General features: G+C 42.8%; 55 protein-coding genes and 1 pseudogene (1 of these 56 cut by a window edge). 20 read left to right on the forward strand and 36 right to left on the reverse strand.

Features of this window, described 5'->3' with window-relative positions:
* Window positions 1–265: 265 nt before the first annotated feature.
* Both bioA and bioD read right to left on the reverse strand, forming a co-directional pair.
* Window positions 266–1,675, reverse strand: coding sequence for an adenosylmethionine--8-amino-7-oxononanoate transaminase (gene bioA / locus ACIFOD_RS15620; protein WP_430315386.1), 1,410 nt, complete (start codon window positions 1,673–1,675; stop codon window positions 266–268).
* Complete coding sequence (bioD, locus tag ACIFOD_RS15625; RefSeq protein ID WP_430315387.1) at window positions 1,602–2,327, reverse strand: dethiobiotin synthase; 726 nt, start codon at window positions 2,325–2,327, stop codon at window positions 1,602–1,604. Before bioD ends, bioA begins: the two co-directional genes overlap by 74 nt.
* 89 nt (window positions 2,328–2,416) lie before the next feature.
* Between bioD and ACIFOD_RS15630 the strand changes: the two genes are divergently transcribed.
* Window positions 2,417–2,995: a biotin transporter BioY gene (locus tag ACIFOD_RS15630; protein ID WP_430315388.1), complete on the forward strand. Its 579-nt coding sequence runs from the start codon at window positions 2,417–2,419 to the stop codon at window positions 2,993–2,995.
* Between the two features lie 133 nt (window positions 2,996–3,128).
* On the opposite strand, the gene ACIFOD_RS15635 is transcribed toward ACIFOD_RS15630, so the two are convergent.
* The 3 genes from ACIFOD_RS15635 to ACIFOD_RS15645 all read right to left on the reverse strand — a co-directional run bounded on the left by ACIFOD_RS15635 (window position 3,129) and on the right by ACIFOD_RS15645 (window position 5,395).
* Window positions 3,129–4,046: a ketopantoate reductase family protein gene (locus ACIFOD_RS15635; protein ID WP_430315389.1), complete on the reverse strand. Its 918-nt coding sequence runs from the start codon at window positions 4,044–4,046 to the stop codon at window positions 3,129–3,131.
* Window positions 4,047–4,171: 125 nt separating this feature from the next.
* Window positions 4,172–4,777: a methyltransferase gene (locus tag ACIFOD_RS15640; RefSeq protein ID WP_430315390.1), complete on the reverse strand. Its 606-nt coding sequence runs from the start codon at window positions 4,775–4,777 to the stop codon at window positions 4,172–4,174.
* A gap of 60 nt (window positions 4,778–4,837) precedes the next feature.
* Complete coding sequence (locus tag ACIFOD_RS15645; protein WP_430315391.1) at window positions 4,838–5,395, reverse strand: GNAT family N-acetyltransferase; 558 nt, start codon at window positions 5,393–5,395, stop codon at window positions 4,838–4,840.
* Window positions 5,396–5,626: 231 nt separating this feature from the next.
* On the opposite strand from ACIFOD_RS15645, the gene ACIFOD_RS15650 reads away from it, so the two are divergent.
* The gene (locus ACIFOD_RS15650; RefSeq protein WP_430315392.1) at window positions 5,627–6,586 is read left to right on the forward strand and encodes a sodium:calcium antiporter; all 960 of its coding nucleotides are present in this window, start codon (window positions 5,627–5,629) and stop codon (window positions 6,584–6,586) included.
* Between the two features lie 186 nt (window positions 6,587–6,772).
* Window positions 6,773–7,447, forward strand: coding sequence for an NAD(P)H-dependent oxidoreductase (locus ACIFOD_RS15655; RefSeq protein ID WP_430315393.1), 675 nt, complete (start codon window positions 6,773–6,775; stop codon window positions 7,445–7,447).
* A gap of 50 nt (window positions 7,448–7,497) precedes the next feature.
* Here ACIFOD_RS15655 and ACIFOD_RS15660 read toward each other — a convergent pair whose 3' ends face one another.
* From ACIFOD_RS15660 to ACIFOD_RS15680, 5 genes are all read right to left on the reverse strand, one after another.
* Complete coding sequence (locus ACIFOD_RS15660) at window positions 7,498–8,745, reverse strand: ATP-binding protein (protein WP_430315394.1); 1,248 nt, start codon at window positions 8,743–8,745, stop codon at window positions 7,498–7,500.
* Between the two features lie 38 nt (window positions 8,746–8,783).
* A complete protein-coding gene (locus ACIFOD_RS15665) occupies window positions 8,784–9,353 on the reverse strand; it encodes a helix-turn-helix domain-containing protein (protein WP_430315395.1) in 570 nt (189 codons plus the stop codon).
* Between the two features lie 218 nt (window positions 9,354–9,571).
* A complete protein-coding gene (locus ACIFOD_RS15670) occupies window positions 9,572–10,633 on the reverse strand; it encodes a C45 family autoproteolytic acyltransferase/hydolase (RefSeq protein ID WP_430315396.1) in 1,062 nt (353 codons plus the stop codon).
* Window positions 10,634–10,928: 295 nt separating this feature from the next.
* A complete protein-coding gene (gene clpP, locus ACIFOD_RS15675; RefSeq protein ID WP_397552505.1) occupies window positions 10,929–11,528 on the reverse strand; it encodes an ATP-dependent Clp endopeptidase proteolytic subunit ClpP in 600 nt (199 codons plus the stop codon).
* A 3-nt stretch (window positions 11,529–11,531) separates the two neighbouring features.
* Window positions 11,532–12,218: a sigma factor-like helix-turn-helix DNA-binding protein gene (locus ACIFOD_RS15680; RefSeq protein ID WP_430315397.1), complete on the reverse strand. Its 687-nt coding sequence runs from the start codon at window positions 12,216–12,218 to the stop codon at window positions 11,532–11,534.
* A gap of 184 nt (window positions 12,219–12,402) precedes the next feature.
* On the opposite strand from ACIFOD_RS15680, the gene ACIFOD_RS15685 reads away from it, so the two are divergent.
* The 4 genes from ACIFOD_RS15685 (at window position 12,403) to ACIFOD_RS15700 (ending at window position 16,201) form a co-directional block, all read left to right on the forward strand.
* On the forward strand, window positions 12,403–13,071 hold the full coding sequence (locus ACIFOD_RS15685) for a response regulator transcription factor (protein ID WP_430315398.1): 669 nt from the start codon (window positions 12,403–12,405) through the stop codon (window positions 13,069–13,071).
* Window positions 13,072–14,442, forward strand: a complete 1,371-nt coding sequence (locus ACIFOD_RS15690) for a sensor histidine kinase (protein WP_430315399.1) — start codon at window positions 13,072–13,074, stop codon at window positions 14,440–14,442.
* A gap of 93 nt (window positions 14,443–14,535) precedes the next feature.
* A complete protein-coding gene (locus ACIFOD_RS15695) occupies window positions 14,536–15,546 on the forward strand; it encodes an ABC transporter permease (protein ID WP_430315400.1) in 1,011 nt (336 codons plus the stop codon).
* A 1-nt stretch (window position 15,547) separates the two neighbouring features.
* Window positions 15,548–16,201 carry an ABC transporter ATP-binding protein gene (locus ACIFOD_RS15700; protein WP_430315401.1) on the forward strand — a complete coding sequence of 218 codons (654 nt, stop codon included), beginning with the start codon at window positions 15,548–15,550 and terminating at the stop codon, window positions 16,199–16,201.
* Window positions 16,202–16,244: 43 nt separating this feature from the next.
* On the opposite strand, the gene ACIFOD_RS15705 is transcribed toward ACIFOD_RS15700, so the two are convergent.
* The 3 genes from ACIFOD_RS15705 to ACIFOD_RS15715 all read right to left on the reverse strand — a co-directional run bounded on the left by ACIFOD_RS15705 (window position 16,245) and on the right by ACIFOD_RS15715 (window position 19,379).
* Entirely contained in the window at window positions 16,245–17,267 is a 1,023-nt protein-coding gene (locus ACIFOD_RS15705; protein WP_430315402.1) for a hypothetical protein, read from the reverse strand.
* Window positions 17,268–17,306: 39 nt separating this feature from the next.
* Complete coding sequence (locus ACIFOD_RS15710; protein WP_430315403.1) at window positions 17,307–18,398, reverse strand: serine hydrolase; 1,092 nt, start codon at window positions 18,396–18,398, stop codon at window positions 17,307–17,309.
* Between the two features lie 114 nt (window positions 18,399–18,512).
* Window positions 18,513–19,379, reverse strand: coding sequence for a DMT family transporter (locus ACIFOD_RS15715; RefSeq protein ID WP_430315404.1), 867 nt, complete (start codon window positions 19,377–19,379; stop codon window positions 18,513–18,515).
* Between the two features lie 213 nt (window positions 19,380–19,592).
* Between ACIFOD_RS15715 and ACIFOD_RS15720 the strand changes: the two genes are divergently transcribed.
* The gene (locus tag ACIFOD_RS15720; protein ID WP_430315405.1) at window positions 19,593–21,128 is read left to right on the forward strand and encodes a multicopper oxidase family protein; all 1,536 of its coding nucleotides are present in this window, start codon (window positions 19,593–19,595) and stop codon (window positions 21,126–21,128) included.
* A gap of 151 nt (window positions 21,129–21,279) precedes the next feature.
* Here ACIFOD_RS15720 and ACIFOD_RS15725 read toward each other — a convergent pair whose 3' ends face one another.
* The 3 genes from ACIFOD_RS15725 to ACIFOD_RS15735 form a co-directional block, all read right to left on the reverse strand.
* The gene (locus ACIFOD_RS15725) at window positions 21,280–21,714 is read right to left on the reverse strand and encodes an SRPBCC family protein (protein WP_430315406.1); all 435 of its coding nucleotides are present in this window, start codon (window positions 21,712–21,714) and stop codon (window positions 21,280–21,282) included.
* Between the two features lie 33 nt (window positions 21,715–21,747).
* Complete coding sequence (locus ACIFOD_RS15730; RefSeq protein WP_430315407.1) at window positions 21,748–22,524, reverse strand: SRPBCC domain-containing protein; 777 nt, start codon at window positions 22,522–22,524, stop codon at window positions 21,748–21,750.
* Window positions 22,525–22,691: 167 nt separating this feature from the next.
* Window positions 22,692–23,531 (reverse strand): AraC family transcriptional regulator, encoded by an 840-nt coding sequence (locus ACIFOD_RS15735; protein ID WP_430315408.1) that lies wholly within the window; start codon window positions 23,529–23,531, stop codon window positions 22,692–22,694.
* A gap of 431 nt (window positions 23,532–23,962) precedes the next feature.
* On the opposite strand from ACIFOD_RS15735, the gene ACIFOD_RS15740 reads away from it, so the two are divergent.
* Window positions 23,963–25,441 (forward strand): flavin monoamine oxidase family protein, encoded by a 1,479-nt coding sequence (locus tag ACIFOD_RS15740; RefSeq protein ID WP_430315409.1) that lies wholly within the window; start codon window positions 23,963–23,965, stop codon window positions 25,439–25,441.
* A gap of 215 nt (window positions 25,442–25,656) precedes the next feature.
* Window positions 25,657–26,103, forward strand: coding sequence for a hypothetical protein (locus ACIFOD_RS15745; protein WP_430315410.1), 447 nt, complete (start codon window positions 25,657–25,659; stop codon window positions 26,101–26,103).
* 43 nt (window positions 26,104–26,146) lie between these two features.
* Here the strand turns inward: ACIFOD_RS15745 and ACIFOD_RS15750 are convergent, their stop codons facing one another.
* Window positions 26,147–27,082 carry an NADP-dependent oxidoreductase gene (locus ACIFOD_RS15750; protein WP_430315411.1) on the reverse strand — a complete coding sequence of 312 codons (936 nt, stop codon included), beginning with the start codon at window positions 27,080–27,082 and terminating at the stop codon, window positions 26,147–26,149.
* 188 nt (window positions 27,083–27,270) lie between these two features.
* Here ACIFOD_RS15750 and ACIFOD_RS15755 point away from each other — a divergent pair, with 188 nt between their 5' ends.
* Complete coding sequence (locus ACIFOD_RS15755; RefSeq protein WP_430315412.1) at window positions 27,271–28,689, forward strand: NAD-dependent succinate-semialdehyde dehydrogenase; 1,419 nt, start codon at window positions 27,271–27,273, stop codon at window positions 28,687–28,689.
* A gap of 89 nt (window positions 28,690–28,778) precedes the next feature.
* Here ACIFOD_RS15755 and ACIFOD_RS15760 read toward each other — a convergent pair whose 3' ends face one another.
* Entirely contained in the window at window positions 28,779–29,063 is a 285-nt protein-coding gene (locus ACIFOD_RS15760; RefSeq protein ID WP_430315413.1) for a DNA-binding protein, read from the reverse strand.
* Window positions 29,064–29,364: 301 nt separating this feature from the next.
* Here ACIFOD_RS15760 and brnQ point away from each other — a divergent pair, with 301 nt between their 5' ends.
* A complete protein-coding gene (brnQ, locus tag ACIFOD_RS15765) occupies window positions 29,365–30,690 on the forward strand; it encodes a branched-chain amino acid transport system II carrier protein (protein ID WP_430315414.1) in 1,326 nt (441 codons plus the stop codon).
* 57 nt (window positions 30,691–30,747) lie between these two features.
* Here the strand turns inward: brnQ and ACIFOD_RS15770 are convergent, their stop codons facing one another.
* Together ACIFOD_RS15770 and ACIFOD_RS15775 are read right to left on the reverse strand one after the other, a co-directional pair.
* Window positions 30,748–31,212, reverse strand: a complete 465-nt coding sequence (locus ACIFOD_RS15770; RefSeq protein ID WP_430315415.1) for a GNAT family N-acetyltransferase — start codon at window positions 31,210–31,212, stop codon at window positions 30,748–30,750.
* A gap of 120 nt (window positions 31,213–31,332) precedes the next feature.
* On the reverse strand, window positions 31,333–31,827 hold the full coding sequence (locus tag ACIFOD_RS15775) for a lactoylglutathione lyase family protein (protein ID WP_148968000.1): 495 nt from the start codon (window positions 31,825–31,827) through the stop codon (window positions 31,333–31,335).
* A gap of 131 nt (window positions 31,828–31,958) precedes the next feature.
* On the opposite strand from ACIFOD_RS15775, the gene ACIFOD_RS15780 reads away from it, so the two are divergent.
* Window positions 31,959–32,291, forward strand: coding sequence for a winged helix-turn-helix transcriptional regulator (locus ACIFOD_RS15780; RefSeq protein WP_430315416.1), 333 nt, complete (start codon window positions 31,959–31,961; stop codon window positions 32,289–32,291).
* An 82-nt stretch (window positions 32,292–32,373) separates the two neighbouring features.
* Here ACIFOD_RS15780 and ACIFOD_RS15785 read toward each other — a convergent pair whose 3' ends face one another.
* Complete coding sequence (locus ACIFOD_RS15785) at window positions 32,374–32,994, reverse strand: LysE family translocator (RefSeq protein ID WP_430315417.1); 621 nt, start codon at window positions 32,992–32,994, stop codon at window positions 32,374–32,376.
* 10 nt (window positions 32,995–33,004) lie between these two features.
* Window positions 33,005–33,175: pseudogene (locus tag ACIFOD_RS15790) on the reverse strand (Lrp/AsnC ligand binding domain-containing protein); the annotation flags it as partial.
* A 232-nt stretch (window positions 33,176–33,407) separates the two neighbouring features.
* On the opposite strand from ACIFOD_RS15790, the gene ACIFOD_RS15795 reads away from it, so the two are divergent.
* Window positions 33,408–33,764 (forward strand): DUF488 domain-containing protein, encoded by a 357-nt coding sequence (locus ACIFOD_RS15795; protein WP_430315418.1) that lies wholly within the window; start codon window positions 33,408–33,410, stop codon window positions 33,762–33,764.
* 91 nt (window positions 33,765–33,855) lie between these two features.
* Here ACIFOD_RS15795 and ACIFOD_RS15800 read toward each other — a convergent pair whose 3' ends face one another.
* The 4 genes from ACIFOD_RS15800 to ACIFOD_RS15815 all read right to left on the reverse strand — a co-directional run bounded on the left by ACIFOD_RS15800 (window position 33,856) and on the right by ACIFOD_RS15815 (window position 39,032).
* On the reverse strand, window positions 33,856–34,197 hold the full coding sequence (locus ACIFOD_RS15800; protein ID WP_397552478.1) for a zinc ribbon domain-containing protein YjdM: 342 nt from the start codon (window positions 34,195–34,197) through the stop codon (window positions 33,856–33,858).
* Between the two features lie 137 nt (window positions 34,198–34,334).
* Complete coding sequence (locus tag ACIFOD_RS15805; RefSeq protein WP_430315419.1) at window positions 34,335–36,566, reverse strand: sensor domain-containing protein; 2,232 nt, start codon at window positions 36,564–36,566, stop codon at window positions 34,335–34,337.
* 141 nt (window positions 36,567–36,707) lie between these two features.
* Window positions 36,708–38,408 carry a transglutaminase domain-containing protein gene (locus tag ACIFOD_RS15810; protein WP_430315420.1) on the reverse strand — a complete coding sequence of 567 codons (1,701 nt, stop codon included), beginning with the start codon at window positions 38,406–38,408 and terminating at the stop codon, window positions 36,708–36,710.
* A gap of 114 nt (window positions 38,409–38,522) precedes the next feature.
* A complete protein-coding gene (locus ACIFOD_RS15815; protein WP_430315421.1) occupies window positions 38,523–39,032 on the reverse strand; it encodes an N-acetyltransferase family protein in 510 nt (169 codons plus the stop codon).
* Window positions 39,033–39,356: 324 nt separating this feature from the next.
* Here ACIFOD_RS15815 and ACIFOD_RS15820 point away from each other — a divergent pair, with 324 nt between their 5' ends.
* The 3 genes from ACIFOD_RS15820 (at window position 39,357) to ACIFOD_RS15830 (ending at window position 42,554) form a co-directional block, all read left to right on the forward strand.
* Complete coding sequence (locus tag ACIFOD_RS15820; protein ID WP_430315422.1) at window positions 39,357–39,740, forward strand: GntR family transcriptional regulator; 384 nt, start codon at window positions 39,357–39,359, stop codon at window positions 39,738–39,740.
* A gap of 3 nt (window positions 39,741–39,743) precedes the next feature.
* Window positions 39,744–40,847 (forward strand): DUF1648 domain-containing protein, encoded by a 1,104-nt coding sequence (locus ACIFOD_RS15825; RefSeq protein ID WP_430315423.1) that lies wholly within the window; start codon window positions 39,744–39,746, stop codon window positions 40,845–40,847.
* 288 nt (window positions 40,848–41,135) lie between these two features.
* The gene (locus ACIFOD_RS15830; protein ID WP_113971074.1) at window positions 41,136–42,554 is read left to right on the forward strand and encodes an alanine/glycine:cation symporter family protein; all 1,419 of its coding nucleotides are present in this window, start codon (window positions 41,136–41,138) and stop codon (window positions 42,552–42,554) included.
* A gap of 41 nt (window positions 42,555–42,595) precedes the next feature.
* Here ACIFOD_RS15830 and ACIFOD_RS15835 read toward each other — a convergent pair whose 3' ends face one another.
* Window positions 42,596–43,126 (reverse strand): GNAT family N-acetyltransferase, encoded by a 531-nt coding sequence (locus ACIFOD_RS15835; RefSeq protein WP_430315424.1) that lies wholly within the window; start codon window positions 43,124–43,126, stop codon window positions 42,596–42,598.
* Window positions 43,127–43,394: 268 nt separating this feature from the next.
* Between ACIFOD_RS15835 and ACIFOD_RS15840 the strand changes: the two genes are divergently transcribed.
* The gene (locus ACIFOD_RS15840; protein WP_430315425.1) at window positions 43,395–44,264 is read left to right on the forward strand and encodes a DMT family transporter; all 870 of its coding nucleotides are present in this window, start codon (window positions 43,395–43,397) and stop codon (window positions 44,262–44,264) included.
* A gap of 259 nt (window positions 44,265–44,523) precedes the next feature.
* Here ACIFOD_RS15840 and ACIFOD_RS15845 read toward each other — a convergent pair whose 3' ends face one another.
* From ACIFOD_RS15845 to ACIFOD_RS15855, 3 genes are all read right to left on the reverse strand, one after another.
* Window positions 44,524–45,621, reverse strand: coding sequence for a carbohydrate-binding protein (locus tag ACIFOD_RS15845; protein WP_430315426.1), 1,098 nt, complete (start codon window positions 45,619–45,621; stop codon window positions 44,524–44,526).
* A 108-nt stretch (window positions 45,622–45,729) separates the two neighbouring features.
* On the reverse strand, window positions 45,730–46,989 hold the full coding sequence (hflX, locus tag ACIFOD_RS15850; protein ID WP_430315427.1) for a GTPase HflX: 1,260 nt from the start codon (window positions 46,987–46,989) through the stop codon (window positions 45,730–45,732).
* Between the two features lie 481 nt (window positions 46,990–47,470).
* The gene (locus ACIFOD_RS15855; RefSeq protein WP_430315428.1) at window positions 47,471–48,298 is read right to left on the reverse strand and encodes a CBO0543 family protein; all 828 of its coding nucleotides are present in this window, start codon (window positions 48,296–48,298) and stop codon (window positions 47,471–47,473) included.
* 165 nt (window positions 48,299–48,463) lie between these two features.
* On the opposite strand from ACIFOD_RS15855, the gene ACIFOD_RS15860 reads away from it, so the two are divergent.
* Window positions 48,464–49,483 (forward strand): DUF3231 family protein, encoded by a 1,020-nt coding sequence (locus ACIFOD_RS15860; RefSeq protein ID WP_430315429.1) that lies wholly within the window; start codon window positions 48,464–48,466, stop codon window positions 49,481–49,483.
* A gap of 111 nt (window positions 49,484–49,594) precedes the next feature.
* Here ACIFOD_RS15860 and ACIFOD_RS15865 read toward each other — a convergent pair whose 3' ends face one another.
* The 4 genes from ACIFOD_RS15865 to ACIFOD_RS15880 are packed head-to-tail and all read right to left on the reverse strand — an operon-like array spanning window position 49,595 to window position 52,599.
* Window positions 49,595–50,530 carry a LiaF transmembrane domain-containing protein gene (locus ACIFOD_RS15865; RefSeq protein WP_430315430.1) on the reverse strand — a complete coding sequence of 312 codons (936 nt, stop codon included), beginning with the start codon at window positions 50,528–50,530 and terminating at the stop codon, window positions 49,595–49,597.
* Entirely contained in the window at window positions 50,527–51,621 is a 1,095-nt protein-coding gene (locus ACIFOD_RS15870) for a hypothetical protein (RefSeq protein WP_430315431.1), read from the reverse strand. Before ACIFOD_RS15870 ends, ACIFOD_RS15865 begins: the two co-directional genes overlap by 4 nt.
* 1 nt (window position 51,622) lies before the next feature.
* On the reverse strand, window positions 51,623–52,072 hold the full coding sequence (locus ACIFOD_RS15875) for an anti-sigma factor family protein (protein WP_430315432.1): 450 nt from the start codon (window positions 52,070–52,072) through the stop codon (window positions 51,623–51,625).
* Window positions 52,069–52,599: a sigma-70 family RNA polymerase sigma factor gene (locus ACIFOD_RS15880; RefSeq protein ID WP_430315480.1), complete on the reverse strand. Its 531-nt coding sequence runs from the start codon at window positions 52,597–52,599 to the stop codon at window positions 52,069–52,071. Before ACIFOD_RS15880 ends, ACIFOD_RS15875 begins: the two co-directional genes overlap by 4 nt.
* Before the next feature lie 656 nt (window positions 52,600–53,255).
* Between ACIFOD_RS15880 and ACIFOD_RS15885 the strand changes: the two genes are divergently transcribed.
* Complete coding sequence (locus tag ACIFOD_RS15885; protein ID WP_430315433.1) at window positions 53,256–53,636, forward strand: hypothetical protein; 381 nt, start codon at window positions 53,256–53,258, stop codon at window positions 53,634–53,636.
* 115 nt (window positions 53,637–53,751) lie between these two features.
* On the opposite strand, the gene ACIFOD_RS15890 is transcribed toward ACIFOD_RS15885, so the two are convergent.
* Window positions 53,752–57,081 carry a GH36-type glycosyl hydrolase domain-containing protein gene (locus ACIFOD_RS15890; RefSeq protein ID WP_430315434.1) on the reverse strand — a complete coding sequence of 1,110 codons (3,330 nt, stop codon included), beginning with the start codon at window positions 57,079–57,081 and terminating at the stop codon, window positions 53,752–53,754.
* 19 nt (window positions 57,082–57,100) lie between these two features.
* A protein-coding gene (gene bglX / locus ACIFOD_RS15895; RefSeq protein ID WP_430315435.1) for a beta-glucosidase BglX crosses the window boundary here: on the reverse strand, window positions 57,101–57,671 show its final stretch. It continues 1,595 nt past the right edge of the window; 571 of the gene's 2,166 nt are visible here — the last part of the coding sequence; the start codon falls outside the window, past its right edge; it ends in the stop codon at window positions 57,101–57,103.

Raw genomic sequence — 57,671 nt, forward strand, 5'->3', positions numbered from 1 at the left:
GCAAAGTGATGGATATTGATATATACGTTTGGGCGGGGGAATGGTTTCCTTTTTTGTAGTTGAGAGGTGGTTATTTTGGTGTGTACCTGGTACAATTCAGGGGTTTTGTACCAGGTACATTCGCGCTTTTTTGCACCCCTTACAAATCACATCATTTTGACTGTTGAATTCCATCAATAGTTCTCCTGTTAATTTCCAGCGTTTTTTCACCTTGTAATTACCACCATTTACACAAAAAAAGACGAACCCCATCCAAGGTCCGTCCCTAAACCCCAATTGCTTCCTTCGTTGTGATTTCTATAGCTTCTTCCATAATCCGTACCATTTTCTCAAGCTCTTCTTCGGTTGTGGCGAGTGGCGGCATGAAGACGATGGTGTCTCCGATCGGCCGGGTCAGCATACCAAGTTCACGCATCTTGATGGTGGTACGGTAGCCGACTCTGTCTTCCCATAGGAACGGCTTTTTACTGGCTTTATCCTGTACCAACTCAATGCCGCATATCATCCCAAGCTGTCTAACGCTGCTTACATGGGGATGATCCTTTAATGGAGCTAACAAGGATTCTATGATTCTCACTTTCTCTTGAACTTTCTCAATCAGATTTTCTCTTTCATAGATTTCCAGATTCGCCAATGCCGCAGCACAACCAAGCTGATTTCCTGTATAGGAATGACCGTGGAAGAAGGTTTTCAGAGATGTGTAATCATCATAGAAAGCTTCATAGATTTCTTCAGTGGTAAGGGTTGCGGCAATCGGGAGGTATCCACCTGTGATTCCTTTTGCCACTGTCATGATGTCAGGCTGGACTTGTTCGTGCTCGATAGCGAACATTTTTCCTGTGCGGCCGAAGCCTGTTGCCACTTCATCGACAATCAGAAGCACCTCATATTTTCTACAAAGCTTTTCCACCCCTTTAAAGTAGCCCTTTGGCATAATATTCATACCTCCAGCACCCTGTATCAACGACTCCACTGTCATCCCGGCAATCTCATGATGATGCTCTTTCAAAATCCCTTCCAGTTCCTCTAGTGCACGATCTCGAATCTCTTCTTCATCCTCTAAATCCGGATGATGTACTACATCAGGGAACGGAGCAACGAGTGATTCAAACATAAGAGATTTGTAGACTCTATGAAAAATGTCCACCTTCCCTACGCTGATCGCACCGACCGTATCACCGTGATACGCATTTTGAAGAGTGATAAACTTCTGCTTTTCCGGCTTCCCTTTATTTTGCCAATATTGATAGGCCATTTTAATGGCAATTTCAACTGAGGTTGCACCGCTGTCTGAGTAGAAGACTCTCGCTAAGCTCTCAGGGGAAAGTTCAACCAGCTTCTCGGCTAACATAATTGATGGAACATTGGTGGCACCGAGCAAAGTAGAATGTGCGATTTTATCAAGCTGATCCTTAATCGCTTGATTAATTTCCTCATTGCGATGGCCATGAACATTTAGCCAAAGAGAAGAATATCCATCTAGATATTGGTTGCCGTAGATGTCCCGCAGATAAACCCCTTCCCCGCTTTCAATCACTAACGGGTGCTCATCATAATCCTTCATCTGTGTAAACGGAAGCCACATATACTGACTGCTTTTTTCAATAAGCTGCTGTTGATTCACTCTGTACATCCTCCTCTGACTCTTCAAGTTTCCAATTCTTAAATAACTCATGTACATCGACTTTTTCAAAAGAATCCTGCGTTCTGTATGGCAGTACACCGATTACCTTGACACCGGTTAATTTTTCGATCATTCGTTTGTTGTCCCGCTCGATCTCCGGCATTTCATCTATGGATGTCTGATTCAGGATGATACCTGCGATTTCAATACTTCGTTGTTTCAAAGCCATCACAGACAAGACCGTATGATTAATGGTGCCAAGTCCAGCTCGCGTGACCAGAATGACAGGCAGTGTCACTCGTTCGATTAAATCAAGAATGGTTTCTTCTTCGTTTAACGGGACAATCAGTCCTCCCGCTCCTTCAATCAGTAAAAGTTCGTGAATGCCTTGTAATTTCTCCACTTTTTCTAAAATTGGCTTCAATTCAATCGAAACACCGTCTAATGCAGCTGCCAGATGAGGAGAGCTTGACGTTTTTAATACATATGTATTCGCATCTTTTCCAAAAGAACGATTAGTGACCTCTTCATAAAATTCAGTATCGGGAGCTACCAGTCTATCTTTTTTCAAAACAGCCCCACTTTGCACGGGCTTATAGGGGAATGCATCAACGCCCTTTTCCAAGAAGTACTTTGTTAACAATCCAGTGGTTATCGTTTTGCCGATATCCGTATCTGTGCCGGTAATGAAAAACCCTTTCATATTTCCCCTCCTTTTTATGTTAACCTTATTTACAAATAGGTTAACATTTAAGATAATATCAATCATACCACAGTTTTGAGGAGGAGAAAATGATAATGGGAAAAACTAGAGAAATGGTCTTATGTGGTCTTTTTGCTGCCTTAATGGCGGTAGGAGCCAATGTGTCTCCGTTTTTAATGATTGGAGGAGTTCCGGTCACCCTTCAGTTGATGTTTGCCATCATTGCCGGAGGAATGCTTGGAAGCCGGGTGGGAGCGAAGGCGATGACGGTTTATTTAGCTCTGGGATTGGTAGGGGCACCTGTGTTTGCACAATTTAAAGGAGGACCGTCAAGTTTACTCAGTCCTACCTTTGGATTTATTCTATCCTTTATCGCGGTTGCTTTCGCCGTGGGAATGGTTCTGGAAAAAAAGCGAACACTTGGAGGATATTTCACTGCAGGAATTCTGGCCTTATTGTTAAATTACATAATCGGAACGAATTTCATGTATCTTGCCCTAACACTTTGGGCGGAAGCACCTGGCGAATTCAGTTACACGGTTGCCTGGGGATGGATGGTTGCGTATCTGCCACTGGACGTAGTAGTCACGGCTGTTTCCATGGTGGTTCTTCAGCGATTATATAAGGTGGTACCGTCGAGGAATATGAGTCCTTCTTTTCATAAATAAAGGGATGGTGCAGCGAATTTGTATAGAACGGCAGCTGAGTGATTGGATTCAGCTGCCAATTCCCCATAAAACCAACTCCACTCCACAAAAAAACACCCGACACCCTAAAACAGGCATCAGATGTCTATCATCTTTATTTACTCGCTGTCTCATAAATCTTCAAATTCCCATAAATCAAACGCAACTCTCTTGCTTCAATCCCCTGTGCTTCAGCAGCCTTCAATAAATATCCGTATAAATGATCCGCTTCCACGGAGAGATTTTTTTCCATATCCCGCTGTAAGGATGACTTCATGCTATAACCCATTTGATTGATCTTATCGTATTGAGCTTCTTCTATCTTTTCAGCAAGTGGTGCTTTCAAGCTTCTCATAATCGCTGCGGCTTCATAAAGGACTCCTTTGATCATATCCGCACCCTCTGCTATTTCCCGAATCGGGCCAATCGGTGCACGGTACAGGGATGTGACACCTGAAAGAGTGGTGATAAATAAATATTTATGCCACATTTCCTGCTCGATGGTGTCGGATAATCGGAAGTTTGCCTTCGTTCCTGAGAATGCCTCTTCAAGCTTTACGATTCTTTCGGTTTTTTCACCGCTTCTCTCCCCAAAAACAAGGTCATGTATGGGACTTGATTGAATGACCTTCCCTGTTTCGTTAAGCGTTGACTCGACAAAGCATAAACCGCCTATCACTCTTTCTTCCCCAAATGCTTCTATAAGATCGTCGACGTGAGACATTCCGTTTAAAAGTGGCAGTATCATCGTATTTTTACCTACAAAGGAGTGAATGCTCTCGATTGCTCCCTTGAGATGATAGGCCTTGGTTGAAAGGATAATGGCGTCAAAAGGCTCTGCTTTCTCAACTGATTTCAGCGTTTTCGGCTCGCAGTGAAAATCACCATGTACACTGTCAATTTGCAATCCATGCTCTTTCAGCTGCTTCTCTCTTCGCTCACGGACGAGAAACGTAACATCCTCACCCTTTTCTACCAATCTACCACCGAAATAGCCCCCAACGGCACCCGCACCAACAACTAGTATTCTCATTCCATCCGCCTCCTTTTCCTTTTCACATGCCATGTCACTATTCTCCGATATGAAAGCGGATAAATCAAAAATATTGGCTTTGCAGAAAAAAAGGTGCCCCCAAAGATAGTCAGGGGACACCACATTCAATACATCAACCCGTACACCAAAAATCGCTCATACTCATTCTTTTCATAATCCCCTGACAAGTTCACTTCTTTCCGCAAGACAAAAAGGGGGTGATTTTCTAAATAATGCACATAATCATCCGAGCTATAGTACAATACGATCTCGATATCACGTGGTGATTGTTCCACTGAAAAGAGGATGTTATTGATGATCCTCATGAAAATCTTAACGGAAAACGGATTAAAAAAGTAAAATCGGTTATCCTTTGGATGGATCGTATACTCTTCTGCCAGGCAGTGATAAAAGTAGAGACTATCACTGGCTTTCGCCTTTTTTAAATAGCTTTCCCGGTTCGCCACGGCTTCTTTATAAAACTCTTCATTCATTTCAATGCCAACTACGGTGGCTTGAAATAGATGGTGTATAAAGAAATTCAATCGCCCTTTTCCACATCCGAAATCAACTACGCGATCGCTGCCATTCAATCTATAATGTCGGAATAATTCATCCAGTGCTTGATACGGAGTCGGCTCGTACCGATGATAATGAAAAGACCGATGAAACCCCATCTGCAACTCACTCGTACGAACACCTAATAATTCATCATAATACTCTTCCTTCATACATACTCCTTTTTGAAGGTCCGTCCCTCATGCCGATTCATGAGGGACGGACCTCCAAGTTTAGTAGAGGTAACCAAGCATGTCCAGCTGGCCGCTTGACCATTTTTTGGTACCTATTTGTTTGATCATGAGTTCGTTTATGGTTTCGGTGCCGATGCCCCGGGTGGTCTGGTTTTGGTCGTTGATTTTCATCCAGGTGCATTGGTTGGACACCGATTGGAAGCCATTTTTCTCATATAAGGATGGATCATCGGCAAATAAGAGAAGGAAATCGATGTTACGGCCATCACAGAACCTTTCCACTTCGAAGAGAAGCTGTGATCCGATTCCCAGGGAGCGACTACTTTTTGAAACGCACAAATCGATAATCCCCAATACATTTATAGGCTCACCTTTCAAATTCATAACTCGGTAATCCACCCCAACATGCCCCACTAAACGTTGATCTTCGTTATAAACGAGATACCTGAAATGAGGAATCTGCTTAAAGTAGATTCTATCATCAGGATAGTCATCTCCAAAACATTCACATAATAACTTTTGTATTTCAACTCTCATTTTTCCGTTGATATCATAATCAACGATTTGTTTCACTTGATATTCCCTTTCCACTTTCACACGTTCGCCCCCTCATAAATAAATATAAGCACTTTCATTGACAAACCTTCACAATCCTAATACATTAATAATAACAAGGGGAGTAGCGACCGGTATACGGCTGGTGAATCATCATCCCGGTATGAAAATACCTGGTTCATCAGGCTTTAGCTCATTCTTCAGCACGCAAGACCTTGGTACAAAATTTTGTGCCGGGGTCTTTTTGGTGTGCGCTGGCTTGGAGGAGATTATATGGTTTACATTGTTTTTTTAGTCGCGGCAGCCGTCGTGGTTGTGGCCGCTATTTACCTGAATCAGTTCGGAGATGTCATCAGTAAGAAGTCTTCATTAAGTGGGGCTGTCGTAGGTACATTCCTCATTGCAGGAGCGACGTCACTCCCTGAATTAACAACGAGCTTAACGGCGGTTTATATCGATAACCCTGATATCGCCGTAGGAAACATGCTCGGTAGTAATGTGTTCAATCTTTTTATCCTGGCAGTGGTCGACCTTATTTATCGTAAAAAGAGATTGTTCCAAAAGGTGAACAGAAAGGCGAATATTCCTTCTGCCCTATTTGGATTCCTGTTTCTGATGATCATCATTTTCGCCCTTTTCATGCCGGGTTCCATTGAATTTTTTGGCGTTGGGCTTGAGATGTTCATCATCATTATCCTATACTTCGTTGCGATGAAATTCGTTTCCAGCGATGATACTGAAGGAGAATCCGTACCTACAAAGGATTATTCCCTCAAAACAGCCGTCATCGGTTTTATCATTGCTGCACTGGTCGTATTTGCATCAGGAAGTGTGTTATCGATTGCCGGTGACCAATTGGCAAAGGCAACGGGCATGAACGCAAGCTTTGTCGGAAGCTTTCTCATTGCTGCTTCGACTTCCCTTCCCGAGCTCGTGACGGTTCTTGCCGCTTTTAAACTGGCGAACTACAATATGGCGATCGGCTCTATTCTCGGAAGCAACCTGTTTAACATACAACTGCTCGTCCTGACCGATGTCCTTTACCGAAAAGGCGCCATCCTTGAAGCAGTCGACACTTCCCATATCTTTATCGCGGGATTGGGATTATTGATGACACTCGTCATCGTCTACTTGCTTCTTCGCCCGACAAACGTGATGAACAAGTGGAGATATATGGCACCATCCTTTATTATAACCGTTTTATATATTGTCGTATCGTATGTATTATTCTAGACATTCAAAAGGCGTGCCTCGGCACGCCTTTACTCTTTTACAGGCTTAAAAATGGGACTCGCCTTATGTTTCATTTTCCCCCAAATTCCAATCAAAATAGAGTTGTTCAGGCACATCACATGATTCACCACTTCACTTATGATAAATTAAACATGATTGAATCAATGGATAAGGAGTGAATGTTCAATGGCTAATAAAGAACAACTAAAGCAAGACATTTTAGATGCTTACCATTTCAGACATGCAACAAAGGAATTCGATCCAAACAAGAAAGTGTCCGATGACGATTTCCGATTCATCATGGAAACAGGGCGCATGTCACCAAGCTCATTTGGATTCGAACCTTGGAGATTCGTCGTGATTCAAAACCCTGAACTGAAAGAAAAGATCAAGAACACGGCTTGGGGAGCATACGGAAAACTGCCTGAAGCCAGTCATTTCGTCGTGATCCTGGCTAGAACGAAAAAAGATACGAAGTACGATTCACAATACTTACAGGACCATTTTAAAAACGTGAAAAACCTGCCTGAAGATCATATGTCAAAATACTTGGAAAAAATCGAGCAGTTCCAAAAGGTTGATTTCGATTTATTGGAAGGCGATCGTCCCCTATACGACTGGGCCGGGAAACAAACCTATTTAGCACTTGGAAATATGATGACATCAGCCGCTCAAATCGGAGTCGACTCGTGTCCGATCGAAGGCTTTGACATCGAAAAGATGAATACGCTTTTAGATGAGGAAGGTTTATTGGAGGAAGGCCGTTTCAGCATTTCCGTCATGGTGGCATTCGGATACCGGGTAAAGGATCCAGCACCGAAAACGCGTCGACCTTATGAGGATATCGTGAAGTTTGTTTAATGAAAAGAAAAGGAATCCGGCTTACCTGCCCGGATTCCTTTTCTTCACATTTATCCTGCCTCTATCTTTAAAGATTTTTGCAATTCTATATAAACCGTCGTGCCTCTATTCAATTCACTTTTCACTTGAATATTCCCCTTCATCGAATGAACAATAATGTTTGCCGCCATGACCCCTAATCCAGTTCCTTCGTTCTTCGTCGTAAAAAACGGTTCTCCAAATCGTTGGATTTGCTCCTTTGTCATCCCGAACCCTGTATCAGTTATGGCAATAACCAGGTTTTCGTCCTCCAACATTTCTACGGAAAGTACACCGCCTTGTGGCATGGATTCTATGGCATTTTTCATAATATTTCCGATACATTTCCGAAAACTATGGGATTGACCGTCTACATAAATATCATCAATGAGATGAAAACTAAATGACACGTGTTGAGCCGATGGCTTTACCATCTCTATCAAGTCTACAATGGAATGTTTTACATTGATACGTTCTATTTTGTCCGGTGTTGAGTTGGTAAAGGTCAGATAGTCTTCAATGACGTGAGTAGCTTGATCAATCCCTTTCAAAGATAAATCAATGAACTGCTTTTGCATTTTTTCATCTTTTTCTTCTCGCATCAGCTGTAGGAATCCTTTGGAGGAAGTTAAAGGGTTTCGCACCTCATGGGAAATACTCGCCGCTAATTGACTTACAACTTGAAGTTTTTCATGTTGAGACAATGTTCTTCTCATCATCATTAGCTTCCGTATCATTTCAGCAATCATGACGGAGATAATGGTTGCAGCTAAAGGAATGAGAACAAGGTATATGTATTCATTCCTCGAGATTTCAGCTTCATAAACATATCCAAATACGAGATTGAATACAGTCATGCTAAAACAGATCACTACGGTAAAAAGCATTTTCACTTTTTTCTTAGCACGTAGAAACCCCTTGGAAAACGCTACCAAAATTAATAACGTAATAAAATAATTCAGAATGACAAGATGGATAAGTCCACTACCGATGAACATATATCGCAATAAAATAATGACGATCATTGATACAAAAGAAACAAGTGGCCCAAAGTATAAACTCGCTAAGAAAAAAGGGATCCTTCTTAAATCTACGTAAACGCCGGCCGTAAGCTCATGACTAAACAACACACATAGTAAAATCGTAATGGTTGAGAGAAAGATGACGATACCTTTAGAAGGGGTCTTCTTTGTGAAATCATAATACAGCGCAAAGGCTAATAGCCCTACTATAATAAATAAAAAGTTTAATAATAAGCTCGTTAAAACAGAATCGATCAAATGAACACCCCCTAACTCATATCTATCAAAACTATCTTTCAGGAGTGAATTTTTTGACTACAGTTCGTTCCATTTTCCTTTAGCAACTGAGTGGAGGCAGAGCTTCCGCCGATCAATTCACCTTTCTCATTAAATAATGGATGGCAGGTAACATCATACTCTTGAATACTGCCTGATTGAGGAAAGGCAATCTTTTTTCTAATCGATTTACATTGTTTGATAACCTCTTGTTTCATTCTCGTTAACTCTCTGGTCCCATCATTATCAACCAACTCTACATCCTTTCTGCCAATTACGAAAATAGGATCAAAATCTGGATGGGGATTAAAAATCCATGTGTATCTAAGCTCTAAGTCAAAATGGGCAACAACCATGGGGGAATCTTGCAGGGCAAAATAAAACGGACTAACTTCTAATTCGAAAATGGAAACATGAAAATTCAGTAAATCGGCCAAATCTTCCGCAAGCTTCCTACTTGGTACTCTCACACCATTTTCAATCTTTGAATAATAGGATCTGTCGATGTGAACTAGATGTGCAATCTCTTCTTGGCTATATCCTTTGATTTTTCTTAATCTTTCAAGCCAATTTCTTTTCTGCTGACTCACTCGCATCCCTCCTGTAAAGCAACCTTTCTAGTTCTATTATACTGATTCTAATTTCAAAAACTATGTGACTATTTTGTCACTATTGCAAAAATACGTAAAACCGACTAAAAGGCCCATAATTAAGGAAAAATCAGAAAATATTTTCTAGTAAAATGGAAGAATACCCTCAGCACTCTTTCTATCAAAAAAAGAACCTTGGGAATACTCCCGAGGTTCTACTAATATTTACTAAACCAATCCGCTCCCTCATCCATGTGAACAAAGGGAATATCCGTATTCACTTCTCCGGTTATTCTTTCAAGGGCTGCATCTTCCCCCTCAAGCCACTGGGCAAAATCAAAGACAACCGGTTCCCGATCTCCCCCCAGGGCAAACCATGCTTTCATTTCTTTCGGAAAATAAGCCGATGTATGGATGGTGCCGGCCCAGCTTCCGTATAAATCGGAGAAAACGCCTTTATCCGTGTCGTTCATTAAGCGGAAAGCTTCATGGGCATCTGTAGTCTGCTTATCTTGAATGATACTCAATCGGCGTTTCGAATCGACCAGATGATTTCGATTTTCATGGGTCATCACTTCAAAATGATTCGTACATGCATTGGACTGCCGAACTTCTACCCCACGTGGTGATGTTTCTACAATAAATGTTTCTCCACTTTTATCGTACACTACATAACTAAACGAATGACGATGTGGAATTTCTTTTAACATCTCAACGGCTTCCGATACATCTCCGCAAGATTCCAGAATCAATCGTCCAATCATACAGCAAATGAAGCCATCACCTGGATTTTTCCGATGCATGAAGTTATATCCGATCGCCAATCCTTTTTCATTCATGCCATCCATTCGTCCCGTCACCCGCTGACTCGGTCCGATGATACTATATCCCCCGTCCGTCGGCTGGTAAAACGTATACCTTCCCTCATACGTCTTCGGATGATAATCATAATTCCGGATCAAATAATTTTCACCTGTCATAATCGAGCAGCCCGACTTCGCATATTCAACACGGTATCCGCCAAACTCCTGCAGCACCTTCTCCATCGGCCACCCGAGCGCTTCCTGTAATCCTATAATCTCATCCCATACACCAGGAGCAAATCTCATGATCGCCTGCTTCGCTTCCTCCATGTTAATCGAGAAACGGGGCTTTCTTACCTTCCACTGATTCTCACGATTTCTCACTGTGATCGAATCCTTTATCTTTTCCCCCTGCATATAGCCAAAATCGTAATGAGATCCACGGAATTGAATCACATCGCTATGTATTGTTTTCATGATTGTCCCTCTTTTTTGTCAGACTGTTTTCTCTAAGGATAATAGATAGGAAGGGAAAAATAAAGAATCGGAATCCTGGTAAGTCTGCCTTTCAACTTGTGAAAATAACATACTCCTAAATAAGTGGGAAATGCCACACACGTTACCTGGATAATGACAAATCGGTTAGGGTTTGGTTTGTACCTGGTACAATCACCCTCGAATGTACCAGGTACGACTATAGCCCCATGTGTCTGGCATCGCCCACCTCCCATAAACACAAAAAGGAACGGTCACAATAACCGCCCCTCTTCCATCACTTCTTCTCAATAATCTCATCGATAATCCCATATTCCTTCGCCTCATAGGCACTCATGAAATAATCACGATCGGTATCAAGGGCAACTTTATCAACAGGCTGGCCGGTTTTTTCAGCAATGATTTCGTTGATGTGCTGTCTTAGCTTCAGGATCCGTTTCGCTGAAATCTCCAGGTCTGTCGCCTGCCCACGGGCGCCGCCTAATGGCTGGTGGATCATGATTTCGCTGTTTGGCAAGGCAAATCGTTTTCCTTTTGTGCCTGCAAGCAGCAGCATTGCGCCGAATGATGCCGCCATTCCGGTGCAGATCGTCCGAACATCGGGACTTATATAGTTCATCGTATCAAAGATGGCAAACCCTGCTGAAGTGGAGCCACCCGGGCTATTGATATATAAGGAAATGTCTTTCTCCGGATCGTCTGCAGCAAGGAATAACAATTGGGCGACAATGCTGTTTGCCATCTGGTCATTCACTTCATCACTCACCATGATGATCCGATCTTTTAACAATCGCGAGTAAATATCGTAGGATCGTTCCCCTTTGCTTGACTGTTCAATGACATAAGGTATGGTATTCATCCTTACTTCCTCCTTCATTCTTTATGCAGCTAGTGAGAGGACGCTTGAAGGAGATCCAGACGTTCGTACAAATCGGCCTTGGGCAGGAGCGTGTGCAAGCAGGATTGGAATGTATGCCAAAAGGAGACCGGGATCCTGTGCCATTAGGCTGCGGTATAAAATCGCGTTCAACTCTTCCTGAAGAGCTTCATTCCAGTAAGTTTGAATGCCGCTCCCTCCTTCATCATCGGAGAATTTTTTCAGCTTTTCCCTCGATCGATTCAGCAAGGCTTTCACAGCGCTTTCCGTCATCCCCAGAATATCTGCCACTTCAGAAATCTTGTATTGAAACGCTTCTTTTAAAACAAAGGTGACTAACTGTTTGGGGGTCATCTTTCTCGAAAGCTTCTCCATGGTTTCAAGACTGATCCCCTCTTTCGGAATGGCTTCAGCCTTCACTTCCGGGACACTGCCAATCGATTCCTTACTCTGCTTGCGGACTTTATCCACCCATAGATGATAAGCGATTTTATTGAGTAACGATGACCTCCACTGTTGAGCAGGGTACTGACTAAGTGCCTTACAGATGGACTCTTGAGCCAAGTCTTCACCGTCCCATTTGCTCTTCGTCAGAAAATAGCAGTATCGATAGAGCTTGGGAACAAGCTCTTCCATGATTTCATCATTTTGTTGTCGTTCATTCTTATTTAAGCCAGACCTCGTTTGCATCGTCCTCACTCCTTTGAATCCTCTCATGCTTATAACGGATGAATAGGTGAAAAAGATATGGGTGAAAGATATTTTTATCTATATTATATCCAACAGTACTGGAATCGGTAATAAAGTGGTTTATGCAGCGTGAGTTGTGCTAAAGTTGATTCATAAAAACAGGTGACGGAAAAGAGGATTAGCTATGATATCAATACTTGCCGTGGATGATGATCCCCATTTACGTAAGCTTATACGTGTTCATTTGGAGCAGAATGGCTACTTGGTTACCGAAGCACAAGACGGGGAAGCAGCATCTGTCATTCTTGAAGCACAGTCGATCGATCTGGCGATTGTCGATTTGATGATGCCGAATAAGGATGGTTTTCAATTGGCGAAGGAAATCAGGGAGGACCACGATATCCCGATTATTATTTTGACCGCCAAGGACAGCCTGGTGGATAAAGCAAAAGGCTATGAAGCCGGGACCGATGATTATATGGTCAAGCCCTTTGAAAAAGAAGAGCTTCTCTTTCGTGTACAAGCGATCCTGAGGAGATTTCATCGTGCCGCGTCACAGAAAATCCGTCTCAATGATATGATCCTTGATAAACGGTCGTACGAAGTGAAGGACGGATCAAAAACAATCATTCTTCCTCTTAAGGAATTTGAATTATTATATTATTTAGCAAGCTTCCCTAACAGAACCTTTTCACGTGAAGAAATCATTCAACAAGTATGGGGAATGGATTTTGAAGGGGATGACCGGACGATTGATGTCCATATTAAAAGGCTGCGTGAACGGTTCCGCCATTCCGATGATTTCTTGATTAGTACTGTTCGTGGAGTCGGCTATAAATTGGAGGTGACCTGAATGCGCTCACTTTATATCAGGATCGTCGTCGTCACCCTTCTTATCATGATGACGAGCAGTGTCATTGCTTTCATCGGTTCGAATCTTTACTATCAGCATATTTTAAAGCCTGCCAATGATGAAAAAAATACTGAAATCGCGAAAGACATCGTTGATTTATATAATGCTTCTTCCATGGATGCATCTGCTTTTCTTCATCAAACGGCGAAGCTCAGCTATCAATTTTATGTGACCGACGGTGAAGCTTCCGGAACATTCTACGGAGAGGACTTCCGTGATCGGAGCCTTTCTCCAGAAATTGTAGAAAGCGTTGTGAACGGCTCCACTTACCATGGTATTGCGAATTATCCCTCTACCACATTTGTGACTGGATTCTTCTCAAACGAATTAACCAACAGCATTGGTGTTCCGATTGAAATTGAAGGAAAACCCCATGCCCTGTTCATGAGACCGAATGTGAAACAACAGTTTAATGAAATTCATATTCTCCTATCTGTCCTGCTTCTTTTTACGATACTACTCAGCATGCTGATCGTGTTCTTCAGTACCCGCTATCTTGTGAAACCGATTCGGGAATTGACGAATGCCACGAAGAAAATTGCCGGTGGTGAGTATTCGGTTCAATTGAATGAAAGCCGCAAGGACGAAATCGGCACCCTTGCCCGGTCCTTTACAACCATGAGCCGGCAGCTGATGCAGGTGGAGAATATGCGACAGGAGTTCGTTTCCAATGTATCACATGAAATCCAAACGCCTCTATCCTCCATGAAAGGCTATGCCAATCTGCTTCTCTCCCCTTCCCTGTCAGAAGAGGATCGGGAACTTTATTTAAAGGTGATAGAATCAGAAAGCACCCGGCTGTCGAAGCTGAGTAAGCAGCTGCTGACCCTCGCTTCTCTCGATAAGGATAATGGATTGATTCAACATGAACCCATTAACATGACTCAATTGCTCCATGGGCTCATGAAACAAACACGATGGCTATGGGAAAGAAAAGACCTCGCTGTGTCCATCGAAGCCGATGATGTGACATATAACGGTCACGAAGAGCTTCTCTATCAGGCATTTGAGAACCTGTTAGCCAATAGCATCAAATACACTCCCCCTGGGGGCGAAATCAACCTGTTCCTTCAAAAACATCACAGGGGTTTCAGATTTATTATTCAAGACAGCGGAATCGGAATTTCTCCTGAACACCAGGTAAAGATATTTGAACGATTTTACAAAGCGGATACTTCACGGAGTAAAGAAAAGGATAGCAGCGGCCTTGGCCTTTCCATTGTCAAAAAAATCATCACCCTGCACCATGGTGAAATCCATGTTGAGAGCTTGATCAATAAAGGAACCACCTTTACGGTGACTCTTCCTTAATCCCTTGTTCATCTTCCGTTCATACTTCCCTTTTATCATGAAGGAGAAGTAATGAAAGGGAAGGTGATTTTTTTGTTTCTGGCATGGAAAGAAATGCGTTATGCGAAGCTGAAGTTTTTATTAATTATTAGCATTATCACCTTAATCACAAGTCTGGTCTTATCAATCTCAGGACTTGCCAATGGATTATCGGTGGATAACGCTTCTGCTATAAAGAATATGCCGGCTGACACCTATGTGGTGGAAGCGGGCGACACGCATCAGCTTGAACGATCACAGTTAACAGAACAAGATATTTCTTCTATAAAAGGGGGATCCCCTCTTGGTCTGAAAATGGTAGAGATCTATCAGGGAGGCAAGACCGTGAATGTAAGCCTATTTGCCGCTGACCCCGATAGTGCTTTTATGCCGATGACAACAGGTAACCCGAAGCTTTCACCCTACGAAGTCCTTGCTGATCCAGGACTGAAGGAAGAAGGATTCCAGATTGGGGATTCATTCACCTACAACGACAAAAACTGGATGATCAAGGGATTTACTGAAAAACGATTCAGCTACGGGCACACGCCGGCTATTTTTACCTCTTTAGAAACATGGGAGGATCTTTTTGGAGTCACCTACCAAGCCCTATTATTTACGAATGTAGAAACGATCGACACGCCTTCAGAACTGGATATCGCGTCTAAAGAAGAGATTCTATCAAATGTGCCCGGCTACTCTGCAGAGCAAGGCTCACTGAATATGATGGTGATCTTTCTGCTCATCATATCAGCGATTGTCCTAGCCACTTTCTTCTATGTCATGACCCTGCAAAAGCTTCACCAATACGGTGTTCTAAAAGCGATCGGGACAAAAGCAGGCATTCTTCTCCGTGCACTATTCGCGCAAATTTCCATCCTTACCATCTCAGGGATCGTTGCAGGGAATGTCGTTACCTATGGACTTACTTTAGTGATTCCAGCAGGTGTACCTTTTGAATTGTCGGTCACCATGATTGTATTTAACAGTGCATTAATTCTTCTGATGGCGTGGATCGGTTCCCTTTTATCCTTTAGAAACATTGTGACTGTGGATCCATTACAAGCAATCGGGAGTGTGAAATAAGATGACAGCCATTTTAGAGTTAAATGATGTGAGCAAAACATATGAACAGGGAAGTGAGACACTGACGGTTTTGGACCATGTGTCCATGAGGGTGAATCCAGGAGAGTTCGGTGCCATATTAGGACCTTCCGGATCGGGAAAAAGTACGCTCCTTTCCATCATAGGAGCCTTAACCCGTCCATCTGGTGGTGAAGTGAAAATGAACGGGCGAAACGTCCACGATCTAAACGAAAAAGAACAAACATCCCTTCGCCTCAAAGAAATCGGCTTTATCTTTCAACACTCAAACCTGGTTCCTTTTTTAACGGTGGAAGAGCAATTAGTGTTTGTAGGAAAGCTGAATAAACAGGGGGACAGACTCCGGAAACGAGCAGGGGAATTATTATCCCATCTCGGATTGGAAGAACGCTGCTCCCATTATCCTGAACAGCTTTCAGGTGGCGAACAGCAACGGGTTGCCATCGCCCGTGCCCTTATGAACGAACCGAGATTGATTCTTGCAGATGAACCCACTGCAAGTCTGGATCAAGCACGCGGAAAGTCCGTGGTGGAACTTCTCGCCAGGGAAACGAAGGAAAGAAATATCGCCACCATCATGGTGACACATGATGAAACGATGATCAGGGATTGTGATTGGGTGTACCGGATGACGTGATCGATGCGGAGTGCCTGGCTTTATTAAAAGTCAGGCACTTTTTTCATGAATTTCTTACCTCAAACAATTCCTTCAACCTCTCCGGCTCATCCACCCTTAGAGCAATCTCAGAGACCCTTTGCTTTCTCCCCATAAACATGGTTGCTTCCACTGGTTCTTTCAAAGATAAAACGACTTGTGGATGAATCTCTTCAAAGTCTTTATGCATGAAAACGAGTGCTTCTTTGCCCGGCTCTTTTCCCCATTCAATTTTTTCAATTTGATTAAGGGGGAAGTCTGTTCGTTGCATCAATCCTTGCGTCACATAAAGATGACCATTTTTCACTTCCAGTGGATGAAGTCTGGTAATCTGAATTTCAGCTATAAACAATAGAACGGTATAAACGTTCAGAATCAAGAGAATGAAAGACAGAATCGGAAGCTTGGAATGAAGCCACCAGTGGATACCGATCGTCTCGATCACGACGGCATGGATGAGCATGATGTTCATGGCAACGGCACTGGTCTTATGATGCATCGTTACAGCCCCGGCATGGACAGGCGGTTTGCGGCGCCAGCACAATAGGGCATAGTAAACCATTAACACTTCTGAGGAAAGGATCCGGATCAGAATGTGACTGGTCACTTTCTTCTCTACAGCCGGCAGGAAAGAAAAGATCGGTCCTACTCCAGATGATTTCATGGCAGATCGAATTTCGGGAAATTTTCGTACAGCGAGGAAGATAAGCCCCAACTCTGCTGCCAGGAATAATACTTCTACTCCTATCCCGGAATATAGAAGGATAGTGAACGGTTCAAATAATTCCTCAGGAATGATGAATCTAGCTAACACAAGGCCGAATACCATCAATCCAACGACTTGTTTCTTCGACAGTTTAAATGCGGCATAGGCCAGGGCCGGGGATACAATCATTAAATCCAGCAGAGATCCTATGACTACTCCCCTCTCCAATTCTATTGATAGAAATCGTTGAACTATCGGTTGGTACAATAAAAGATTACTAAGGAGAACGACACCTAACAGGGCGATCGCCCATTTGGCTAATTTCGTTTTGCGCAGTACCATAAAAACCCCTCTCCCTACAATAAATTCCATATACTTACATTATAGCTCTTCCAGCTTTTTTCGGAAATCCTCATCTCTCAATATTTTCAAATTAAATCCGTTTAAATTGTTTAAGATTTTTTGACGTTCCACTTTCTCGAGAACATTGGCAAAAAAGACGATCTCCGTCGAGTTTCTATCTCTATCTGTTGCATAAGCAGCATTTGTCGCAACGAATAATGTAGACCCGCCTTTTTGCCCAGCATGCATTAACCATTCCTGGTTCTTAGGATTCTCCATCATTCCTTCCATCACCGCATCCAATCTTTCCTGTGTTCCTTTTGAAAAATACGTCTTTGAATTCAGTTTCCCCATGATCTCCGCATATTCGGCCGTCGTACTTTTCGTCAGTCTGTCTGACCATATTTTCTGCAGGCTCTTATCCGAATGACTGTTTTCAATGTATATATGCTTTTCTCCATTTGTTAATGAAGTGAATATTCTATGGGAAAGATTGATGTATTCTTCTTTAGACATCTCTCTCAGTTTGTCTTCTATCTGTTTCTCTGAATAAGCAGGATACTCATTTTTTAAATAGGCGGGGATCAGCATGGCTGAACTGATGGGGTATAGAGGCTCGTGTTGATCCATTTTCAGCTCTTCCAGTAATTTATTGATGTTGTCGTTTCCCAGAAGGTTCATCATATATTCGGTGTTAGCATTGGAGCTGAATAGAATCATCCCTTTCACGACGTTTTCCAGGGTTGATCCGCCGTCTCGAAGCAACCCTTCTCCTTTGGAGTAATCAATCCAGGTTTCATGGGCTCCCCCGTCTGTATTAGGAATATAATATTGATCTAATTCTTCTAATGATACCTTTTTTGATGGATCTATTTTTCCTTCATCACACTGTTTCGCGTACTCGATCGCAATGATGATTTTCACCGTACTTGCTAACGGGAACATTTCATTTTCCCGGATAGCTGTTAAGGTTTGTCCGTTCCGTGATATGGTTAAGCTGCTATTATGGTGGTTCTTTAAGTAGTTTAATAGATATTCTGGATCTTCTTTTGTTAAATAGTGTCTCGCTGCAACGATTACACCGATTCCAATGACAAAACAGACACCCACTATAATGAAAGTAATCTTCATTCCATTCACTCCTGTCATAACCTTGATAATATATCTACGAATAAAAAATGGAAAATGTTTCATTTTATTCCCATAAAAATACCCATCCATATATTCAGGATGGGTATTTTTCGATTATCCTTCCTGCCTTTTGGCTGCTTGATTATTTTTCAAAAACATATAAAACGAAGCAGCAAAGATTATGACGTATCCGATGATGCTTAATACGTCAGGAATCTGCCCGAATAAGAAGATGCTAATCATGGCGGAATACACGACGGTTGAATAGAAGAAAATTGATATTTCCCTTGCAGGTGCGAACTTGTAGGCCATCGTGATTCCGAACTGACCAACCGTTGCGAAAACGCCTGCTGATAACAGATAAATCCACTGTTGTGGGCTCATCGGTTCATAAAATCCGATGACAAATGGAAGCAGCACGACCGTCGTAAAGAATGAGAAGTAAAAGACGACGGTATAAAACTTCTCCCTGCTCCCTAATACGCGCAGGACCGTATAGGCACCTGCTGCGAAAATAGCGGAAAACACTCCTGCCAGATATGGAATGACATCAAAGGAGAAAGCCGGTTTGATGATGAACAGTGTTCCGATAAACGCAATGATGATGGCCACCACCTGGAACACCCGGGTCCTCTCCCTCAAGAAAATAGCCGAGAAGATGATGGTCAGAAACGGACTGAGCTTGTTCAACATATCGGCATCGGATAACACCAGATGGTCAATCGCATAGAAGAACAAGACGATCCCGACAGCACCTAAACTGGAGCGCAGCAACAGCAGCTTCTGATTTTCTTTCTTCCCGAATAACCGCTCCTTATGATATCGGACAAAACCGAATGCGATGAATGCAGAAACGATGTTCCTGAAAAATGTTTTTTGAATCGTCGGCACATCTCCTGACAGCTTCACGAACGCCGCCATAAGGGAGAAACCAAACGCTGATAGAAGTAATAGGAGTATTCCTTTATTTCGATTTGACATAACTTCCTCCAAGATTGAACGATTTAGCAACTTAGATAGTGTAACAAATTTATGATGGTTTATGGTGAATTTAAAATTATGTAATAGAACCTTCAATTAATATGATTTTTATAAATATTAACCTTCACTTGAATCGTATTTTTATAGGGAAAGAGGATATTTAAGCAACGACCGAAATACATATCAATAAGCGATTCCATATAAAGGAGGAATATGATGCTTAAAAAATTCGTTGATCCACTTCCTGTTATGGAAACCATTCAGCCTTCTTCTTATGGTAGGAATACTTTATATTTTGAAGTTTCCATGAAAGAAGTCATGCAGAAACTGCACAGTGATTTACCACCGACTAAAGTGTGGGGCTATAATGGACTATTTCCCGGCCCCACTTTTAGAGTTAAACGCAATCAAACCTTGCAGGTATTATGGAAAAATGAACTTCCAGAGGAACATTTCCTCCCCATCGATTCAACCGTTCACGGGGCAGAAAAGGATAACCCGGAGGTCCGCACCGTGGTTCATCTTCATGGTGGCGCTACCCCTGATACGAGCGACGGTTATCCAGATGCCTGGTTTACAAAGGACTTTAAAGAGGTTGGTCCTTTCTTTGCCGTGAAAGTCTACACGTACCCCAATCAACAGCCAGCCACTACTCTTTGGTACCATGACCATGCAGTAGGGATCACCCGGCTGAATATATATGCCGGACTCGCAGGTGCTTATATCATTCATGACGAAGAGGAGAGGTCTTTGTCCTTACCCCATGTTCCATACGATATTCCCTTGGTAATCATGGATCGTTCATTCAATAAAGATGGATCACTCTATTATCCTTCACAGCCTGATCCTCCCACTACTGGAGTCAATCCCTCCATCCGCTCTAATTTCTTTGGAGACACGATCCTGATTAACGGGATGGTATGGCCATACTTAGAAGTCGAACCACGCCGCTATCGCTTTCGGATGATCAATGCTTCTAATTCCCGGACGTATCAACTCTCACTCTCAAACGATAATCCGTTTATCCAAATCGGTTCCGATCAAGGTCTTCTCCCTGCACCTGTTAACGTCCGGAAGATTTTACTCGCTCCAGCTGAACGGGCGGATGTCATCCTGGACTTTTCTTCCATGAGAGGGCAAGTCATAACCATCCAAAACGATGCGCCGGCACCCTTTCCAACGGGTGACCTCCCTGATCCTGATACGACGGGAGTCCTGATGCAGTTCCGTGTGAGCAATCGACTCTTAAGTACAGATACGAGCAAGATTCCATCAACATTAAATGCTGTACCAAGATTGAAAGAGAGAAATGCTTATCAGACCAGAAACCTTCTGTTGAATATGAGTCATGATCAATACAAGCGGGAAATTCACCTTTTAAATAATCAATTATGGTCGGATCTAATTACAGAAATGCCCCATCTTTGGAGTATTGAGATTTGGAATTTCATCAACGTAACGGAAGAAACACACCCCATCCACTTGCATTTAGTCAGGTTTCAAGTCCTCGACCGGCAGAGATTCGATAAGGAGATCTATCAAACGGAAGGTAGTGTCGTACCCATTGGACCACGCATCAAACCCGTGGCCAATGAGCAGGGCTGGAAAGATACGGTTTGTGCAAACCCATGGGAAATGACACGGATTATTGTGCCGTTCGGTCCTTATACAGGGTTATATGTCTGGCATTGTCATATTTTAGAGCATGAGGATTATGAAATGATGAGGCCTTATGTGGTGATCAAATGACCATAAATACAGAAAGTCTGCCCCTTTACAGGAGCAGACTTCTCTTTTTCAGGCAGACGTGGGATACACATCAGATTTTTCTTACTCACCATTCCACAAGAAAAAGGAAGGCTGAATTCTTTATTTTCAAAAGAATTCAGCCTTCTTCCTTTTAGCTCTCCAACATGTCTTTGATTCTTTTTAAATCCTTTTTGTTAGCTTTTTTCATCATGGTAGACATAAGAGGCGTCACCCATTTTGAAAAACCGGTGGGCTTTCCTTGATTTCGGAGAGTCATCCTTGTCACTTGTTCATCAAGTGCCTCCCATGTATAGGTGGTTTCCATTGGAAACGGTCCGTTTGCGGTTTTCATCACAAGCTTCCGGCCCGGGATAAACTCCGTGATTTCATAAACGTAGGAGAGGTCCTTCCCTAAGAATTTCGCTTCAAATGCGACTTGAGAGCCAATGGATAAAGGCTTTTCCGTCACCCATGCTGACGAATCAATATTTACATACCATTCTGGTGCATTATCTGGATCGGCAGCATACTCTGAAACCTTATGAAGCGGACAGCGAATCGTTATTTCTGTCAGTACATCTACCATTTTTATCTCCTTTTATGAACGTTTTTCGTTTTTTTATTTCTCTTCCACATATTTTTTCAGCAGGGTACCCAGCAGGTAGCTCCACCCTTCTGAATGCTTTTCCTGCCAATCATCTTCAATGACTCCTGATGCTGTATGGGATAACTGAAGAAGCGTGGAATCGCCTTTTTCAATCAAACGGTATGTGTATGCACTGTTTACGGCACCTTGCATACCAAGATGGCCATGGAGACGTATTTCCTCAGGAGCGTTAACGTAATACACCGTTCCCCAAAGTGCCCCCTCGTTTTCACGCCACTTCTCAATGAATTGCCCGCCAGGTACAGGATCGAATGTGAATTGTGAACTTACTCCCTCAGGTGCCAATTTAAACTCCCACCAATCCCCCGCCTGCTCGGTTAACGCTTTAAATACCTGTTCCCTTGGTGCATCTATCATCACTTCTTGTTCAATACGAAATACTTTACTTTGTTCCATTCCTTCTTCTCCTCCTTTGTTTTCTGCTAATGCCCGTAACTTTAACAGAGAATTGGCGGTAGACTCCATATACTTTCCTACCCACCGATTGTGCATTTCCTGAAGTGGAATCGCGTTAAGGTAATTTCTTCGGTACTTCCCTTCCCGCTTCACCACAACCAAATTCCCTTCCTCCAAGATCGTCAGATGCTTCATGATCGCGTATCTTGTCACTTCGGGAAAATGTTCATCCAGTTCACCGGTTGTTCTTGCCGACTGCTTCAACAGGTCCAAGATTTCCCTTCGTATCGGGTGACCCAGTGCCTTAAATAATGTGGAAAGTTCGTCTTTCATATTAACGATCCTTTCATTGTGATTTACATGTGAATGATTGGTCACATGTAATATGTGACTTTATAGTAACATGATGAATATTGTGAGTCAAGAGCGTGTAAAATATACTGTCCAGCTTATTCATACGAAAAGCCCCTTTACGTCATCTGCAAAGGGGCTTTCCAACCTTATTTCTTCATAATCGGAATCCAAATCTCACAACGATAATTCTCGTCATTCGGGTTTCCTGGCGGGTACAATTCAAACTCTGGTCCTCCGCTATGTTCATACCCGGTCGAAGGAAACCACTCAGAGTAGATTCGCTTCCATACACCTTGGATTGCATGTGGCATCGGACCTACAGATTCAAAGACAGCCCAGGTCGCAGCCGGGATCTCTTTTACCTCCAAGGAACGTTTCTCTTCACTCTTTTTCTCCGCCCCGATAAAATAGGTGAACTCTTCATTAGGATGGTCAAACTCCATACAAATCCCGAGCATCTCGTTATTTCCTGCTGCTTCACAAATCAACTTGTCTAAATCAGTGGTGTTCACTTCATCCCAAAATGCAGGAATGTCTTGCAAATTCTCACCATTACACGTAGATACCCTTTTTCCTTTTCCAATCACTTGAAATGCTTTTTTGTCCACAATTTTATAATCCATTTCGACTTCTCCTTTAAGCTGTATTTGGAAGGATATTCGCGGAAATGCCTTCAAGGAGGTTCCGGCTTCCCTTACTTGGGATGGCGAAACTCCATGAGCCTTCCGAAAGGCTTTCGAGAAGGATTCCGGTGTTTCATATCCGTACTTGAAAGCAACGTCAATGACCTTTGCATTCTGGTTGATCAGTTCCTGGGCGGCTAATGTGAGCCTTCTCTTACGGATATAATCAGCCACTGTATATCCGGTTACAAGAGAAAACAGCCTTTGAAAGTGAAACTTTGAACTGAGTGACAACCGGGCAAGTTCTTCCATCTCGACTGCCCCATCCAGATTGTCCTCTATATATTGAATGCAATCATTCATCCTGTGCAGCATTTCCACTCTCGTTTCTCCTTCCCGCTATCTAAATGTATCATTCTAAATTTGAGCCATCCTGTCATTCCGTGCTTTTGTGTGACCGGTGGTTTTATAGAGATATGTCAATCGTGTTTACAGAATATATTTCACCTGCAAAACATCTACTACACTACGTCTACCGAAACTCTACTTCTACAAACGTCCATCTATATCCTTCTTTTTTCATTTCAACATATCCAGGGCGGCTGGAAGCATGATGATGCGGTTGTTTCCAAAGCTCATGACACGAAGAGGGACGGACCTTTCTCTCAAGGTCCGTCCCTCTTCATTTTTTACAAGTTAGAGAATAGGAACTACATCCAAACCGTCTATTCTCCTTCTCTACTATCATATATATAGGTAGTGCAGCTTTGCTTTGGCTTAAGGAGGAGAAAGCAATGAGGAATAGAGCTGATATCCACAATTACGGTGATCTTTCTTATCCAGATGACATGGTATCCATCGTGAAAAATGGTTTGGGACCCAAACTAGAATCAAAGAATGTGATTATTATCGGGGCAGGCATGGCCGGACTGGTGGCAGGCTCCCTTTTGAAAAAAGCAGGTCATACCGTTACGATCCTCGAAGGAAATGATCGCATCGGCGGAAGGGTGTATACGTTGCGACAGCCTTTTTCAGAAGGCCAATACCTCGATGTCGGTGCTATGCGATTCCCGGAAACGCATGATTTAGTATTCGAATATATTCGTAAATTCAACTTACCAACAAATGAGTTTATTAATAAGAGCGATCTCTATCTCGTGAATGGAATTCAGACGACAGATTCCAATTACAACACTAACCCTGATATTTTCAATTACCCTTTACCTCCTGAAGAACAGGGAAAAACGGCCATTGAATTATTATCGTCAGCTGTAAGGCCGTTTTTAGACTTGTACGAAAAAGCAAGTCCTGCAGAACAAGAAAGGCTACGAATCAAGTTTGATCATTATTCATTCGATGTCTTCTTACGATTCAATCCGATCGGAACGTCCCTTTCCCCGGAAGCCATCCGGATCGTAAAGGTCCTCTTGGGCATTGAAGGGTTCCCGGAACTAGCATTCGTTGATATTCTCCTGGACATTGTCCGTACGGTTTTCAATGATAAATTAAAGTTTTATGAAATTGATGGAGGGAATGATAAACTTCCATACTCCTTTTTCCCAGAACTCCAGCAAAACATCCTCTATTCTCAAAAAGTCCATGGGATCATTCAGAAGGATGACGGTGTTGAAGTCATAGTGAGAGACCGCACCACAAACCGTTTTCATCGTTTACAAGGGGATTACACCATCGTTACGGTTCCTTACTCTGTTTTTCAATTTATTGATGTCTACCCCCATGAATCGATCTCCTTTCAAAAATGGAAGGCGATACGGGAACTGAATTATGTGTCGTCTGTAAAGATCGGATTGGAGTTTAAATCAAAGTTCTGGGAAACCTTTAAAATTGGAAATATCATAACAGATCTTCCCATCCGGTATACGTACCGTCCTAGTCATAATATAGGAGTAGCCGGCCCGGGTGTCATGCTCGGCAGTTACAGCTGGGGACAAAATGCAAATCTGTGGAATAGCTTGCCTGAGGATGAACGGATTCGTGAAGCACTCCAGGGACTTTATAAGATATATGGCGATCAGGTTTACAAAGAATTTTCTAAAGGTGCCTCTTACAGCTGGGGAGAAAACCAGTTTTCCGCAGGTTGCTTTACCCTATTCGCTCCCAACCAGGCTTCGGACTTTTCTGACCATCTGTACTTACCAGAACAACGCATCCACTTTGCCGGTGAGCATACCTCCCCTTTCCACGGCTGGGTGGAAGGGGCAATCGAATCCGCCATCCGCGCGGCCTATGAGGTCAATAACAGAACGGACTGAAGAAGGAGGGACGGACCTTTGAATCAAAGGTCCGTCCCTCTCCTTATTTATCTTTGGTATCGCTGCGCCCATCCCATCCCCTATTCAATTCCTTTTCAAGTTTCTTGAGTTCTCCCTGATACTGCCTATCCTGACGTGTGAGATCAGAAATAGATGTTTAGTAATGAACAGACAGGGAAATCAAGTGAAATATCAATAAGGAAGGGGAAAGTATGATGAGCACAAATATATTAGATTCAGGATTAAAGAAGCTTGAAGAAGATTACATACGAGCACTAAACCTAAATGAAAGCAGCACAATAGAAGAGTTCATTCAAACTTTTCTCTACGATTCGTGGGATTATAATGAACAGAATATGGAATTGATTGCATCTGTAATGGGCCGATATAGCCGAAAGGAAATTAATCAAACAACATTCGGTCCCTCTTTTGATCGGATGGTGAATCATTTACAAGGAAAATTATCGAAAGTGGACAGCCAACATGACTATCCCATGATCCATTCAAAAATGGGGGCATCCATCCTAGTTTCTTTTGTGGATGGACTAGTCATTCAATACTTTGCCGGAGTATACAGTATGGGTGAATTAAGAAAGCTTACACCTCAACTCAAAAGATCGGTATTGAACGCTCTCAGTATCTCAGACGAGGAAGGTTATTAGACATTAAAGAGGGACGGACCTCCAAAGGTCCGTCCCTCATCCTCTATCTAACACGTATCACAATCTTCCCTTGAGCATGATGAGTTTCACTCAATGCATGGGCATCCTTCAGTCCTTGCTCACTCAAATCGAACGTCTCACCAATTACAGGTTTTAATTGATCCGATTCATATAATTCAGCCAGCTTCTCCAGTTGCTCCCCCTTAGGATCGAGCCATAGGAATTCAGCTTTCACGCCATACTTCTCTGCTTCTTCTTTAGATGGAGGCTGTGCAATGGATACGAGTTTTCCGTTTTTCTTCAGCACCTTATAGCTGTTTGATTGGACTTCCCCACCCATGGAATCCAGAACTAAGTCAAAATCTTGCAGCACTTCACTGAAATCTTCTTCTTTATAATTGATGAATTGATCTGCACCCAATGATTTGACGAACTCTTCATTTTTGCCACTTGCCGTAGTGGCGACATATGCTCCGAAGCTTTTCGCAATCTGAATCGCGAAATTCCCGACTCCACCGGATCCCGCATGGATGAGTACCTTATCCCCTTCTTTGATTTGTCCAAAATCGACTAAGCATTGCCAAGCCGTCAATCCGGCAAGGGGAATGGCCGCTGCTTCTTCAAAGCTCATGCTATCCGGCATTTTGGCTAGTAGCTCATCGTCCACTGCCACATACTCTGCATATGTACCTTCCCTTGTTGTCGCAGGTCTAGCAAATACTCTGTCACCCACTTCAAACCCCTGAACATTTTTACCCGTTTCGGCAATCACACCTGCTGCATCCCATCCAAGTATGATCGGAAATTCAAAGTCGAGCATATCTTTCAAATACCCTGCGCGCACCTTCCAATCAATCGGGTTGATCGATGTCGCACGATTTTCCAATAAGATTTGATTATCCCCAATCACTGGCTGATCGAATTCTTTTTCCTGTAATACCTCTTTGTCTCCGTATTGGTTGATGATAATGGCTTTCATATATGATGGCCTCCTTATTTTTTTCATACGGTTTATCTTCCCTCTTACTTAGGGTATTTAAACAAAGGGTGGCCCATCGCCATTAAACAGTGTGTATTACTGGATTCTTCCCTCTCATTATTGTAAATTTAAGACAAACTACATAGTAATAAGCATATGGGAATCTATCTTTCAAAAGGAGGAACACTATGCAACACTACAATATGATCATCAACGGAGAACAAATAGGATCGGATCTTTCGAAAAGGGATGTGACCAATCCCGCCACTTCAGAGGTCATTGCCACTATCCCGAACGGAGGCAAAAAAGAAGCTGCCAGCGCTGTGGACGCGGCTTATGGTGCATTCAAGGACTGGTCCCAATACTCTGCATACGAACGAAGTGAACTAATTCGAAAATGGTATGATTTAATTGATGAGAATAAAGAGGACCTTGCCCGGACCATGACCATGGAGCAAGGGAAACCACTAAAGGAAGCACTTGGTGAAATCCAATATGCCAACGGCTTCATCTCCTGGTACGCCGAAGAAGGAAAGCGTGTATACGGTGAACAAATTCCGGCAACTCAGCGAAACAAGCGATTATTCGTCCATAAGCAGCCTGTCGGGGTCGTAGCCGTCATCACACCATGGAACTTCCCTGCTGCGATGATCACACGTAAGGTTGCACCGGCACTCGCCACCGGCTGTACGGTCGTAATTAAACCGGCAAACCAAACCCCTTTGACCGCTTTAAAGATGGCGGAACTTGCAGAAGAAGCCGGCATCCCTAAAGGAGTCATCAACGTGGTGACAGGTGATTCGAAATCCATCGGGGAAGCGTGGATGGAAGACAAACGTGTACGGAAACTGACATTCACGGGATCAACGGAAGTCGGGAAGGTCCTGATGAAAGGTTCAGCTGACACCGTCAAGAAAATATCGTTGGAGCTCGGAGGACATGCACCTGTGATCGTGATGGACGACTCTGATCTAGAGAAAGCCGTCGATGGGGTCATTGCCTCGAAGTTCAGAAATGCCGGTCAAACCTGCGTCTGCTCCAACCGTGTCTATGTTCATGAATCCATCGTGGATTCGTTCACGGAAAAACTTGTGGAAAAAGTGAAGGATTTAAAAGTAGGAAACGGTCTTGAAGAAGGTGTCGATATCGGCCCATTAATCGATGAAAATGCAATCGAGAAAGTCCAGAAACACGTAGAAGATGCTGTAAACAAAGGAGCTTCCATTGCCTACGGCGGCAAAGGAAAAGGAGGGTTATATTTTGAACCAACTGTTCTTACTAACGTAACTGATGACATGCTTTGCATGAAAGATGAAACATTCGGTCCAGTCGCTCCTATCACGACTTTTAAAACGGAAGATGAAGCGATCGGGCGGGCTAATGATTCCATCTATGGTCTCGCTGCCTATGTATTCACAGAGAATATGGCGAAGGGAATCCTGATCAGTGAGCAACTGGAATATGGAATCGTAGGATTGAATGATGGCATGCCATCCACCCCACAAGCCCCATTCGGCGGATTCAAACAAAGCGGACTTGGTCGTGAAGGCGGACATCATGGGATCGAGGAGTATTTAGAGGTCAAGTATATTTCCGTCGGATTGTAAGAGCAAAAGGCACGCTCCATCTGCGTGCCTTTTTTTTGGTGCTCAAGGGTAAAATACAATTCACAAAGTGATAATTTCTCCTCTCCCTATTACTTCTTATAAATCTCACCAGACGACATCCACTCCATAAACCTCTGATAAGGATAATAAGTCGTCCCCTTCAACTCCACTTTTGGAGCCTCGGGAAATTTGTGTAGCAATTCATTGACTTCTTCTTTCGTAAGACCTACATGCAGATGCAAATCTTTTTCTTTTATCAACGTGGGATAATCTGAGAAGCTTGCTTTCGGGTTACCAAAGTTCTTTAACCCATCCCCAATAAAATATCCTAATGCCGTAAGCCCCGCTGCTATCCAGAAAAAGCTAATATCCATTCTAAAACTCCCCTTTTCTACGAATCTGTACCTTACATACGTTTAAACTTGATAAAAGTTCCATTTAATATATTTTTTACTTATTGAAATAATCATACAAATCTAGAAAAATAGAAATTGATATTATATTAGGAAAACTTATTGACTGCGCTTTCTTCCTATGCTAGATTGTGTTTAATAATAAAATTCCACGACGAGAAAATATAACTCGTCCCTGGTCAGGGGCGGGTTTTTTTATGTGAAATAATCAGAATAATCAATAGAAGCTATCATGGTTTGGTAAGGATTTGGAGGGTTTTTTTTGAGAAAGAAAGATGTACTGGTTTCAGGTTTTATGCTATTTTCTCTATTTTTCGGAGCAGGGAATTTAATATTCCCGCCTTATCTTGGAATGGAATCTGGAGGCTACTTTGCCGCCGCAATTGCCGGGTTTATTTTAACAGCAGTGTTCCTGCCTTTTTTAACGATCATTTCGGTATCATTATCTGCTAACGGATTATTGTCAATTGGCCAACGGGTCCATCCTGTCTTTGGGCTTGTGTTCGCCATCGTGATTTATATGTCGATTGGAGCACTATACGGTATTCCAAGGGCGTCGAATGTTGCCTATGAATTGGGATTTATGCAAGTGATCAGTGTGGAGGGACGGTTACCCTTATTCTTATTCTCTCTTGTCTTTTTCGGATTGACTTACTTACTCAGTATCAATCCAAAAAAGGTGATTGATCTTGTCGGACAGTTTTTAACGCCTGCCCTGCTCATTGTATTAGCGATCTTATGTGTACGGGCCTTTATGATCTTTAAATATACGGACGCTCAAGCAACTGAAAATTTCCAGTCAGATCCGTTTCTCAAAGGGTTTCTGGAAGGGTACTTCACCATGGATGCCGTGGCAGCCCTTGCCTTTGGGATTGTCATCATCAATGGATTGAAAGACAAAGGGGCTGCGGATAAAAGGGAGCTGATACGAGGAACGATCAGTTCAGGTATGATTGCAGCCGTCGGCTTAATCATGGTGTATCTTTCACTGGGATGGATCGGACGGGTTGTTCCCCATGAAGAGCCCCTTCAAAATGGGGCAGAAATATTGGTTCTTGCTTCTCACCAATTATTTGGATACAGCGGGAATGTGTTATTCGGAGCCATAGTGATGATAGCTTGTTTAACGACCTGTATCGGCCTCATCAATGCATGCGGACGTTTTTTCAATGAAAATTTCCCGAGGTTTTCATATAAGACTTATGTAATGATTTTCATCCTGATCGGGTTGGCGGTGACCAATCTTGGACTGAATTTGATATTGAAGGTGGCTACACCGTTACTTGTTCTGATTTATCCTGTAGCTATTGTGCTTGTAGTACTCTCTCTCTTTCAGCATTTCTTTGGAGAAAGCAAGAGAATGTATGTGTATGGGGTTGGGGTCGCAACATTATTTGCCTTTTACGAAATGGTGATGACGCTAGAAATTCAAATGGAAGGAATTCACGCTATCCTGGGATACCTTCCCCTCAGCGAAAACGGCCTGGCCTGGACCCTCCCTACCCTCGTGGCCGTCGTGGTTGGGTACGCCATAGACCTCTCCCAAGGGAAGATTACCTTTCCTTTCAAGAGAGGGACGGACCTCTAAAAAAAGCAGTAAGGCATGAGTGAATTTCCCACTCATGCCTTGCTGCTTTTTTGATTTTTAGGAGGTTTGATTTGTTGCTTTTTGGTAAACGTTCATGGAACCACCACTCAGTCCAATGGCTTCTGTCGTGTGAGTCCATCCATATTTTTCATAATAACCTTCCAGATCCGTTGTTAGGTATAGATGTTTGTAGCCTTTTTCATGGGCTTCCTGTATAGCATGCTCTAGGAGATTCGAACCAAGTCCTTTCCCTCTGTGATCCGGGTCGATGTAGAGGCAAGCAAACCATGGAAACAGGTCTTGCCTACTATTCAGGTCGTTTCTGAGCAGCGCGTACGTCCCAATGATTTGTTCTTCCTGTAAAGCGATATAAAATCGCGGTAAGTCCTCTTCGGTACGGCAGGAATGGAATATACAATCGTGATAGAACCTGTAATTCTCCTCACTTCCCCACTGTTCCCAGAAAGCTTTCACTGCTTCCTCAAAAATACTTGAATTCTTTTGTAGCTCCAATATTTTCATTGTTGCTTTCCTCTCTTCACTGAAATAGAAGTATCTTTATAGGATTCATCATTTGGAAAGGAAAACCTCTATTTCAATAAAAAAGACACGCTCTCAATTGAACGTGCCCTTATTAATTGATCAGTAAGCCCCATCTGAATACGTTAATTCGTAGCTGTGGGAGTAAATCTCAAAAATATTCCCGAATGGATCTTCAACATACACCATGCGATAAGGCTTTTCACCGGGATAATATTCACGGATCGGCATGCGCTGTTTACCGCCGTGCTGTTTGATTTTTTCAACCATGCCTTCTACATCGGGGTCCTGGATACAGAAATGGAATAGTCCTGTTTTCCAATACTCAAAGTTATTCTCTGGCTTTTCGTTGTGTGGGAACTCAAACAACTCCACTCCGATTTTATCACCTGTAGCAAGATGAGCAATTCTGAATTTTTCCCAATCATTCCCGAATACATCACGGCACATCTGCCCGATTGCAGTATCATCATTTTCCACATCGGATGGCTCCATGATGGTGTACCATCCGAACACCTCTGTGTAAAATGCAATGGCCTCTTCGAGATTTGGGACGGATAGTCCAATATGAGAAAACGATCTTGGATATGGTAACATCGTCAATATTCCTCCTCTTTTTGATTAGTTTCATCTAACATGTCTCCATTATACGGAGCTGAGCTTCTTAATGTAAGAATGCACTTTTTTGTGAGAAACTAACCTTAAGGTAAGAAAGGACTGATGAGAATATGGATACCCCCATAAATCAAGAGGGAAAATTAAAGTGCTCGATTGAATACACACTGAAGAAAATCGGAGGGAAATGGAAAACAGTCATCCTATGGCATCTTGGGACAGACGGAACACTCAGGTACAACGGATTGCGCAGATTACTACCCGGGGTTGCCCATAAAGTGCTAAGTCAGCAACTAAAAGAACTCGAAGAAGATGGCTTCATCAATCGAACCCAGTACGATACCATCCCTCCAAAAGTAGAATACTCCATGACAGAATTAGGTATGACCCTCATGCCGATTCTCAAGCAAATGCATGCCTGGGGTAAGGAGCATGGTGAGTTTTAGGAGAGGGACGGACCTCGGATTCATTGTATAATTGGAATTAGGGGTTCATTGGTGGATTGGAGGTCCGTCCCTCTATCAGAAATTATATCAAGTCAATAAGAATATACGAACTGAATATCGTAATGATGATTCCCGCCACCCGATTGATCATCGTTAACGAGTCCGATTCAATCCGACTGCTTAACCATCCGCCTACCAACGCAACCGTCCCCCACCACAAAGCGGATCCGCAAAAGACACCCAAAACGACGAGCAATGCGGATACTACGCTGCCATCTGAATCGGTTACCCGAAAGACACCAAAGATAGCGATAAATGCAAGGATGGTCATTGGATTCGTAACCGTCAAAAGAAAAACTGAGAAGAATCCTTTCAAAGAAGAAGTGGCTTGCGATTCACCAGTCTTAAATGTTGCCGGCTGTGAAGTGAATGTCTTCCATCCTAATAAGAATAGAAACACCCCTCCCCATAATTGAATCCAGAACTGGTAATCAAGAAGGAAGTCGGAAACAATCGTAAGCCCCATGACAGCGACCAAGCCGTATAGTGCATCTGCAGTGGCAGCCCCCAACCCCGATACAAAACCTGTCCTTCTCCCATAAGTCAATGTCCGATGAATACAAAGGATACCGACCGGACCAACAGGAGCAGCAATGGTGACTCCTATGATGAGACTCTTTAAAAATAAAATGGTATCAATCATGGTCCTGCCGCTATTGTAAAGGAAAGTTATAAGTTTGTAGTGGCAGTTCCAAACTCTCTTTGAACGAATCCATGACAATCGTCTTTAGGGTCATTGTTATCGCCGGCAGGCTCTTGATTTCATGACTGATGACGTGATCCATATTCTTTATATTTCTACTCCGTACTTTCAAAAGATAATCATCCTCCCCGGCGAACTGTTATGCATGTTATTTTTCGTAAAAGAGGGACGGACCTTCAATTCGGTCTCCCCTGTGAATACCTCGGTCAAGCTATAAAGTAATTCATTTAATATATGCGGAGTTTCTAATCCTTTATGTACCTTTTCCCAAGAAACTAAAGATAAAAGATATTTGATTCATTCTTCGATTCAATTTATCCTTAAGTAAATGAAAAAGGATTGGAGGAAGATCGATGTCTATTGTTCTAATGAGAATTTATGATGAACCTCCCCAATTAGGCGGTCATCGCATTTTGATTGACCGAGTTTGGCCACGTGGAATTTCAAAAGAGGATGCAAACTTGGATGAGTGGATGAAGGAAATTACACCAAGCCCACATTTAAGAAAATGGTTTAATCATGAGCAGGAAAAGTTCGAGGAATTTAAAAAAGCCTACAAAGAAGAACTCAAACAAGATGATAAAAAACAAAAGAAGCTGCAGGAACTAAAGGAAATGTCTGCTAACGAACGCTTAGTCCTTCTCTACGGTGCAAAAGATGAGCAGCAAAACCATGCCGTTGTGTTAAAAGAAGTATTAGACGATTTATAATAATGAGGGACGGACCTCCAATCAGGATAAACCTTATTAAGTACAAGGCTTATACTTTATGGAGGTCCGTCCCTCTAAAATTACTAACTCACTATATCTTTTTGACAAATTCGGATTTTAGTTTCATGGCTCCGAAGCCGTCGATTTTGCAGTCGATGTCGTGGTCCCCTTCGACGAGCCGGATGTTTTTGACTTTGGTTCCCATCTTGAGGACGGATGAGCTTCCTTTTACTTTCAGATCTTTAATGACTGTAACGGAGTCACCATCGGTTAAGAGATTTCCGTTTGAGTCTCTAATCACCTTTTCTTCTTCTGCCGTTTCTGTTGCTGCTTCTGTTGTCCATTCATGAGCACACTCGGGGCAGACGAACAGACTTCCATCTTCATATGTGTATTCTGAGTTACACTTTGGGCAATTTGGCCATTCTGACATCGTGTTCATTTCCTCCAATGATTGTTTATTCATGATAAATGTAAAAGACATCGCATTCCATTATACCTGACCCAATGCGAGTCATATATCTTTTTCGTTCATCCATTTAGTCGGAGAGCCTTCGTCACATCCAATTACTATTTTAGAACACGTTCAGAATGTTTCTTTCCCCATTCCTCCAAGAACATTTCCAATAAAGGTCCTGGCAATGGCCGGCTAAAGTGGTATCCTTGACCTACTTGACAGGCATTCCGTTTCAGGAACAATACCTGATTTTCTGTTTCAATGCCCTCAGCAATAGTGGTAAAGTTCATATTTTGACTCATATCAATAATCGCTTTTACGATTGAAACTTGATTTGAATCTTTCATAATATCATCTACGAACGATTTATCTATTTTAATACTATCAATCGGTAAATGCCTTAAATTATTCAAAGAAGAGTAACCTGTTCCAAAGTCATCCATGGAAATGATGACGCCCAGCTTTTTCAGCTTATTGAGAACGTTCGTTGATTTTTCGAAGTCCTGCATAATACTCTCCGTAATTTCAAGCTCAAGTCGATCCGGCTGAAACTGGAGTTCTGATAGTGTTTCTTTTACCATGTCAACGAATCCATCATCCTTTATCTGTCTGACCGATATATTTACAGCAATGGGAATGATGCCTAACCAGTTCTTTTCCCACTCCTTACTTTGTTGACAAGCCTCTCGAAGAACCCACTCCCCAATCGGAATGATCAATCCCGTCTCCTCCGCCAGAGGAATAAATTCACATGGGGAGACCATTCCAAGTTCCGGATGCTCCCAGCGTAACAAGGCTTCTACTCCTATAATGTCCAGCGTTTCTAAATCCACCTTTGGCTGATAATGGAGAGTTAATTGTTTCAGCTCCAATACCTTTCTTAATCCATTTTCAAGCTCCATATTCCTTGAAGAAGCTTTTTCAAGTTCAGGAAAATAGAATTGATAGTTGTTCTTCCCGCGATCCTTCGCTAAATACATGGCTGTATCGGCATGCTTAATTAAACTTTCCTGGTCCTCTCCATCCTTTGGGTACATACTTATACCGATACTGGGTGTCACAAAGAACTCCTGTTCATGGATGACGATTGGACTGTTGAAGCTATGTAATACTTCACTCGTCGTTTCTTCGACCTCTTTCTCATTCAAATTAGAGAGTAAAATGATAAATTCATCTCCCCCTTGTCTAAACACAATCCCTTTATCTTCCACCACATACTTCAATCGGACGGCAACCTTCTCCAGTATAATATCGCCAGTAGAGTGCCCTTTCGTATCATTGATGACTTTAAATCGATCTAGATCCAGAAATAAGATCGCAATCGATTGATCAGGAGCTTCACGAATTGACTCATTTAAGTATTTCTTAAATTTATTCCGATTTGGGAGCCCTGTTAATGAATCATAATAGGCCATGGTGCGAATGGTTTTCTCAGTCTCTTTACGATTCGTAATGTCTCGTCCAACCAGCTGTATGGCCATCCTTCCTCCATACAAAATGGGCATCGCGGAAATCTCCAACTCTATTGCATCACCGTTAAGGCGATAAACGGTGATTTCAAATCGTTCCCCTGAGGTCGAATCTTTTGTCTGCTCCCTTATTTTCTTGATATTTTCCATACTGGTAAAATGGGAAACATCTTTGTTCATGATGTCCTCGGGGCAATTGGCGCCAATCAACTTACTGCCTGCTTCATTGATATAATCAAACTTTTGATTACTGATGACCGCAATAATATCTGGAGACATTTCTACTAAACTACGGTATTGATCTTCGCTTTCTTTCCGGTTGGTGATATCAAACAACACACTGGTAAAAGAAATCATTTCTCCGTTTTCATCCAAGGTAGGAATGCCTCTATCCTGGATCCAGCGAACCTGACCATCCGGCTTGATGATACGGTAAACACTCACACAGGCCTGACCGGAACCAAGCTTTTCCTCCCTTTTATTTAAAACCGGCATATCTTCAGGGTGTATCACTTTTCTCCAGAGTAGCGTATCCTGATAAAATTCATTCAAAGGAAATCCATACAAATTTTCAATACCAGGTGTAATCAAAAGAACATCGGACTTCATATCATGAGACCAAATCGCAACGTCCAGCGTCTCAAAAATGTTGTTTAAATTCTTATTACTTTTCGTTAGTTCCTTGGAAGCATTCCAATTCCCTTTGTATAGTAAGAATAATAAAGTAACCAGACAAAACACTATTCCTATATGGAGGAATAGGGATGCTACCCCATTGGAGTGAGTATTGGTTTTCCAAGACAAATCCGTGATTTCTAACAATAACATTATGAAAAATAGCATGAAGATTGTTTTCTTATTTTGTGTAAAATTCATTCATTACTCTCCTGAATATAAGAATTCTTTCATTAATCAAGTGTACTATTTATGGCTATCATTCACAATATAGCTAATTATTACCTCTTACACTATATAAAAAGGACCAACTCCATCGACTGGAGCCGGTCCTAATCGTTTCTAATACGACACACCCGTCCGTGTATGCGTCTTCTTAAATTCATCCATATCCGGATCAAAATAATCCTCATTAAAGGCCGGCACAAACTTATCATCCTTTAAATATCCTGATCCCCATGTCGGATCCAAAGTGACCCATTCCCCATCAAGGTTCGCTTCCACCCAAGCATGCCTTCCCGGGAAAATCCCGCCTGCCCTTCCTTCAACGAATCTCGCCTCGATGTCGCTGGCACGAAGCATGGCAATCGCCAGGTAGGCGTAGTCCTGGCACACACCCGTTTTGGTTTCCAGTGTTTTTAATGCACTGTCATCCCAGTTAAAGTCGTCATTTTCATATTTCTCAACGTCATAGGAAACATTTTTTGCGACATACTCATAGATTGCTTTCGCCTTGTCCCTGGCGCTAGTTTTTCCAGCTGTGACGGTTTTCGCCTGCTCCTTGATTTCCTGTGCATCTGACTGTACGCCACGGGATGGCAGAAGGTCTCGCTTATCTTCACCTGTCGATTCCACTTCAAACTTCGCAAAACCGAAAAATCTGAAATAGTCGCTATTTTCCTCCTTGATTTCAGGTACGCTGAGAGTCACCTCATAGGTACCTGGCCCAAACCGGAGATAAAAGGAATCATCAAAGGTAAAATCCTCTACCGGAATCACATTCAGAGCTTCATCCTCCCCTTTTTTAGTGGTGATGTAAATATGCGTCGTTTCCGGACCGAACTCAGCTTTTGGATCGATGCTTCCTTTGATGGAGTAAACACCATCCGACTTCTCCCCGCCAAATTGAGGAGATTCCAGAGTTACGCCACGCTCGCGATATTTATCAGCGTACTCAACCGGACTCATCACTCGATCAGACTCATTATCAATGATTAGAGTAGTGGCCGTCTGGTAGTAGTTTTCTCGATCTTCATCTGGTACCAGTACCTCAAGTTCGTGAATCCCTTCCCCATAAAATAAAGGAACTTCATAACTAAATTCTCCGTTTTTCACGGGAATGACATGTGTCCAGTTTTGCGAATCCTTCTTTAACCTGAGCATGATGGTGTCTTCATCTGTCAAGTTAGCAGCTCCTCCTTTTAAAGGAAAGATTTCGTTCCCTTTGATATAGCTTGATTCAGAACTCAAGGACAATTCTGCCTCCTGACCAAACGGGGTGAGCGTCACATCCCTCGTTATGTCGGGATTCACATTATGAACCGTGAAGGAAGCAGTATCATAGTAATAATTCTCACGATCCTTGCTTGGCAGCTGTACAGACACACTATACTCACCTTCTCCATTGAACAAGCGGATGTTCTGTTTGAACTTGCCATCCTTGATGGGTGTGTAGTATTCGAGCTGCTTTCCTGCGGGGCCTTCTTCACTCGCCCTGACCTTGATCCAGACGTAGTCCGACTTCAGTTCAGAATGCTGTTCAATTTCCCCGTCGACGGTCACTTGCCCATTCACTGCAAATTCCTTATATGAGGGCTCATTCATGGTGACACCGATTTCCTCGCTATAGGAAGTTAACTGAAGTGGCTCCATTTCCCCTAGATCATCGTTCATTTTCTTCTTTTCTTTTTCATACAGATCTTCTTCTTTTTTATCCACCTTCGTTTCTTCTCCGTTGGCACTAGAATCACTGCATGCCGTCAGGAACAAGAAACTTGTTAACAAACCCAAAAATAGAAACAAAAAGGGATTTTTCTTCTGCATGTTTTCCTCCTGAATTTTGGAGGGACGGACCTCTAAACGTTAATAATCACCTGAATAAAGAGTGATTTACGGACTTGAGGTCCGTCCCTCTTATTATTTTATTCTTGCAACCTTCTAAATCTGTTTGTAATAGATAATGGTTGCCTCTAATTCTCCAAAAGGTGACGCTGCGTAGTCTGGAATCCGCCCTCCCTGAACGAATTCCAGTGACTTATACAAGTGATTAGACGGCGCCCCTTCGACCGTATCCAGGATGAGCAAGGTCCGTCCCTCTTCTTTCGCTCTTTTCTCCGCCGTTTGCATGAGTGACCGGGCAATTCCTTTTTGACGAAATTGAGGGTGGGTCATCATTTTTGCGATTTCGGCTCTGTTGGTCCCGTTTTGTTTGGTGCATAGTTGAAGCTGCACAGTACCTGCAATTGCATCATCCATCCAGGCTGCATATAGGATTACATGTGGATTCAGTACATGCTGCCAGAAATCCATCGCTGCAGAACGTGCCATTGGGGATAAAAAACCAATTGAAGCTCCATCATCCACTACGTTCATTAATAAATCAGAGAGTTCCTCAATGTGCTGATCTATCGTTGTAAGTTCTTCGATTTTTAGTCCTTGATTCTTCATGACCTTCTCACTCCTTAGCATATCTTCCCTTCTTCATTACAGTGGTCCAATTTTGTTTTTGCAATGTATTTGTTAGATGTGATGACAACGTATGGATGTTGATTGTTTCAGTTCATCTTGTTTCTCATGATCCACCTAAACTACTATTCTTTTTAAACCTCTAGTTTTTTACTTCTCATCGTTTCCCATCTTCTTTTTTATATAATCAAATTATAACGAGGGACACTTCAATAATCTAACTTTTTATGGAAAATCCGTTTTTGTTCTACATAAGATAGAACAATTCTGTTATACTAAACATATAACAAACTAGGAGGTGAATCCTTGTTTATTCAAATAGAACCTCAATCAGATGTACCGATTTATACCCAGGTCAAGAATGGGATAATGGAGGGGATTGTCCGCGGGGAATTAGTGCCAGGGGATATCCTTCCCTCCGTTCGTAGCCTTGCCGGTGACCTGGGTGTTAACATGCACACGGTGAATAAAAGCTATCATGAATTGGAAAGCAAGGGTGTGATCCGGATCGTACCAAAGTCTGGGGCTGTTATTTGTCCACCATCGGAAGGAGAAATTCCGACCTCCCGATTGAATCAGATATCAGAAGAATTGCGGCCGATTGTAGTGGAATCATTGGTAATCGGCATGAATGAAAAAGAAATTCAAGAATTAGTTGCATCTATTATTCTAAAGGTTAAGGGGGAGTAACAAATGGAAATGACGCTTTTATTTGTCACAGTGGGATTTTTGATGGTTCTGCAAATCACCATTCCTTTTATCGTAAAACGAACGGTGGTTTTTGGTGTAACGATACCTGTTGATGAAATACAGAACGAACAGTTGCTACATTACAAAAAACTCTACGCATTGTTAACACTTTTCATTTCAATTGCGGCATTGGCTCTCTATTTTATCTGGTCAAAAGACATCTCACCCTCTGAAAATCACCTCATCTTAGCAGGCTTATTACTGCCTTTTGTCATCCTATTTATTTCGATGTCCCTTTATTTCTATTTTCATATGAAAGTGACAACATTGAAACGGGAAAAGCAATGGTTCAAGGATCGCAAACAGGTGAAGGTTTCGGAATTGAACTTAAGAACGAAAGATGAAATGCTGCCCTGGATAGTGTATGTAGTACCAATGGTGATCACTGCCGGATTAATGGTGTTTACATTGGGGAATTTCAATAGCCTGCCGGATCAGATTCCTACCCACTGGGGACCCGATGGCAAACCGGATTCATTTACGACCAAAACCTATCTTTCTGCTTTGACCCTGCCACTTGTATTACTGGTGATGAATGCAATGTTCTTAGGGATCAATGAACTCACAAGGAATTCCGGGATCAAACTGAGTGCAGGAAATATTAAGGCATCACGTGTCCGGCAGCTCCGTCTGCGCAAGTACACAAGCTGGCTCTTATTCTTCATCTCCATTCTGATAAGCATGCTATTTACATTCCTGCAATTCACCACCCTGTATGAAAATAGCGTCAGCGACCTGCTGATCATCACCATGCCACTGGCCTTCTCTGCACTCGTCTTGATAGGGACGGTCCTTATGGCCATCGAGGTGGGGAAAAAGGATTCGGACTTGGACTTAGAGATCATTGATGAAGGCACCGGAGAAGTGATCAATGCAGATGACGATCAATACTGGAAAGGGGGGCTCTTCTATTTCAACCCTGAAGACCCCTCCATCTTCGTCGAAAAACGCTTCGGAGTAGGCTGGACCCTGAACTTCGCCAGACCACTGGGATACCTCATCCTGGTCGGACCGCTGCTCGTGATAGTAATCATTACACTCATATAACGGTGAGGGACGGACCTCTCAAACTGAGCGATAAAGTTACATCAACGTTCAGCTGAAGAGGGTCCGTCCCTTTTGTTACGTGACTTCCACCCTTCGATAACACTTGGGACCACTTTCGCTTGTAAATGAATCCGAGGTCCGTCCCTCCTGCTACTCTTACTACTAAAAAAGGCTCAATCTCTGGAAATTCGACTTTTGTTATGGACAGATTGTTCGGAATACTATATAAATAGTAGATGGAAACTCACAAAGAAAACGTTTACAACATGAGATGACAAGGAGGATTCTATGTTAGATGTGCTAGACAAGATTAATTCATTCTTATGGGGGACACCAAGTTTAGTACTGTTATTTGGGACAGGCCTTTTCTTAACGTTTATGCTTAAAGGGCTGCAGTTCCGAAAGCTATTGTATGCATTTAAACTTGCTTTTACAAAAGAAGAACCCTCTTCTTCTGCTGACAAATCAGAAGGGGATATCAGTAACTTCAAAACGTTGATGACGGCTCTGTCAGCGACAATCGGTAACGGAAACATTGCCGGTGTTGCGACGGCATTGACGATTGGCGGACCCGGGGCCATCTTCTGGATGTGGGTTGTCGGCCTTCTTGGTATGGCCACAAAATACGCAGAAGCCCTGCTTGCCATGAAATACCGTGTGAAAAATAAAAACGGTGAATACTCCGGTGGGCCGATGTATTACGTAGAAAAAGGTCTCGGAAGCAAGTGGAAGTGGCTGGCTGTTGCGTTCGCTTTATTCGGCGCATTTGCTGCCCTGGGGATCGGTAACAGCGTACAATCCAATACGATTGCAGACGTCATGACCTCAAGCTTTCAAATTAACAATCTAGTAACCGGAATCGTGTTGGCTGTCCTGACAGGTTTGATCATCTTTGGGGGCATTCAACGAATCAGTACCGTCGCTTCCTTCTTTGTACCAATCATGGCATTCCTGTACATTGGTGGTTCATTGATCATCATCGTACTGAATTATGACATGATCATTCCGGCATTTGAAATGATTTTCCATTACGCGTTCAACCCTGTAGCTGCCGCTGGAGGTTTCACCGGAATCATTATCAGTGAAGCGATCCGCAGCGGGGTATCACGTGGAATTTTCTCCAATGAAGCAGGTCTTGGTACGGCTGCATTGATTGCAGGTAATGCTAAAACCGATCACCCGGTTAAACAGGCACTTGTCGCCATGACGGGTACGTTCATTGTGACGATTATTGTTTGTACAATGACTGGACTAGTTCTTCTCATCACTGGTTTCTGGGATCCTACTGGAGGAGCGATTTCAGGAGTTGAACATGCTCCAAGCCTTGATGGCGGAGCGTTAACGAGTGCCGCCTTCGGTCATGCTCTTGGGGTAGCAGGAGAATACATCGTATCATTTTCGGTCATATTCTTCGGGTTCTCAACAATCGTCGGATGGTATATGTACGGAGAGAAATGCTTCGAGTACTTGACGAATTATCGTTTCGCTAACTCCTATAGACTCATATACATTTTAGCAACCGGCCTTGGTGCCGTTGCAAACCTGGAGCTCGTTTGGGCCTTTGCTGATATGTCTAATGCCTTGATGATGATTCCGAACTTGATCGCCCTTATTTTACTTTATAAGGTCATCGTTCGTGAAACAAATCATTACTTCAATGAGTACTTGCCCATGATGCAAGCTCAGCCAAGAAAGAAAGCCAGTTAAAAAGAAACCCGGCGTGATGTGTGAATCATGCCGGGTTTTATTTATTGAAGTACGATTTCATATTTACTGTGACGGCCGTGGATATGAGTAACTTCTTTTAAGGAATATCGTTTTTGGTAATAGTGGTTCAATCCTTCGTTACTCGCGATGCAATCAAAGCGGATGATTTTTTTTCCTGTTTTTTGTCCCTCTTTTTCGACCCAATCCAGTAAGACCGCACCTAACCCTTTTCCTGCATGGCTTCTATGTACGACCAATCGATGCAAATACATAACGTCATCTTGGGCCTCTTCCCCCCAAAGGTCCACATCCCATTCACTTGGATTATTCTCAAGAGCAAGAGTAGAAACGGGTTGACCCTCTTTTTCCACAAGATAGGTCGCCTCGTTTTCAATTGAACGAAGGACTTCTTCTGTGTTTCCATCTAAATCAGTCAGATAGTAACTCCATTGCTTCGTCCTTTTTGTCTTTAACCATGAGGCTGCATTCACTAACAGCTCCAAAACCTTGTTTAGATCCTCATTTTTTGCCTGCGTGATTTCATAAACTTCTTCATCGAGTTTAAATCGCATGGTCTTCTTCTCCTTTCCCATTTAGGTATAGTAACCCATTTACCCATCATTTGGACAAAAGTCTTAACCATTTCTTCATTTCAAAAAAGCTAAAGGATGTTTAAGTGAGGAAAAGAAAAGGAATTACCATTAACATCTTTATTAATCAACACATGTTCGACCAGGAGCATATAGAGGATGGATTGTTTGTTCTTTAACTTTACGTTAGTAAGTTCCAGCCAGGCTTGCTCAAACAATCGTACTATAACTTATCTTTAGGAGGCACACAATGAAATTTGCAGGTGTAGGTTTAGTTATTTTGGCCGCTATATGCTGGGGCATTAGCGGGGGGATTGCCGATGTTTTAATGAACAAGGGTTGGGATCCTCTTGTGATTTCACTTTACCGAGGAGGAGTTGGATTCATATGTTTTTTTGTGTGGTTCCTCCTTCGCTTTAGACAAAATCGGGGCATCTCTACCCGTTTATTCTTATGGGCTCTATTTGCGGGTGTTGGTGTTGCAGGAAATTTCACTTTTTATTTTCTAAGTATCCAAGCTTCAAGCGTTGCTGTTGCCGCTACTTTAATGTATACCGCCCCTGTATTCGTACTTTTAATCTCCTTTTTATTACGAATAGAACATTCTACTTGGCTTAAATGGGCCTGTATTACCGGTGTTCTATTTGGGATTATCCTGCTAACAGGTGCTTACAACACTGAATCGATTTCGGGGAGTTTTTTTGGGGTGGCAGCGGGGCTTGCTGCCGGTCTTTCCTATGTTTTGTTTATATTCGGATTTAAAAATGCCTCTTCTACCGGAAACCCTCAAACCACGTTAACCATTGCTTTTTTTTCATTTTGTCTCATCCTTTTTCTCTTTACAAACAAGGGTGAAGCCGCTGCTGTGTTAGCGTCAAATGATATAGGATGGTTTTTACTTTTAGGGATCCTGGGGGCTGGACTGTCATTCATATTGTATGTGACTGGGATTCGATGGACTACTCCGGCAAATGCTTCAATGGTCGCTATGGTAGAGCCGGTGACAGCCTCATTATTTGGCGTTCTGGTTATCGGAGATCGCTTGACTCCCATTCAGATTTTTGGCATGGTGGTCATCCTTGTTACGATCACCGTCCTTAGTATGAAGCAGTCTGACTGAGAAAGTTTATCTCCCCTAACGGAATTAAATTGATCTAATTTATTTTTGTGAAACGAAATTTTCTCAGTAAAAAAACAGTTCATAGGTATAAAATAAAAAGTTCCTGTCAATTGGTCTGCCATTCATCAATGAAAAGTGGAATGACCCATGATATTGAAATAAAACGTCCTGTGCCAATTCACAGGACGTTTTTAATGTTATTTATAGGGTATGCACTCCCCAAAAACGGATTATTTACACAAAAGGATGGTTCCATCCATCAAGCATACCACTTATGCCACATATGAACGTTTCTGCCTCTCACAAAGGCATCCACCCGGTTAGGGCCCCAAGACACGGCTCCCGGTGAAGAGCGAACGCCTCCCCTTGGTGCTCCAAGGTCTTCCCAGTTGCTCCAGCGGGAACCATTCCACCATTTGTGCCACATGTTATTGTTGTCTCCACGGACAAAGGTATCGATCCGGTTCGGTGCCCAGGAAGATGCAGCAGGTGCCCCTTCAAAGCCTCTAGGCGGGGAACCGAGATTCTCCCAATTACTCCATCTCGAACCGTCCCACCACTTATGCCACATCCGGTCGTTGTTTCCCCTGACAAAGCAATCGATCCGGTTGGATCCCCAGGATACCGCACCCGGTGAATCCCTCAAGCCGCCTCTTGGAGCGCCAAGGTTCTCCCACTGGCTCCAATTCCTTCCGTCCCACCATTTATGCCAAAGATTATTGTCATATCCCTGGACGAATACATCCAATCGGTTGGCTGCCCAGGATGAAACCGTTGGATCCCCCTTGAAGCCCCTTGGCGGTCCCCCGAGATCTTCCCATTCATTCCATCTCGAACCATCCCACCACTTATGCCATAGAGTATCCCGATTCCCTCTTACAAACGCATCAATGCGGTTCTGGCCCCATGACACGGCAGCAGGGGAACTCCTTAAGCCTCTGCGTGGAGCTCCGAGGTCCTCCCAATTACTCCAGCGGGAGCCGTTCCACCATTTGTGATACATTCTGTCATTCTCACCTCGAACAAACGTATCCAAACGGTTCGCCTGCCAGGAAGCAACAGCCGGCGAACCCTTCATCCCCCGTGGCGGAGCACCAAGATCCTCCCATTCCCTCCAGCTTGCCCGCCAATCAAATGGATTTTCGTAGACAGCTTTGTCATAGAATCCTTGATAAGGATCATAGTAGTTCAGCTGTTGTGGATAATACGTGAACTCACGTTGTTGTTCGTATGGTGGATAGAACTGTTGATAAGTATGTGGTAACAGACCATCTTCATAATGATTTCTGACTTCCGGCCAATACGGATAGCATTCTTGTTGTACATCACATGGTATCATTCGTCGTGGAAAAAACATACTGCATCCCTCCTCTGCATTTACTTTATGCAGGAGCCCAGATGGAGGAGTATGTACTTTTTTTCTCAAAAAAAGATCCCTCCACATGTGGAAAGGATCCTGAAATGTCTAAACCATATACTGTTGATATCGTTCTGCATCACTCATCTTGCATTCTAGCGTCAGCTTCGTACCTTTTTCTTCATACTCGGTTTCTAACACATTGGCATTCTCATTAAAATAAGAAATCAAATGGCCTTTATCAAATGGAATCAGCATTTGACAGCGTTTATAGTCTTTAAAAATATAACTTCTCACCACTTGAAGAAGTTCGTCGATTCCAATTCTATTTTTTGCGGAAAAATAAATGCGGTCCTTTTCCACTCTGGGTATCCCTTCTTCCATCAGTTCAGCTTTGTTAAAAGCGTAGATGACAGGTGTATCACCTATCCCGAGTTCTTCAAGGGTTTGATCAGTCACCTTCATCAATTTCTCGTAGTGAGGATCGGAATAATCAACCACGTGAATGATGAGATCAGCCTCCACCACTTCTTCAAGTGTTGAACGGAACGCTTTGACCAGCTGATGAGGCAGTTTATTGACGAAACCAACCGTATCTGTCAGAAGAAATGCCTTATTGTCCGGTAAGGTGATGTTTCTCACCGAGGTTTCAAGTGTCGCGAACAGCATATCCTTTTCAAACACTTGCTTGTTTTCGTTTGGATGGAATTTTTCTACGAAAGCGTTCATCGTCGTCGACTTCCCGGCATTTGTGTATCCGACGAGGGATACGACCGGGATTTCACTCTTTCGACGCTGCTTGCGTTGTGTAGTTCGCAGGTCAACAAGCGAATCAAGCTCTTTATTCAATGCTGTGATTTTCTCTTCAATTCGGCGTCGGTCAAGCTCGAGCTTCGTTTCACCCGCACCACGGTTCGCGAGTCCAGAGCCTCCCCCTTGACGGCCTAAAGACTCACGGCGGCCAATCAAACGCGGGAGCATATATTGCAGCTGAGCTACCTCTACTTGAAGTTGTGCTTCGCGGGTTTTCGCACGTTCTGCGAAGATATCGAGAATCAACATGGTCCGGTCCATGACTCGAATATCAAGTTTCTCCTCAAGTACACGAATTTGCGAAGGCGACAACTCATCATTGGAAATGAGCACCTCCGCTTCCCACTCTTCAATAAGTGGCAGGAGCTCTTCAATCTTCCCCTTACCAATATAATGAACATGATTCGGACGTGGCAGATTTTGAGTCAGTTCACCGACAACATCAATATGCCTCGCTTCTGCCAATCCATTCAACTCAAGCATCGAATATTCGAAGTCATTATTCTTATCCTTTGTATTAACGCCTATGGCGATTGCTTTTAAACGTTCTTCCATTACTACGTCACTTCCTATCTTTTAGTGGGTACAGAAAAAAGCACAGGCCTCTGCCTGTGCTTTTCGTAAATGGATTTGAATAAACCGGTGGCGCATGAAGAAGACCGCATTTTCCCCTTGCGTTTTCCAAGAAAACACACCATATGGCACCACTAGGCAAGTATTCAATTCTATTTTTAAGAAGACAAGAAAGAATAGCCATTCAGCCTCCCTTTCCTTCATTCAACGTCAAATGAAGAATTCCTTTGAAATAGTCAGACCGATCCCATTTACCCTGCACACAGGCAGAGCCTTTGAACTTATTCAATTAAGCGTTCAAATTGCGGATGCGAAGTCTGATTAAAATCAAAAGGAAAACCTCCATTTCTCATAAATTATTATCATCTTACCACAAACAACTGAGGATGGGAAGATATGGTTTGAGGGACGGACCTTCAATTAGCAAATCTATATCGGAATTTCCTATTTAGAGGTCCGTCCCTCACTTCATATACCGGAGAAGCCACAGGTTCAGCCAGGACAGAAGGAGGATGATCGCAAATTGGACAATGGAGAGTGAGATGTTCCAGTTGTTGGTGTGAAAGATATTGAGCGCAGCTGTGCATTGTTGAATCACACTCAAGACCGCAATCCAAACAAGGTATCTCCATAGAGTGGGATAATTCGCTTGCCTGCTTAGAAAAATCAAAAGTGGAACACATAATAATATCAACCGATAAAAGAAATCAAACGGGTGTACGTCTTTCACAACATAATAATAAAGCTCATATCTCCCCTTCAGTACCGCGTCTATAAACAAATTCATATATAAGATAAAGAATACGCTTCCATACCATTCCAGAGGCGTCAAATGAAAGAACGTCTTCTTTATACCAAGTAATTTATCAACGAATCGAAAGTTATACAACAAGATCACAAATAAGATCGGATAAATAGGAACGGAGTATATCAGTCTCCAGCCAGTGTACTGAAAAAAGGTAGAATAGTGAGCGGCCACAAACTCATAACATAATGCAAATATTGTCCACCCCAGTATGTAAATCCCCTTGATGATTAAATTCTTCTTTGCAGGAAAAAAAGCTAAAAACAGGATATTAATCGCTGGGTAAATGCCAATCGCACCTACAAAATCAATCCAGTCCACCCCTGCTTCGAAATAGGAATATAACTTGAACATTCCACCCAATAGGGAATCTGCAAATAAAGCCAAATATATGGAAAACAAAGAAGTAACGTACATCTCTATGATCCGGAGCCTTTTTCTTACCATATAGACGAAACCATTCAGGACAAAGATTGTTATCCCCATCAATAGCATATACATCATCCTAGCATTCTTTAGATGTATTCATTATTCACTTAAATTATGAGAATACACTCTAAAAAATCATAAATATATACGTCTCGATAAATAAATCTTTTAAGAAAAATCCATACTAATGAATACATTTTCTGAACAGAAGGAGGCCTATCCATGTCACATCATCCCAAAACAAATTTAACCTCAGCCGAATTGGCCGCTCTTTGGTCTACATATCAAAGTGACACTCTGGCTCTGTGTGTATTTGAATATTTCCTTGCAAAAAATCAGGACCCTGATACGGCATCCATTCTCCGTTTAGCTCAAGAAAAATCTGAGCAGCATATTGGCTTCATCTCATCCATTTTCAAAGAGGAACAAATCCCTATCCCTTTTGGATTTTCAAAGGAGAAGGACGTGTTCCCAGATGCCCCTGCCATTTATGGCGATACCTTTTTCTTAATGTATCTCCGGCAAATGGCGAAGGTTGGGATGATTACCTATAGCGGGGCGGTATCCCTTACAGTACGAGAAGACATCCTTGAGTTCTTCCAACAAGCCCTTCGATTTTCCAGTGACCTCTACAAAAAAGCAACGGAGACTGGAAAAGAAAAAGGAATTTTAATAAGACCCCCATATATTGATTATCCTGAAAAAGTTGAGTTTATTAAGGAAAAATCATATATGAGTTCCAGCCTGAATCCATTTGTCAATAGACGTCCACTAAATGCCATTGAAATATCACATCTATTCCTTAACACAGAAACCAATTTACTGGGAAGCATGATTGCCACAAGCTTCGCACAAATGGCGCAATCAAAAGAAGTAAGAAAATTCATGACCAGGACGCAGGAAATTGCACAAAAGCACCTCAATATCTTTAGTGATGCTCTCATCAATAATGATATGCAGGCTCCCATGTCTTGGGATACCAATGTAAAAGCTTCAACTACCCCTGCTTTCTCAGATAAACTGATGATGTTCCACACCACTCTGATAAGCAATGCCGGGATGGGGAACTATGGTACGGCTGCAGCGGCAAGTATGAGAGCTGACCTTGTATCAAATTACTTTAGACTCATACTCGAGGTGGCCGAATTAGGCAAAAGTGGTGCGGACATATTGATCAATAACGGCTGGCTGGAAGAACCACCTCAATCTGCTGATCGAAAGAAGTTGGCGGAAGATAAGTGATGAGGTGAGGTCCGTCCCTCATCACGTTAGCCTACTAAAGAAAAAACTCCAAATCAACTCTATTCCACTTGATTTACAAGCGGAATGATGGAAGATTTGGAGGTCCGTCCCTCAATTCTTGATCGATACATTCACTTGATCGGAATGGGAGATGGTGATGGGGTGTTGTCCGCTTCCTAGTTTGAGGGTGGCAGATTTGTTTGGGATTCCTTCGTTGTTTACGTCAGTGTCGGATACAGCGGTTTGTTCTGTATATTGCCATTTAACTTCCTCCCCTTGGATGTCCCCTACGTTTTCGGCATTGATGGTCAGGTCCTCCGATGAAACGAGAACCAGATTGACCCTTGCTGAGCTTGATACTTCCCATGAGCTTGAAATGGTTCTCGGCTTTAATGTCACTTCATTGTAGTCACTCGAGATTTCCAGGGACTTGGATCCCGGGATGACGAGTGTAGCCTCCAACTCTCTCCCTGATTGCATCCAGCCATTGGAGTCGGGAAGACTTTTCAATGTGATATACAGCGTGTCTCCTTTTTGTGTCGTCATCAGATAATCTTCCGGATTCGAAAGTGATGGTTTCCCTCCTGTAAAGGAAGAACGATACGTACCAAACACACTCACTTCTTTATCCGTAACCGTTTCAACCGTTATTGGATAATGACTGGAATCAACGACGATCCGTTTCACATCATCACCGACCTGATGGCTATAAGAAGGAAGGTCCGCTGTCTTCACTTCAGAATCAAAGAACGATTGCATCTGTCCCATCAATCCTGTTGCCTGAACAACGGTAAATCCGATTCCCACCGTCCCAATCACAGCCACAAATATTATACTGAGGAAATCATATTTTAATATTGGCTTCTCCTGCTTTGATAAAAATAAGTACACTAGGATTTCTGCCCCTAACACAATCAGTAGTACAGGCCACCAACCTGCTAATACGTACGCTGAATCCCATTTTAAAAGCTGCGATAGCAGTAAAAAGATTCCTAAAAAAAGCAGGGATGCCCCCATTGACATGGATCCGACTCTCCAAGTTCTCATTCTGATACCTCCTCTTTTGAATGGGCTCTTTTACTTCCGGCAACCAATTTGATTCCTCCCCCAATCAGGAGAAGACAGACAATTCCCGGCTGGATATAGCTATTCATCACATGATATGGATCGATGCCATACGTCTCTAAAATTGGTAGAGATAACGGCATCATTATGTTCGTCGCCAGGTAATACACACCAAGGAGCATCAACCCGATACCCACCCATTTTTGCTGATTGATCAAGTAGGATACAATCGGTGTGTCCTCAAATGGTTCTTTTCCGTGCTTCGTCGCCCTTTGCAGACCATCAAAGAAGCTATAGAACCAGATGATCGGAACTAAGAATAGAAAAATCCCTAACCGAAGTACGTCTAATATATAGATAGAGAACAAGAACACTGCCATAAGCTGAATGCCCCGTCGCTGATAACCAAGATACAGATGCCCCGCTCCAGGAAACATCGATAAAAATGTAGCGAATGCCTTACTCTTTCTCCCGCCTTCATGCTGGGCTTCCAGGTCTTCCAATACAGACCGGTCCGTCAGCACTTCCCCAGCCTGTTTTTTATTCAATAGTTGCATCGTATCGAAGAAATTGTATACCCATACGACAGGGAGAACGATCAAGAACACCATAAACTCCCCTCTCCCCGTCATCGCTGTTACAAATAGAATCATCGCAGCTACTCCAAGGAACGTCGCCAGAAATGTGACCCCCCGGTTCATCAGTCCCAGTTGGAAATGACCGAGCCCTGGTATCATGGATAGGATGATGGTATAGAAGCGTTCGGTGCTCAGCTGCCCAGAATCACTTTCTACCACTTGTTCTCTTGAAGCTTCATTCGCTTTCAACATTCTTGATGCCACAAGTGCCGTATTAACGATACTGATGAGATACAATAGGAACGCAAACCCAATGGTGATAAAAGCAAAACCATCCCAGTTCAACACTTCCGCTCCCACGAAGGCAACAGGAAATGACGCCATCAATACGAGTATAAACAGGACCCCTCTTAGTACCTTACCTAAGTACATCAATCCCACACCGGGTATAAAAGCCAACAAAAACGCAATGATTGGATTCTTCTTTTTATTCATCTTACTCTGCCTCCTGTTCTTCAATTTCTTCAACACTATCCAGTAAAGCCGTTGTTTTATTTAAAATATTTTCTGTGAAAGATGCCGACTGCTGAACCTTTTCAAATTCAGTCGTGATCTTCGATAGTTCACCAAAAATACCAGATGCCATCAAAATCAGCGTCATCGCCGTAGCCAGCACATAATGAAACACCTTTTCCTCATACCACTGTTTCTTGACCGGCTTCATCACTGGATCCCTTTCAACCGGAATTCGCTCCATCATCTCTTCTGTAAAGAGGGACGGACCTTCAATGGAAGGAAGCTCATCTTGAACCGCCTCGATCGCTTCCATATAAAGACTCATGCATTGATCGCAACTGTATAGATGCTCCTCGTATTCGGTTCGCTTATTATCATCCATTTCATCCCTGGCGTAATTCATCCATTCTTCCAACGCAATATGGCTCATATGAAATCCTCCTCCTTCCAATTCTTCCGCATCCAAAGCCTTGCCCGGTACAGCTTTGTTTCAATCGTTTTCACCTGCACATGCTGTTCATTTGCAAGCTCTTGATAGGACTTTTCTTTTATGTAGAATCCTTCAATCACTTCTCTGTATGATTCGGGAACTTCTTCTAAATGCCTCAACACGAGCTGCTTTTGTTCTTTTCTTAATAATCGTCTTACTACAACATCCTGTGACTCTTTCACAGGGAGGTCGTCGACCAGCTCTTCCTTCTGTCTTGCCTGCCTTCGCTTACAATCAATGGCATGGTTCACCGCAATTCTCGTCATCCATGTCTTGAACCCTTGATGCTCGTACTGAGGGAGAGAGATGTAAATCTTCATCCACACTTCCTGTGATGCATCTTCCGCATCTTTCTGATTTCGCAGAACCCCGAAGATGCATTTAAAAACATACTGCTTATGCATTTCAATCAACATGCGAAACGCATGCTCACTGCCATTCTTCGCCTTTTCAATTAGCGGATCCACCAACCTCTCTCCCCCTTTCTTCTGGTCTCATAGTAATAGACGAAAGAAAATGGTGAATCCCTACAGTTTTTTGAAAATATTTTTTAGTTGGTGGTGTAGCCTGGAACATTTGATTGGATTCGTAGCTGGTCATGGCTCGTAACTTCACGATTTGGGATTTCGCCGTTAAATTATGGATTTCGCCGTTATATTGAGATTTTCGCCGTTAAAATCAGAATTTCGCCGTTATATTGAAAATATCGCCGTTAAATAAATCTCTCATCGACTCAACAGGAGATTACAAGAACCGGGCAGCGGGTCGATATCTCCTCTTGAATGCACGTTCGCTGATATATTGGAAATTTCGCTGATAAACTGGTCGATTTCGCTGATATAATGACAAGGTCCAGAATTTCACTCCCTCTCCCTAATCGAAACAATACGCATTTTGTCGGCCATTCGTTGGAGCGCGATTAAAATTGAAAAAAATCGCAATATATATCACTCTCCACCACCCATCTGCCACATCCATCCTGAAAACCACCCTTATTTACCACCTAACACGATTTCTTCATTCCTGATATACTCGTAAAGTACTTATCTTCTTAAAAAAGTGAGTGGATATAATGAAAGAAGGCATTACCTTAATAGTGGAGAGCATTAACAACCTCCATGACATGTTAATAGGAATAACAAGTGATCTCGGTTTCACCCTTACGGATAAAGATTTGCATTTTTGGATTATGGGCATCATCGGAATTTCCGTGTTCTTTTTTGTATACATTGTGTCTAAGATTCTATCGAAGCTTAAGTTCGGCATCACCGCACTGGCTTTCTTCTATACATTGACCTTCATGTTTGTGTTGGTCTTCGCAATCGAAATTCAGCAGGCAATCACAAACCGGGGGCAGATGGAGTTCATCGATGCCATCGTTGGTTTATGGGGATACATTGTTTTTTTCCTCATGTATATTGGATTGGCAGCGATTATTCTACTGATTAAGTTTTTCTATCAAAAGCTTTCCCGGAACAAAGAAAAGACCGTGGAAAGCGACTAGGGTATTACTCTCCCCGAAGTAATACAAGCAGTTCTTCGAATGGCACTGCTGATTTATCATGACCTATCAAAAAAGGAGCAAACGCCATATGCGCTTGCTCCTCTACTATTTCATTTTACATAAATATTTCAATTCTATTAGATTCCTCATTCAAAAGACTCTCAAGTACTTCGCGCTTAATCCTCATACCACCCGTACGATATCGATTAGAAACCTCTTCTGTCTCCACTTTTTCACCATTAACCACAGTGTGGCTGCTCTTTTCTCCCATGTGATAAGTGAACGTAACAGGTCGATTCATAAATTTGAATTCAAAGGTCAATCCGTCAAATTTCTCTGGTAAAACGGGATCAATGATCAAATCTTCTGCTTCTTGGCGGATGCCCAGGCAGTTGGAGATTAATTGGTTCATGTAGATTCCCGGTCCGCTTGAGTAGATTCTCCAGCCGCCTTTTACCGGTACGGTCCCTGCGCGCAGCTCGTTGAAGCGTTCTTGCGCCTCGTATCGTGTATTGAATTTACCGTCGGAGCTGCTGAAGTATGCGTTACTTTGTCTCCTTTCAGCGTTAGGAACGACTTCTGTCAACCCGACAGGATTGATGATTTCAAGTCCCTTCCACACTTCTTCCGTATTTCCGAGCTTCGCCATTGCTTCAACAAAGCGAATATGAGCGTGAACATATTGCAGACCGATTTCGCGGCCGAAATTGGCTGCTTGTTCTGCCCGTTTGAAGTGTGTGCTTATTCCACCTTTGTAGTTTGCAGGGCGGTTCATTAATCGGACTCCGTCTGGACAATATAGATGTTCCTTTACCAATTGGTAATGGGATTCTGCTTGTTCCGGCGTGAATAATTCAGAGATGATACTGCGGTTCATCGGCAGCAGTCGATACTCTATGCCCGTTTTTGTGTCCGTCGGGTGAAGCATTAATTCTGCATGTGCCGGATCTTCCATGTAAACAAAGCCTGGTATCACATCATTTTGTAAAATATAGCGATTATAATTATTCTGTATTCCTGATGCGAGTGCTTTGAATTCCGAAGCTACTTCATCCCGGACTCCCTGAAGTACGTTAGACAATTGATTCAATACCTGATAGGTCAGGGCAACTGTCCAGCTGCTCGCCATGAATTTTTTCAGCTGGGAGTTTGCCGGTTGAAGCGTATCATCCCAATCCCCATCGCCGTATGATGAAAGGAATGTGTCATGCAAGAAATGTTCTTTAATGTAGGCGATTTCTTTATGAATATGGTGTAATAGCGTCGCCCTTCCTTCCGATAAATCAAAGCCATCCCGGGTCGTATAAGGGATTTCTTCCTCCAGAATGCTGTAATCATTGGTTGCCGCGATATAGTCACCGACAACCTTTAACGGCCAAACAATGATATCTCCATGACTATCATCCTGCTGAATCTTGAAGTAACGGTCAAACATGAACCATTGCGGCCAATTTCCGTTGTCTTCATATTGATGAGAATAGACGGTTTTGATGATATCTTTCACACTTTGGTAGTTGTGAGTGGCCATGAAATACTCCGTCGGGCCCTGACACACATCCCGGGTTCCCCAAGCCGCTCCGCCGTATTGCTCCAGTCCATGGGGCACCGAGAAATGGACAAGCATGTTGTGAGTGTACCACCACGATAAGGAATTGACTTTGGCCAGTTCACTTGGAATCTCCCCATGTTGAGAAAGCTTGAATCCATTCATCACTTGATGATAGTACTCTCTATAGCGCTCAAATTCAACGTTCATATCAGACTCTTCGAATTCTCTATCTTCCCCGTGAAGAAGACCTTGAAGGGTCATGGTCCATTCTGTTGTCGCGGTTAAGTCGAGTACACAAAGAGAGGCGCTTCCAGCTGGGACGTTCTTACCCAATCTTTCCTCGTTCCCGATGCTCATGTCAGCCCCATCGACCTTTATTCTGTAACACAGGTCAGGGTACGTTTGGCTGCTTTCAGATTGAGAATCAGCAGAAACGGAGAGGATATTCCCATTTTTTTCAAGCTTATAAGGTACTTCGTATTCATTGTTGTTCATTGTAATCTGATTCGAAACAAGATAACGGTACTGTTTTCCGTTCTCAGATCGTACGTTCAGTCGAACTTCAGGCTTATCAACCGTTGTATAATTTGTGATAATGATCGTATCGTCCTGTGTCTTGTAATACCAGCGCGCAAAGTTGAAGCCTAATTCAAACATGGAAGGCATGGTTAATAAACGATACACTCCTTCAACCTCAACATAAATGCGCTGACCGGACGTTTTCATGACGTTTAAATGATTCCGGGTATTCGTTAACATCTTGTTAAACGATGTATTTCCAATCACGAGTTGGGAGTTGAATACTCCGTACATGAAGGATGTGGTTGTGATGGTCCCTTCCTTCAGCTCATGATTTCCTCCAGACATGAGGATGTGTCCATGAGGGCGTTCAACAACCAATTCTTTTTCTTTTAACACGACATGTTCGTGAGTGTCTGTGAAGAAGGAAAGCAAACGGTCGCCATCCCATTCTTCCGTATGACGCTCAGTAAATAGACCATCAATTTCTTCTTTGGACATTTCTTCCGTTTGAAGGGGTTCGCCAATTTCAGGTGCTAGCGCAACTTTTTCGAGTGGAGCACTGAACTTCTCATGAAGCTGCTGTACTCCTGCCCATGCATGTTCCACTTCTTGTTGATATTCTAACTTCGTGATCGCTTCAGAATGGTTTTGTCTAAATAGACCGTAGAAGACAAAATGTTCTTGTCCTGATAATCGGACCTTCTCTGATTGCAGTGCCGTATAGGCAAATTCATATTGATAGACTTCGTTTGCCAATGAAGGCTGCGTCAAGATTTCAGGTTGGTTTGTTTCCTTGTAGGATAAGCCGAAAAATTGGAATCCGTCCGTTGAGTAGCCGACCGTCTTTCCAATGGACCCTTGCTGAATATAGGGAAAACCATTCGATTGTGGTTGGTTTTGACGGGAACAGACGACAAATCCTTTTTCATCATCTTCAAATACCTTGTGATCTACGTATTGAGACATATAGGCTTCATTAGAGCGGACGCCGCCTTTATCTGCCAATCCTAAATCCTGTCCATAAATGACATCGATCTCCGCGTCCTGTCCATCTACCATCACATCCCAGAACCAAACTCCTGTTTGTGACAATGTAAACGTTACTTCGTATTGAAGAGCCTTATGGTTACCTGACCATTTCACCTGTGATTCTGAAAATCTCACCTCACTAGTTGATTGAACACCGATTAAGGGAACAATCTCGATTTCGGATGATTCATAGATTCGTAAATAAAGATTGTTCAACGAGCCATCGATGGGATTCGTCAATAATTGATTGATCATGGTAGATGCATGGTTTATTTCAAAAAGATCGCCACTATTTAAAAAGGTGAATTGAAGATCACCAGATGTAAGCTTTTGTGTAGAATTCATTCTGTTCCCCTCGTTTCGTCTATTTTACTAATGTAAAGGTTTGCTCCATTGCTTCTTTGCTATGTGGACCTGCATAGGCAATAAATGTCCCCGGGTCACTGTCAAACTGTAAATCCGAATGATGATATCGAAGCTGTGGTTCCGATAGGATAAAGGAAACATGCTTCGATTCCCCTGGTTCCAGGAGAATTTTTTGGAAGTCCTTTAGTTCCTTTAATGGTCGAATCACTTCCCCACTCACATCCCGTACATAAAGCTGAACGACTTCCTCGCCTTTCATAGAGCCACTGTTTGTTACGGTAACAGAAACGGTAATCGGCTGATTGGGTTTCATAATGGATTCTGAAAGAGTCATGTCACTATAGGAAAATGTGGTGTAACTTAAACCGAAACCAAACGGAAGAAGCGGATCATTAGGAATATCCAGGTATTGTGAGACGTAACGGACCTGGGCATCAGGTGCTCCCTTTGGTCTCCCTGTATTGAAGTGATTATAGTAAACCGGCACCTGCCCTACACTATATGGGAAGGACATGGTCAGGCGTCCGGATGGATTTTCATCCCCGTATAATAGGTCGGCAACCGCTGCC

This window comes from Rossellomorea sp. NRS-1567 (genome assembly GCF_050467885.1).
GTDB lineage: Bacteria > Bacillota > Bacilli > Bacillales > Bacillaceae_B > Rossellomorea > Rossellomorea aquimaris_C.

Excerpts from the sequence above, each read along its gene's own strand:
- ACIFOD_RS15735 (WP_430315408.1), bottom strand. The coding sequence starts at position 23,531 with ATGAATGATTGCATTCAATATATAGAGGACAATCTGGATGGGGCAGTC.
- ACIFOD_RS15720 (WP_430315405.1), top strand. The coding sequence starts at position 19,593 with ATGATGCTTAAAAAATTCGTTGATCCACTTCCTGTTATGGAAACCATT.
- ACIFOD_RS15780 (WP_430315416.1), top strand. The coding sequence starts at position 31,959 with ATGGATACCCCCATAAATCAAGAGGGAAAATTAAAGTGCTCGATTGAA.
- ACIFOD_RS15800 (WP_397552478.1), bottom strand. The coding sequence starts at position 34,197 with ATGTCAGAATGGCCAAATTGCCCAAAGTGTAACTCAGAATACACATAT.
- ACIFOD_RS15775 (WP_148968000.1), bottom strand. The coding sequence starts at position 31,827 with ATGTTACCATATCCAAGATCGTTTTCTCATATTGGACTATCCGTCCCA.
- ACIFOD_RS15690 (WP_430315399.1), top strand. The coding sequence starts at position 13,072 with ATGCGCTCACTTTATATCAGGATCGTCGTCGTCACCCTTCTTATCATG.
- ACIFOD_RS15805 (WP_430315419.1), bottom strand. The coding sequence starts at position 36,566 with ATGAATTTTACACAAAATAAGAAAACAATCTTCATGCTATTTTTCATA.
- ACIFOD_RS15795 (WP_430315418.1), top strand. The coding sequence starts at position 33,408 with ATGTCTATTGTTCTAATGAGAATTTATGATGAACCTCCCCAATTAGGC.
- ACIFOD_RS15810 (WP_430315420.1), bottom strand. The coding sequence starts at position 38,408 with ATGCAGAAGAAAAATCCCTTTTTGTTTCTATTTTTGGGTTTGTTAACA.
- ACIFOD_RS15840 (WP_430315425.1), top strand. The coding sequence starts at position 43,395 with ATGAAATTTGCAGGTGTAGGTTTAGTTATTTTGGCCGCTATATGCTGG.
- ACIFOD_RS15730 (WP_430315407.1), bottom strand. The coding sequence starts at position 22,524 with ATGAAAGACGAACTTTCCACATTATTTAAGGCACTGGGTCACCCGATA.
- ACIFOD_RS15770 (WP_430315415.1), bottom strand. The coding sequence starts at position 31,212 with ATGAAAATATTGGAGCTACAAAAGAATTCAAGTATTTTTGAGGAAGCA.
- ACIFOD_RS15785 (WP_430315417.1), bottom strand. The coding sequence starts at position 32,994 with ATGATTGATACCATTTTATTTTTAAAGAGTCTCATCATAGGAGTCACC.
- ACIFOD_RS15830 (WP_113971074.1), top strand. The coding sequence starts at position 41,136 with ATGTTAGATGTGCTAGACAAGATTAATTCATTCTTATGGGGGACACCA.
- ACIFOD_RS15710 (WP_430315403.1), bottom strand. The coding sequence starts at position 18,398 with ATGAAGATTACTTTCATTATAGTGGGTGTCTGTTTTGTCATTGGAATC.
- ACIFOD_RS15680 (WP_430315397.1), bottom strand. The coding sequence starts at position 12,218 with ATGCAAACGAGGTCTGGCTTAAATAAGAATGAACGACAACAAAATGAT.
- ACIFOD_RS15715 (WP_430315404.1), bottom strand. The coding sequence starts at position 19,379 with ATGTCAAATCGAAATAAAGGAATACTCCTATTACTTCTATCAGCGTTT.
- ACIFOD_RS15630 (WP_430315388.1), top strand. The coding sequence starts at position 2,417 with ATGATAATGGGAAAAACTAGAGAAATGGTCTTATGTGGTCTTTTTGCT.
- ACIFOD_RS15685 (WP_430315398.1), top strand. The coding sequence starts at position 12,403 with ATGATATCAATACTTGCCGTGGATGATGATCCCCATTTACGTAAGCTT.
- ACIFOD_RS15745 (WP_430315410.1), top strand. The coding sequence starts at position 25,657 with ATGAGCACAAATATATTAGATTCAGGATTAAAGAAGCTTGAAGAAGAT.
- ACIFOD_RS15890 (WP_430315434.1), bottom strand. The coding sequence starts at position 57,081 with ATGAATTCTACACAAAAGCTTACATCTGGTGATCTTCAATTCACCTTT.
- bioD (WP_430315387.1), bottom strand. The coding sequence starts at position 2,327 with ATGAAAGGGTTTTTCATTACCGGCACAGATACGGATATCGGCAAAACG.
- ACIFOD_RS15865 (WP_430315430.1), bottom strand. The coding sequence starts at position 50,530 with ATGAGAACTTGGAGAGTCGGATCCATGTCAATGGGGGCATCCCTGCTT.
- ACIFOD_RS15705 (WP_430315402.1), bottom strand. The coding sequence starts at position 17,267 with ATGGTACTGCGCAAAACGAAATTAGCCAAATGGGCGATCGCCCTGTTA.
- ACIFOD_RS15845 (WP_430315426.1), bottom strand. The coding sequence starts at position 45,621 with ATGTTTTTTCCACGACGAATGATACCATGTGATGTACAACAAGAATGC.
- ACIFOD_RS15885 (WP_430315433.1), top strand. The coding sequence starts at position 53,256 with ATGTTAATAGGAATAACAAGTGATCTCGGTTTCACCCTTACGGATAAA.
- ACIFOD_RS15825 (WP_430315423.1), top strand. The coding sequence starts at position 39,744 with ATGGAAATGACGCTTTTATTTGTCACAGTGGGATTTTTGATGGTTCTG.
- ACIFOD_RS15725 (WP_430315406.1), bottom strand. The coding sequence starts at position 21,714 with ATGGTAGATGTACTGACAGAAATAACGATTCGCTGTCCGCTTCATAAG.
- ACIFOD_RS15655 (WP_430315393.1), top strand. The coding sequence starts at position 6,773 with ATGGCTAATAAAGAACAACTAAAGCAAGACATTTTAGATGCTTACCAT.
- ACIFOD_RS15875 (WP_430315432.1), bottom strand. The coding sequence starts at position 52,072 with ATGAGCCATATTGCGTTGGAAGAATGGATGAATTACGCCAGGGATGAA.
- ACIFOD_RS15835 (WP_430315424.1), bottom strand. The coding sequence starts at position 43,126 with ATGCGATTTAAACTCGATGAAGAAGTTTATGAAATCACGCAGGCAAAA.
- ACIFOD_RS15755 (WP_430315412.1), top strand. The coding sequence starts at position 27,271 with ATGCAACACTACAATATGATCATCAACGGAGAACAAATAGGATCGGAT.
- ACIFOD_RS15815 (WP_430315421.1), bottom strand. The coding sequence starts at position 39,032 with ATGAAGAATCAAGGACTAAAAATCGAAGAACTTACAACGATAGATCAG.
- ACIFOD_RS15650 (WP_430315392.1), top strand. The coding sequence starts at position 5,627 with ATGGTTTACATTGTTTTTTTAGTCGCGGCAGCCGTCGTGGTTGTGGCC.
- ACIFOD_RS15855 (WP_430315428.1), bottom strand. The coding sequence starts at position 48,298 with ATGGGGATAACAATCTTTGTCCTGAATGGTTTCGTCTATATGGTAAGA.
- ACIFOD_RS15670 (WP_430315396.1), bottom strand. The coding sequence starts at position 10,633 with ATGAAAACAATACATAGCGATGTGATTCAATTCCGTGGATCTCATTAC.
- ACIFOD_RS15870 (WP_430315431.1), bottom strand. The coding sequence starts at position 51,621 with ATGAATAAAAAGAAGAATCCAATCATTGCGTTTTTGTTGGCTTTTATA.
- clpP (WP_397552505.1), bottom strand. The coding sequence starts at position 11,528 with ATGAAGGAGGAAGTAAGGATGAATACCATACCTTATGTCATTGAACAG.
- ACIFOD_RS15760 (WP_430315413.1), bottom strand. The coding sequence starts at position 29,063 with ATGGATATTAGCTTTTTCTGGATAGCAGCGGGGCTTACGGCATTAGGA.
- bioA (WP_430315386.1), bottom strand. The coding sequence starts at position 1,675 with ATGAGTTATTTAAGAATTGGAAACTTGAAGAGTCAGAGGAGGATGTAC.
- ACIFOD_RS15695 (WP_430315400.1), top strand. The coding sequence starts at position 14,536 with ATGCGTTATGCGAAGCTGAAGTTTTTATTAATTATTAGCATTATCACC.
- ACIFOD_RS15635 (WP_430315389.1), bottom strand. The coding sequence starts at position 4,046 with ATGAGAATACTAGTTGTTGGTGCGGGTGCCGTTGGGGGCTATTTCGGT.
- ACIFOD_RS15860 (WP_430315429.1), top strand. The coding sequence starts at position 48,464 with ATGTCACATCATCCCAAAACAAATTTAACCTCAGCCGAATTGGCCGCT.
- ACIFOD_RS15750 (WP_430315411.1), bottom strand. The coding sequence starts at position 27,082 with ATGAAAGCCATTATCATCAACCAATACGGAGACAAAGAGGTATTACAG.
- ACIFOD_RS15700 (WP_430315401.1), top strand. The coding sequence starts at position 15,548 with ATGACAGCCATTTTAGAGTTAAATGATGTGAGCAAAACATATGAACAG.
- hflX (WP_430315427.1), bottom strand. The coding sequence starts at position 46,989 with ATGGAAGAACGTTTAAAAGCAATCGCCATAGGCGTTAATACAAAGGAT.
- ACIFOD_RS15640 (WP_430315390.1), bottom strand. The coding sequence starts at position 4,777 with ATGAAGGAAGAGTATTATGATGAATTATTAGGTGTTCGTACGAGTGAG.
- ACIFOD_RS15740 (WP_430315409.1), top strand. The coding sequence starts at position 23,963 with ATGAGGAATAGAGCTGATATCCACAATTACGGTGATCTTTCTTATCCA.